49 protein-coding genes, 1 pseudogene and 1 riboswitch (2 of these 51 running past the window's edge) are annotated in these 57,671 nt (G+C 40.6%); of the genes and pseudogenes, 11 read left to right on the forward strand and 39 right to left on the reverse strand.

From position 1 onward, the window contains the following. The 10 genes from HMPREF0851_RS09215 to HMPREF0851_RS09260 form a co-directional block, all read right to left on the reverse strand. Nucleotides 1-90, reverse strand: the start of a protein-coding gene (locus HMPREF0851_RS09215; protein WP_000991025.1) for an MFS transporter. Its footprint begins 1,131 nt before the window's first position; only the first 90 of its 1,221 coding nucleotides appear in the window; it begins with the start codon at nucleotides 88-90; the stop codon falls past the left edge of the window. Nucleotides 91-296: 206 nt separating this feature from the next. After that, a complete protein-coding gene (locus HMPREF0851_RS09220) occupies nucleotides 297-1,157 on the reverse strand; it encodes a helix-turn-helix domain-containing protein (protein ID WP_000525618.1) in 861 nt (286 codons plus the stop codon). A 111-nt stretch (nucleotides 1,158-1,268) separates the two neighbouring features. Continuing rightward, nucleotides 1,269-1,919, reverse strand: a complete 651-nt coding sequence (locus HMPREF0851_RS09225) for a phosphatase PAP2 family protein (RefSeq protein WP_009014272.1) — start codon at nucleotides 1,917-1,919, stop codon at nucleotides 1,269-1,271. Beyond that, nucleotides 1,909-2,472 carry an ECF transporter S component gene (locus tag HMPREF0851_RS09230; protein ID WP_000185839.1) on the reverse strand — a complete coding sequence of 188 codons (564 nt, stop codon included), beginning with the start codon at nucleotides 2,470-2,472 and terminating at the stop codon, nucleotides 1,909-1,911. The genes HMPREF0851_RS09225 and HMPREF0851_RS09230 overlap by 11 nt, the downstream gene beginning before the upstream one ends. Before the next feature lie 159 nt (nucleotides 2,473-2,631). After that, a riboswitch (FMN riboswitch) is annotated at nucleotides 2,632-2,850 on the reverse strand. A gap of 53 nt (nucleotides 2,851-2,903) precedes the next feature. Further along, nucleotides 2,904-3,407, reverse strand: coding sequence for a tRNA (cytidine(34)-2'-O)-methyltransferase (locus HMPREF0851_RS09235; protein WP_000181378.1), 504 nt, complete (start codon nucleotides 3,405-3,407; stop codon nucleotides 2,904-2,906). A gap of 283 nt (nucleotides 3,408-3,690) precedes the next feature. Next, nucleotides 3,691-4,203: a GNAT family N-acetyltransferase gene (locus HMPREF0851_RS09240; RefSeq protein ID WP_009014274.1), complete on the reverse strand. Its 513-nt coding sequence runs from the start codon at nucleotides 4,201-4,203 to the stop codon at nucleotides 3,691-3,693. 315 nt (nucleotides 4,204-4,518) lie between these two features. Then, complete coding sequence (locus tag HMPREF0851_RS09245) at nucleotides 4,519-5,349, reverse strand: energy-coupling factor transporter transmembrane component T family protein (protein ID WP_001148084.1); 831 nt, start codon at nucleotides 5,347-5,349, stop codon at nucleotides 4,519-4,521. After that, on the reverse strand, nucleotides 5,334-7,016 hold the full coding sequence (locus HMPREF0851_RS09250) for an ABC transporter ATP-binding protein (RefSeq protein ID WP_000656515.1): 1,683 nt from the start codon (nucleotides 7,014-7,016) through the stop codon (nucleotides 5,334-5,336). The genes HMPREF0851_RS09245 and HMPREF0851_RS09250 overlap by 16 nt, the downstream gene beginning before the upstream one ends. Before the next feature lie 282 nt (nucleotides 7,017-7,298). Then, nucleotides 7,299-7,844, reverse strand: a complete 546-nt coding sequence (locus HMPREF0851_RS09255) for an ECF-type riboflavin transporter substrate-binding protein (protein WP_000795922.1) — start codon at nucleotides 7,842-7,844, stop codon at nucleotides 7,299-7,301. Between the two features lie 15 nt (nucleotides 7,845-7,859). Next, a complete protein-coding gene (locus HMPREF0851_RS09260) occupies nucleotides 7,860-8,708 on the reverse strand; it encodes an S-adenosyl-l-methionine hydroxide adenosyltransferase family protein (RefSeq protein WP_001063587.1) in 849 nt (282 codons plus the stop codon). 187 nt (nucleotides 8,709-8,895) lie between these two features. Here HMPREF0851_RS09260 and trkA point away from each other — a divergent pair, with 187 nt between their 5' ends. Continuing rightward, nucleotides 8,896-10,245 (forward strand): Trk system potassium transporter TrkA, encoded by a 1,350-nt coding sequence (gene trkA, locus HMPREF0851_RS09265; RefSeq protein ID WP_000691679.1) that lies wholly within the window; start codon nucleotides 8,896-8,898, stop codon nucleotides 10,243-10,245. 3 nt (nucleotides 10,246-10,248) lie between these two features. Further along, nucleotides 10,249-11,688 (forward strand): TrkH family potassium uptake protein, encoded by a 1,440-nt coding sequence (locus tag HMPREF0851_RS09270; RefSeq protein ID WP_009014275.1) that lies wholly within the window; start codon nucleotides 10,249-10,251, stop codon nucleotides 11,686-11,688. A 294-nt stretch (nucleotides 11,689-11,982) separates the two neighbouring features. Here the strand turns inward: HMPREF0851_RS09270 and pflB are convergent, their stop codons facing one another. Next, complete coding sequence (pflB, locus tag HMPREF0851_RS09275; RefSeq protein WP_000260648.1) at nucleotides 11,983-14,307, reverse strand: formate C-acetyltransferase; 2,325 nt, start codon at nucleotides 14,305-14,307, stop codon at nucleotides 11,983-11,985. A gap of 238 nt (nucleotides 14,308-14,545) precedes the next feature. Between pflB and dinB the strand changes: the two genes are divergently transcribed. Beyond that, nucleotides 14,546-15,607 (forward strand): DNA polymerase IV, encoded by a 1,062-nt coding sequence (gene dinB, locus HMPREF0851_RS09280; RefSeq protein WP_000904573.1) that lies wholly within the window; start codon nucleotides 14,546-14,548, stop codon nucleotides 15,605-15,607. A gap of 32 nt (nucleotides 15,608-15,639) precedes the next feature. Here the strand turns inward: dinB and HMPREF0851_RS09285 are convergent, their stop codons facing one another. Together HMPREF0851_RS09285 and HMPREF0851_RS09290 are read right to left on the reverse strand one after the other, a co-directional pair. Next, the gene (locus tag HMPREF0851_RS09285) at nucleotides 15,640-16,485 is read right to left on the reverse strand and encodes an undecaprenyl-diphosphate phosphatase (RefSeq protein ID WP_000280784.1); all 846 of its coding nucleotides are present in this window, start codon (nucleotides 16,483-16,485) and stop codon (nucleotides 15,640-15,642) included. Nucleotides 16,486-16,546: 61 nt separating this feature from the next. Then, nucleotides 16,547-18,436: a DUF2207 domain-containing protein gene (locus tag HMPREF0851_RS09290; RefSeq protein ID WP_000750624.1), complete on the reverse strand. Its 1,890-nt coding sequence runs from the start codon at nucleotides 18,434-18,436 to the stop codon at nucleotides 16,547-16,549. Nucleotides 18,437-18,574: 138 nt separating this feature from the next. On the opposite strand from HMPREF0851_RS09290, the gene HMPREF0851_RS09295 reads away from it, so the two are divergent. Together HMPREF0851_RS09295 and HMPREF0851_RS09300 are read left to right on the forward strand one after the other, a co-directional pair. After that, the gene (locus HMPREF0851_RS09295) at nucleotides 18,575-20,140 is read left to right on the forward strand and encodes an ABC transporter substrate-binding protein/permease (RefSeq protein WP_000725636.1); all 1,566 of its coding nucleotides are present in this window, start codon (nucleotides 18,575-18,577) and stop codon (nucleotides 20,138-20,140) included. Beyond that, nucleotides 20,140-20,880, forward strand: coding sequence for an amino acid ABC transporter ATP-binding protein (locus HMPREF0851_RS09300; RefSeq protein WP_000189480.1), 741 nt, complete (start codon nucleotides 20,140-20,142; stop codon nucleotides 20,878-20,880). Before HMPREF0851_RS09295 ends, HMPREF0851_RS09300 begins: the two co-directional genes overlap by 1 nt. A 241-nt stretch (nucleotides 20,881-21,121) precedes the next feature. Here HMPREF0851_RS09300 and HMPREF0851_RS09310 read toward each other — a convergent pair whose 3' ends face one another. The 23 genes from HMPREF0851_RS09310 to HMPREF0851_RS09420 form a co-directional block, all read right to left on the reverse strand. After that, complete coding sequence (locus HMPREF0851_RS09310; RefSeq protein WP_001130036.1) at nucleotides 21,122-21,337, reverse strand: hypothetical protein; 216 nt, start codon at nucleotides 21,335-21,337, stop codon at nucleotides 21,122-21,124. 844 nt (nucleotides 21,338-22,181) lie between these two features. After that, the gene (ilvA, locus tag HMPREF0851_RS09315; RefSeq protein WP_000952967.1) at nucleotides 22,182-23,432 is read right to left on the reverse strand and encodes a threonine ammonia-lyase IlvA; all 1,251 of its coding nucleotides are present in this window, start codon (nucleotides 23,430-23,432) and stop codon (nucleotides 22,182-22,184) included. Between the two features lie 50 nt (nucleotides 23,433-23,482). Continuing rightward, entirely contained in the window at nucleotides 23,483-23,839 is a 357-nt protein-coding gene (locus HMPREF0851_RS09320) for a hypothetical protein (protein WP_001027897.1), read from the reverse strand. Between the two features lie 83 nt (nucleotides 23,840-23,922). Continuing rightward, nucleotides 23,923-24,945 (reverse strand): ketol-acid reductoisomerase, encoded by a 1,023-nt coding sequence (gene ilvC, locus HMPREF0851_RS09325; RefSeq protein ID WP_000290687.1) that lies wholly within the window; start codon nucleotides 24,943-24,945, stop codon nucleotides 23,923-23,925. A gap of 66 nt (nucleotides 24,946-25,011) precedes the next feature. Then, a complete protein-coding gene (gene ilvN, locus HMPREF0851_RS09330; RefSeq protein WP_001253803.1) occupies nucleotides 25,012-25,488 on the reverse strand; it encodes an acetolactate synthase small subunit in 477 nt (158 codons plus the stop codon). Further along, nucleotides 25,481-27,181 (reverse strand): acetolactate synthase large subunit, encoded by a 1,701-nt coding sequence (locus HMPREF0851_RS09335; protein WP_000411738.1) that lies wholly within the window; start codon nucleotides 27,179-27,181, stop codon nucleotides 25,481-25,483. Before HMPREF0851_RS09335 ends, ilvN begins: the two co-directional genes overlap by 8 nt. 201 nt (nucleotides 27,182-27,382) lie before the next feature. After that, nucleotides 27,383-29,050 carry a DAK2 domain-containing protein gene (locus HMPREF0851_RS09340; protein ID WP_000036655.1) on the reverse strand — a complete coding sequence of 556 codons (1,668 nt, stop codon included), beginning with the start codon at nucleotides 29,048-29,050 and terminating at the stop codon, nucleotides 27,383-27,385. Between the two features lie 2 nt (nucleotides 29,051-29,052). Then, the gene (locus tag HMPREF0851_RS09345) at nucleotides 29,053-29,418 is read right to left on the reverse strand and encodes an Asp23/Gls24 family envelope stress response protein (RefSeq protein WP_000216442.1); all 366 of its coding nucleotides are present in this window, start codon (nucleotides 29,416-29,418) and stop codon (nucleotides 29,053-29,055) included. A 155-nt stretch (nucleotides 29,419-29,573) separates the two neighbouring features. Continuing rightward, on the reverse strand, nucleotides 29,574-29,762 hold the full coding sequence (gene rpmB / locus HMPREF0851_RS09350; protein ID WP_001140948.1) for a 50S ribosomal protein L28: 189 nt from the start codon (nucleotides 29,760-29,762) through the stop codon (nucleotides 29,574-29,576). A 104-nt stretch (nucleotides 29,763-29,866) separates the two neighbouring features. Next, a complete protein-coding gene (locus tag HMPREF0851_RS09355) occupies nucleotides 29,867-30,541 on the reverse strand; it encodes a LiaF transmembrane domain-containing protein (protein WP_000725717.1) in 675 nt (224 codons plus the stop codon). 4 nt (nucleotides 30,542-30,545) lie between these two features. Then, the gene (locus HMPREF0851_RS09360; protein WP_000776603.1) at nucleotides 30,546-30,992 is read right to left on the reverse strand and encodes a LytTR family DNA-binding domain-containing protein; all 447 of its coding nucleotides are present in this window, start codon (nucleotides 30,990-30,992) and stop codon (nucleotides 30,546-30,548) included. Between the two features lie 113 nt (nucleotides 30,993-31,105). Continuing rightward, a complete protein-coding gene (locus HMPREF0851_RS09365) occupies nucleotides 31,106-31,609 on the reverse strand; it encodes a phosphatase PAP2 family protein (protein WP_000800899.1) in 504 nt (167 codons plus the stop codon). Nucleotides 31,610-31,857: 248 nt separating this feature from the next. Beyond that, nucleotides 31,858-33,618 (reverse strand): ABC transporter ATP-binding protein, encoded by a 1,761-nt coding sequence (locus tag HMPREF0851_RS09370; protein WP_000428273.1) that lies wholly within the window; start codon nucleotides 33,616-33,618, stop codon nucleotides 31,858-31,860. Then, nucleotides 33,608-35,377 carry an ABC transporter ATP-binding protein gene (locus HMPREF0851_RS09375; RefSeq protein WP_000731787.1) on the reverse strand — a complete coding sequence of 590 codons (1,770 nt, stop codon included), beginning with the start codon at nucleotides 35,375-35,377 and terminating at the stop codon, nucleotides 33,608-33,610. Before HMPREF0851_RS09375 ends, HMPREF0851_RS09370 begins: the two co-directional genes overlap by 11 nt. Continuing rightward, on the reverse strand, nucleotides 35,352-35,822 hold the full coding sequence (locus tag HMPREF0851_RS09380; RefSeq protein WP_000360531.1) for a MarR family winged helix-turn-helix transcriptional regulator: 471 nt from the start codon (nucleotides 35,820-35,822) through the stop codon (nucleotides 35,352-35,354). The genes HMPREF0851_RS09375 and HMPREF0851_RS09380 overlap by 26 nt, the downstream gene beginning before the upstream one ends. A gap of 176 nt (nucleotides 35,823-35,998) precedes the next feature. Beyond that, on the reverse strand, nucleotides 35,999-36,715 hold the full coding sequence (locus tag HMPREF0851_RS09385; RefSeq protein WP_000532886.1) for a YebC/PmpR family DNA-binding transcriptional regulator: 717 nt from the start codon (nucleotides 36,713-36,715) through the stop codon (nucleotides 35,999-36,001). Between the two features lie 96 nt (nucleotides 36,716-36,811). Beyond that, a complete protein-coding gene (locus HMPREF0851_RS09390; protein ID WP_001036257.1) occupies nucleotides 36,812-38,182 on the reverse strand; it encodes an MATE family efflux transporter in 1,371 nt (456 codons plus the stop codon). A 115-nt stretch (nucleotides 38,183-38,297) separates the two neighbouring features. Further along, a complete protein-coding gene (recA, locus tag HMPREF0851_RS09395) occupies nucleotides 38,298-39,464 on the reverse strand; it encodes a recombinase RecA (protein ID WP_001085457.1) in 1,167 nt (388 codons plus the stop codon). Nucleotides 39,465-39,518: 54 nt separating this feature from the next. Beyond that, nucleotides 39,519-40,775 carry a competence/damage-inducible protein A gene (locus HMPREF0851_RS09400; RefSeq protein ID WP_000642694.1) on the reverse strand — a complete coding sequence of 419 codons (1,257 nt, stop codon included), beginning with the start codon at nucleotides 40,773-40,775 and terminating at the stop codon, nucleotides 39,519-39,521. Nucleotides 40,776-40,860: 85 nt separating this feature from the next. Beyond that, nucleotides 40,861-41,877 carry a biofilm formation/cell division transcriptional regulator BrpA gene (gene brpA / locus HMPREF0851_RS09405; RefSeq protein WP_000239272.1) on the reverse strand — a complete coding sequence of 339 codons (1,017 nt, stop codon included), beginning with the start codon at nucleotides 41,875-41,877 and terminating at the stop codon, nucleotides 40,861-40,863. A gap of 7 nt (nucleotides 41,878-41,884) precedes the next feature. Beyond that, entirely contained in the window at nucleotides 41,885-42,403 is a 519-nt protein-coding gene (locus HMPREF0851_RS09410; RefSeq protein WP_000455550.1) for a GNAT family N-acetyltransferase, read from the reverse strand. Next, complete coding sequence (tsaE, locus tag HMPREF0851_RS09415) at nucleotides 42,393-42,836, reverse strand: tRNA (adenosine(37)-N6)-threonylcarbamoyltransferase complex ATPase subunit type 1 TsaE (protein ID WP_000288241.1); 444 nt, start codon at nucleotides 42,834-42,836, stop codon at nucleotides 42,393-42,395. The genes HMPREF0851_RS09410 and tsaE overlap by 11 nt, the downstream gene beginning before the upstream one ends. Nucleotides 42,837-43,089: 253 nt before the next feature. Next, nucleotides 43,090-43,953 carry a helix-turn-helix domain-containing protein gene (locus HMPREF0851_RS09420; RefSeq protein WP_001093631.1) on the reverse strand — a complete coding sequence of 288 codons (864 nt, stop codon included), beginning with the start codon at nucleotides 43,951-43,953 and terminating at the stop codon, nucleotides 43,090-43,092. Nucleotides 43,954-44,144: 191 nt separating this feature from the next. Here HMPREF0851_RS09420 and HMPREF0851_RS16650 point away from each other — a divergent pair. The 5 genes and pseudogenes from HMPREF0851_RS16650 to HMPREF0851_RS16700 all read left to right on the forward strand — a co-directional run bounded on the left by HMPREF0851_RS16650 (nucleotide 44,145) and on the right by HMPREF0851_RS16700 (nucleotide 48,095). Continuing rightward, nucleotides 44,145-44,314 (forward strand): annotated as a pseudogene (locus HMPREF0851_RS16650) (PhrA family quorum-sensing system peptide). Nucleotides 44,315-44,628: 314 nt separating this feature from the next. Continuing rightward, complete coding sequence (locus HMPREF0851_RS09430; protein ID WP_000911562.1) at nucleotides 44,629-44,931, forward strand: lactococcin 972 family bacteriocin; 303 nt, start codon at nucleotides 44,629-44,631, stop codon at nucleotides 44,929-44,931. Between the two features lie 95 nt (nucleotides 44,932-45,026). Next, nucleotides 45,027-47,042, forward strand: coding sequence for a bacteriocin-associated integral membrane family protein (locus HMPREF0851_RS09435; RefSeq protein ID WP_000732382.1), 2,016 nt, complete (start codon nucleotides 45,027-45,029; stop codon nucleotides 47,040-47,042). A 1-nt stretch (nucleotide 47,043) separates the two neighbouring features. Beyond that, a complete protein-coding gene (locus HMPREF0851_RS09440) occupies nucleotides 47,044-47,676 on the forward strand; it encodes an ABC transporter ATP-binding protein (RefSeq protein ID WP_000571436.1) in 633 nt (210 codons plus the stop codon). A gap of 140 nt (nucleotides 47,677-47,816) precedes the next feature. Further along, a complete protein-coding gene (locus tag HMPREF0851_RS16700) occupies nucleotides 47,817-48,095 on the forward strand; it encodes a hypothetical protein (protein ID WP_000712968.1) in 279 nt (92 codons plus the stop codon). Between the two features lie 497 nt (nucleotides 48,096-48,592). Here HMPREF0851_RS16700 and ndk read toward each other — a convergent pair whose 3' ends face one another. The 3 genes from ndk to rpoB form a co-directional block, all read right to left on the reverse strand. Then, nucleotides 48,593-49,006, reverse strand: a complete 414-nt coding sequence (gene ndk / locus HMPREF0851_RS09450) for a nucleoside-diphosphate kinase (protein ID WP_000438283.1) — start codon at nucleotides 49,004-49,006, stop codon at nucleotides 48,593-48,595. A gap of 107 nt (nucleotides 49,007-49,113) precedes the next feature. Continuing rightward, nucleotides 49,114-52,791 carry a DNA-directed RNA polymerase subunit beta' gene (gene rpoC, locus HMPREF0851_RS09455; protein WP_000228747.1) on the reverse strand — a complete coding sequence of 1,226 codons (3,678 nt, stop codon included), beginning with the start codon at nucleotides 52,789-52,791 and terminating at the stop codon, nucleotides 49,114-49,116. Between the two features lie 32 nt (nucleotides 52,792-52,823). Further along, nucleotides 52,824-56,435 (reverse strand): DNA-directed RNA polymerase subunit beta, encoded by a 3,612-nt coding sequence (rpoB, locus tag HMPREF0851_RS09460; RefSeq protein ID WP_000907132.1) that lies wholly within the window; start codon nucleotides 56,433-56,435, stop codon nucleotides 52,824-52,826. A gap of 483 nt (nucleotides 56,436-56,918) precedes the next feature. Here rpoB and HMPREF0851_RS09465 point away from each other — a divergent pair, with 483 nt between their 5' ends. Beyond that, a protein-coding gene (locus HMPREF0851_RS09465; protein ID WP_001023726.1) for a M protein trans-acting positive regulator PRD domain-containing protein crosses the window boundary here: on the forward strand, nucleotides 56,919-57,671 show its 5' portion. The gene runs 732 nt beyond the window's last position; 753 of the gene's 1,485 nt are visible here — the first part of the coding sequence; it begins with the start codon at nucleotides 56,919-56,921; the stop codon falls past the right edge of the window.

Genomic DNA, 57,671 nt, shown 5'->3' on the forward strand with positions numbered 1-57,671 from the left:
GGAAATATAAAACAGCGTATCACCAAATGACGAAACCCATTGATTAATCAGCAACATCCGATAATTTTTATTGGTCAGAAAAGCATTCATTGGATTGCCTCCTTCTTCAGCTCAAAAGGAAATTGAAATCCTAACAACGCCCAATATATCCCCAAAGTTCCAATACCAAAATCAAAAACTAATGATGATATTCTAACATATCAATTTTACTTTGTCAATAATTTTTATGGTGTTTTCTTATTTTTTTTGAAATATGAATTTAAGTTATCTAAAAATACAAATCTTTTTCTTAATCTTCACTTTCCAATAATTTCCTTCTCAATTTCTAGCATCATTCTCTGGTTCTCTTCGTGCTTGTAAAGCTGATAAGATACTTGATAAAAACCTAGTATCCTATCCCTTTCAGCAAATCCCACGCTTATATTTCCCAATAAACAATACAAATCTGCTAATCGATAACTACTATTATACCTTTTACAAATAGCTATTGTTTCTGTAATTTCTTCTATAGCTTCAGATGTTCGTTCATTCAACCACAAATATCTACAATAGTTATATCGGAATTTAATCATCAATTCTAACTGTTCCAAATGATGAACAGATAGTGACTGGAGGTTCTCTTTTAAAAGTTGATAGAGTTCCTGATATGTGTCTTCCTGCCCCATATCAAAATAAAAATTAGCCAAGGTATTTCCCAGTTGTAGATAGTAAAAATCAGATTTTTTCAGAGATAACAGTATTTTTTCCAGTTTCGCAACTGCCTCTGTTTGATGATTTAGATAACGGAATTGAACTAATGTATCAATCCAGTCCAAATAAATCTGGTCTTTAGCAGATAGACGAGCACGTTTAGATTTTTCCAGTTCATAGATATAATGGAGAGATTCATATTCCCTCTCATCCAAAAATTTCTTAGATAGTTCTTTAAACTTATCAATATTTTCTAAACTAGAAACCTCAGTATCTTCAAAGAAATAATCCATGCTCACCTTCAATCGCTTAGATAGTTGAAAGAGTAATTCTGACCCAGGTGAGTATTTACCTTGCTCCATACGGCTAATCTGCCCTTGCTCACAAATCCCCTCAGCTAATTCTTTTTGAGATAATTTTAATTCCTTTCTTTTATTTTTTAAGCGTGTCGCTAATAACATACCCACACTTTCTTCCTCCTTGCTTTATTTATTAAAATATATCAAATTCCAAAACATGTTTCAAGTATATATTTCATATGGTCCTATTTGTATTTGTACAATTTTTTATCTTTTCCATCACTTCTGCTTGCCTTTAAATCGCCATTGGAAGCGGAGCTTATCATAGAAGGGAAACTCGATAAACAAGACTCCCAAGCCCACACAGAGACTGGCAAGGACGTCTGATGGATAGTGAACTCCCAGATAGACCCTTGATACCAGCACACTGACTAGGTAGAGCCCAAGGACGATTTGCACGATTTTTCTCCAGACTGGATTTTTAATCCGCTGACTGAGAATGACAATCAGAGAGCCGACCATTAAGGTTACAGCCAGAGAATGGCCGCTTGGGAAGGAAAACCCCTTCTCCTCAACCAAGTGTAAAATAGCTGGTCGTGGGCGCTGGTAGATATTTTTAAAGGTCACGATTAAAAGACCTGCCAAAGACAAATTTCCCAGCATGAAGAAACTTTCTATCTTCCATCTCTTACGATAAAAGACAAAGGCTGCGATGGCAACCCAAGTGATAATCACCGGAATATCAATCAGACGTGTGATGACCCTGAAAAGAATAGTCAAGTAATCTGGCAAGTTTCCTCGAACGGCAGTCTGTATCGGTTGGTCAAAACCGACCAGCGTTTCAGGGTAAAATTTGACCATGTAGCCAAGAATAACGAAAAGTAAAAGGGCAAAACTGCCCTTCATTAAAAATGTTTGTTTATCTCTCATAATGTTTTAAGGTTGGTTTCAAGAGAACATACAACAACCAGAATGAAACGGAAAAGATTACTCCCTCAATCAAGTTAAAAGGTAATACCATGGTCATTAGGTAGTTGGAAAGTCCCAAAATTTTTCCAATATCAAAGTTAGCAAACTTAGCGTACAAAGGAACAGCGTAAACATAGTTGAGAACCAACATAGCCACGGTCAAGCCAATAGTTCCAGCTAGAGATCCTAGTAGGAAACGAGGGGTTGTCCGTTCCTTTTTCCAAATCAAAGCAAATACGATGACAAAAACTCCCAAAGCTACGATATTCATCGGCAAACCAATGTAAGTATTCACTCCCTGGCTGTTAAGAAGTAATTTCAAGAGTGAGCGAAGCAAGAGAACTCCTAGAGCAGCAGGCAAATCCATGACCACCAGACCCACAAGGACTGGCAAGATACTAAATTCAATCTTGAGGAAGGATGCCGCTGGCAAAAGCGGAAAGTCAAAGTACATCAGCACAAATGAAATGGCTGATAGAATCGCAATGGTCGAAAGTCGACGTGTGTTTGTCATAACAGGTTCCTCCAATTTTCTATAAAATCAGAAGAAGTTGGAAAGGATTCCTCTATCTATTCTCACTTTTTATATCCCAAAAGTTCCCTCTCACTCTATTAAAACAAAGCAAGCAGTTACAGTTTAGCTATAAATCTATCAGAACAGACAAAGCTATTCTTTCGTCTTCTCCCATCCAGACTATACTGTCGGTTGTGGAATCTCACCACATCAGCTTGCGCTCGCGGACTTATTTGGCTAAGATATTTTAGATTTATCTAGGCGTCGCAGTCGAAGATAATACTTAAAGTATATCAAGACAAGACAACGACGAGAAAGCTAAAATAGCTAGTCAAATTTACCGCCGGTCGGGAATCACACCCTGCCCTGAAGACTCTTTTATCATAACAAAAAACGCTTGCAAGCGCAAGCATTTTGTTCATTTTCATTTTTTATTTCAATTTATCCACTTCATAGGTATGAACAAGCTCAAGACCTGCAAAGTTCTGCTGTCGAAGGGCTTCGTAAACAATCATGCATACTGTATTCGACACATTGAGACTGCGGACATGTTCATCATTCATAGGAATACGGAGAGCCTTCTCAGGATGTTCTCGCATAAAGTCCTCAGGTAAACCCTTGTCTTCACGTCCAAAGAGAAAATAATGGTTCTCGTCAGTCGATAAATCCACCTCAGAATACACTTTCTCAGCAAATTTTGAGATCAGATAGAGTTTTCCCTCCATCTGAGACATGAAATCCTCCAAACTCTCGTAAAAATAAATCTCTAGCTTATCCCAATAATCCAATCCAGCTCGCTTCATCTTGCGGTCATCGATAGGAAAGCCCATAGGCTTGATGATGTGGAGGGGAGAATTGGTCGCAGCGCAAGTACGCGCAATATTGCCTGTATTTTGTGGAATTTGTGGTTCAAATAATACAATGTGATTTGTCATGACTTGCTTCCTTTCACCATTGCAAAAAAATAGCCACACTGCCCGGAGTCAAGCTCAGCAAACAGCGTGGTTAAGGCATCGTTAACTTACCTCACAACAGGTTTGAAGTAAATCAGCGAAACTACTTTCTTAGTATAACACTTTCAGAATCATTGTCAATAGAAACGACTTGATTTTTTCAATTTTTTCAAGCTATTTCCAAGGGTTTCTAGGAGAAAATTCTTAAATATCTGCAAAAATTGCTTACTCTTTTATACCTATCTGTGGACTGGGAATGATGATACTATGACCTCGTTATCTCAAATACTGCTGTATGAACCCACTCATTATGAATTTGTAAGTCATTTTCTATAACCCTACTAAAGGTGAAGCCATTTTTTAAAAGCACCCTCTGAGAGGCTAGATTACCTGTTGCCGTTCCTGCAATGATTCTATTGAAACCATAAGTCGTGAAGGCTTTTTCTAAAACGAGTTTAACCGCTTCGCTGGCATAACCTAAATTGCTAACATTTTCCCCAATCCTATACCCAAGCTCTGCTGTTTTTCGATTATTCTCTAAAACACTTAAATTAATTCTTCCGGCCATAACGCCTTGCGAATCTCTGATAAGATGCATGTAGACATCCCGATTCGTTTGTTCCCTTAACAATTCCCTTGTAATTTCTTTAAAACCTTCTAAATCAAAATAGTTAGCTGGTCTAGGAGATAAATTTCGTTCAAAATACTCTCGATTTTCTTTTTCAAAAGAATAGACGTCTAAACTATTTTCTTCAGACAACAGCTCTAAACTGATCATTACAAATCCTCTCCCATCATTATCTACATTCAAATTTTCTCATGTTTACACAAAGTGAAATTAACACGATTTAAATTAAGTACTTTTACTATTTTATATCATCTCTACATTATGACACTGAACTTAGTTGAAAATGATTATATTTGAATAACTTTGATTTTGTAGTGTAAATTCTACTATAAAGTATACAAACTAATTCATGTTTTGTCAAAAAGTTTCAAGCATACAATTATTAACTTTATTTCTCATACAATCTATCAATAAAAAGTTATAGAATAATTTCTCTTTACTTATCTAATAAAAACATTGACAATACTATTTCCAAGGGTTGTAAAATCGTCCCTGATTCTGCAAGATAAGTAGTAAACTAGCTACTAAAAACAAGGCTGCCAAAAGCAAGGTAAGATAGTCTCCTTTTTTCAAGGCCTGGTAACTATACCAAGTGCGTTTTTTCTCTTTTCCAAAGCGGCGAAGCTCCATGGCGGTCGCGATGGTATCAATGCGTTCTAGAGAGCTAAAAATCAAGGGAGTAATAATGCGCAGATTGCCTTTGATTCGTTGCATAAGAGAAGCTTTCTTGGATAATTCCATCCCCCGCGCTTCCTGAGACATCTTGATAGTAAAGAATTCTTCCTGCAAATCTGGAATATAGCGCAAAGTCAGGCTGACTGAATAGGCAATCTTGTAAGGCACACCGATTTGATTTAAACTGGAAGCAAACTGACTAGGGTGGGTTGTCATCAAAAAGATAATAGCCAGAGGAATGGTGCAAAGGTACTTAATGGCTAGATTTAGCAGATAAAAGAGCTCTTGACTGGTCAGAGTGTAGGCACCGATTCCCTGCCAAATCACGCTTCTCTCTCCGTAAAGGTCCACCCCATACTCGGGAGAAAAGAGATAGACCATCAAGACGTTTAAAACGGCAAATACCGTCGCAAAAACGGCTACAAAGGAAACATCTTTAAAACGGATTTCTGACAAGTAGAGGATAAAGACCGAAAAAATAGCAATCAGAACAAGCAGCCTGGTATCATAGCTAATCATGGCCGCCAATGATACGAGAATGAAAAAGAGGAGTTTACCAGCGCCTGACAAGCGATGAATCACAGTATCTCTATGCTGGTAACCGATTAATTTAGCTTGCAACCTTCTCTCCTTTCTTTGTAAAATGCCGTTAACGCAAGTGGATCCACGTCTAGTTTCTTGGCCAAGTTGAAGATTGAAGTTTCTTTTAGGTTGGCTTTTACTAACAACTCAGGATTGCTCAAAAGACTAGCTGGATCGGTATCGGCAATCAATTCCCCATCCACCATGACAAGGGCTCGGTCTGAATAATCCAGCATCAATTGCATATCATGAGTAATCATAACAATAGTATGACCTTTTTGATGCAGTTCTTCGAGAAATTCCATAATCTCAGTATAGTTCTTCTGGTCTTGACCTGCAGTTGGTTCATCTAAGAGGATAATTTCAGCCCCCAAGACCAAAATTGAAGCAATGGTCACACGTTTTTTCTGTCCAAACGAAAGGGCAGAAATGGGCCAATTACGGAATTCATAAAGACCACAGATTTTCAAGGTTTCATAGACTCTCGTTCCAATTTCCTGCTCGTCCACACCTCGCAAACGTAGTCCCAGAGCCACCTCATCAAAAATCATATTGGTTGAAATCATTTGATTAGGATTTTGCAACACATAGCCCACTCGTTCCGCCCGCTCTGCAACAGAATCTCCTTTGATATCCTGCCCTTCCCAAAGATAGCGACCTTCCGTCTGGATAAAGCTACTTAAGGCCTTGGCTAGGGTTGATTTCCCTGCTCCATTTTTCCCGACAATGGCAATCTTTTCGCCCTTTTTAATATCCAGATAAATGGATTTTAAAATCGGTCTATCATCATAAGAAAAAGACAAATCCTCTAATTTAAAGAGTGACTGCAATTCTACGGTTTCTTTTGCCAGTTCATTCTGTAGCTGAACCTGACCTTTTGAGATAGACAAGTTATCCAGATTTGCTAACTGTTCTTCCTTGGCTAAATCCACACCCAATTGACGGAGAGTGGTTAGATAAAGGGGTTCTCGGATTCCATTTTGAGTCAATAAATCAGTCGCCAGTAGTTGGTCAGGGCTCCCATTAAAGAGAATACGACCATCGTTTATCAAGACAATCCGATCCACAGGGTGATGCAGAACATCCTCCAAACGGTGCTCGATAATAAGAGTCGTCGTCCCCTCCTCCTTATGAATCTGATCAATCAATTCGATAATATCCTGACCTGACTTGGGATCCAGATTGGCGAGTGGCTCATCAAACAAGAGAATAGGACTCTCATCAATCAAGACACCAGCCAGACTGACTCGCTGCTTTTGTCCACCAGACAAATCCTGAGGACGCTGATTCAGTAAAGAAATAAGGTCCAGCTTTTCAGCCCATTTATGAACACGATTTTTCATCTCATCTAGTGCTGTTACATCATTTTCTAGAGCAAAAGCCAAGTCCTCTGCCACGGATAACCCGATAAACTGCCCATCTGTATCCTGCAAAACTGTGCTGACTAGATGAGATTTATCATAGATGCTCATATCAAATGCTGCTTGCCCCTTGATCAAAAATTCTCCAGACATCTGACCCTTGTAAATATTGGGAATAATCCCATTCAAACATTGACCCAAGGTCGACTTACCTGACCCGGATGGCCCAACAATTAAGACTTTCTCTCCCTTATAAATGGTCAAGTCCACCCCTTGCAAGGTTGGTTCTTGTTGCGTTTCATACTGGAAAGAGAAATCCTTCCACTCAATTATAGCTTCTTTCATCTTACTCTCTTCATTCGCTTCTTCTACTCAATGAAAATCAAAGAGCAAACCAAAAAGCTAGCCGTAGGTTGCTCAAAACACTGTTTTGAGGTTGCAGATAGAGCTGACGCGGTTTGAAGAGATTTTCGCAGAGTATTAGACTTCTATTTTATCATAAATCGAACCCTTCTTGCAGTCTCTTCTCTTAAAATCTTAGCGCCAAAAAGAGTCCTATCATAGCTTGCTTGCCTGACTAGGCTATAAACATCGAAAAAGACCGGTTGCCCAGCCTTTTCCTTTATGTTAATCCCTTTTCAAACTTCCTGAACGAGTCTGTGTACGTGAATAAGCTAGCAAGAGAAGGGTTCCTGCGATAGCTATAGTTACAGCGTTAGCAATACCTGCAACAATCCCTTGAGCAAATACTTTTTCTGCCGCTTCTTGATAAATCACAACATCTCCAAGTGGTGCCAAAACACCCCAAACAAGAGCATTTGCAACAATCTGAATGAGGTTAAAGAAGACAATATCCTTCAACTCAAAAACACCCTGTGTTACTCGAATGTATTTTCTAAAGAGACCGACGGCTAGACCAAAGAGACCACTAGCAATAATCCAAGTCCACCACAGACCATAGCCAGCAAGAGAGTCCTTCACTGCATGCCCAATTAAACCAACAAGTAATCCCACTAGAGGGCCAAAAATGATAGACAAGAGGCTCTGTACCGCATACTGAAGCTGGATACTTGTATTTGGAACAGGTGTCGGAATGTTAATCATCCCGATAACAACAAAGAGGGCAGCTCCAACACCGATAGCAACAACTTGTTTAATTGATTGATTTTTCATCTATATTCTCCTATTTTACGATTCTATTTTCTTTATTTCAATGGTCCAAGATGAACCGACACCCACATTATAGGCCTTGGCAAAGGAACCTTGGTTAATAGCCAGACCTAAACGATAGAGAGAGTTGATGTAAAGGATGGGTTGCCCAATTCTCACATCTGCAAATGATTTGCCATAGACAACCTGATTTTGATAGACCAGCATATCAGCGTGATAGATAGTCACCTCAAAACGGTCACCGAATGCTGGTTCCAGCTTGTAAAATTCTTCTCGCGTGATAGAGGTCCAAAGCGAACCAAAACGCACATCCAGAATATCAATAGCTCCCTTCACCAGATGATCTTCTATGATGGTTTCTACGACTGGAAGCTCCACAATCTGATCCACACTGAGCTCTGGCCCCACTTCCTCAAAACTAATGTGACCACTGGCCAGTTTAGCACCAGTATAGGCATAAACATCACGGCCGTGGAAAGTATAAGAATGCTCTGTATTTTGACGTCTATTGGCCACTTCAGAAATCTCACGAATAGCTACAATGCCAACGTGTTTCTTGATAAAGGAAAGGGTCCCATTGTCTGGCGTGACAATGTATTGATTTTTTACAGTCTTGGCAACCACACTCTTACGTTTCGAGCCGACACCTGGATCGACAACCGATACAAAAGTCGTTCCCTCATGCCAGTAATCCACCGTCTGAAAGAGACGGTAGCTCCCCTCAAAAATATTATAAGGCGTGATATCGTGCGTCAAGTGATGAATTTTTAAGGTTGGAGACTCTTCTAAAGCCACTCCAATCATAGCCGATACCGCACCATCTACCAAACCAAAGTCTGATTGTAATACCAGTAAATTATTATTCATTTTGTCTCCCCGTATGTTCTTTATCATACCATATTTCAGAGAAAGGTGCTAATAGCTATTTCAAGTGCTTAGGGTATAGTTTTACCTTATAGCAAAATTTCACTAAAAGCTCTGGTTATTAGCTAGTAGGTGCATTTTTTCTTGAAAAAGGGTATGATAGTTACATCATGAAAAAGTAGGTTTTATTATGAAAATTATCCTTGTCGGAGGGGGAAAAGTTGGTTTTGCCCTCTGTCGCTCCTTGGTTGCAGAAAAGCATGATGTTTTGCTGATTGAGCAAGACGAAGCCGTTCTCAATCATATTGTTAATCGCTTTGACATCATGGGTATCCTTGGTAACGGAGCCGATTTTACCATCCTTGAACAAGCCAGTGTCCAAGATTGTGATATCTTTATTGCTTTGACTGAATACGATGAAGTGAATATGATTGCAGCCGTTCTAGCCAAAAAAATGGGAGCTAAAGAGACCATCGTTCGGGTGCGGAACCCTGAATATTCTAACTCTTATTTCAAGGAAAAGAATATTCTCGGTTTTTCTCTTATCGTTAACCCTGAGCTCTTGGCTGCCCGCGCTATCGCTAATATCATTGACTTTCCCAACGCCCTATCTGTCGAACGTTTCTTTGGTGGAAGAGTCAGCCTCATGGAATTTGTCGTCAAGTCCACTAGTGGTCTTTGCCAAATGCCCATTTCTGATTTTCGTAAAAAATTCGGTAATGTCATTGTCTGTGCGATAGAAAGAGATCATCAAATTATCATCCCAAGTGGTGACATGACCATACAGGATAAAGATAGAATCTTTGTCACTGGTAACCGTGTTGATATGATGCTCTTCCATAATTATTTCAAATCTCGTGCCGTGAAGAGCCTTCTCATCGTCGGGGCTGGGAGAATTGCCTATTATCTACTTGGTATTCTCAAAGACAGTCGTATCGATACAAAAGTCATTGAAATCAATCCTGAAATCGCCAGCTTCTTTAGCGAGAAATTCCCAAATCTCTACATCGTTCAAGGAGATGGTACCGCAAAAGATATCCTGCTAGAAGAAAGTGCTCAAAATTATGATGCCGTTGCGACTCTAACAGGAGTCGATGAGGAAAATCTGATTACCTCTATGTTCCTTGACAGGGTAGGTGTACAGAAAAATATCACCAAGGTCAATCGTACCAGTCTCCTCGAGATTATCAATGCACCTGATTTTTCAAGTATCATTACACCTAAAAGCATTGCTGTAGACACGATTATGCACTTTATTCGTGGTCGAGTGAATGCCCAGTATTCAGACCTTCAGGCCATGCACCATCTAGCAAATGGTCAAATCGAAACCCTGCAATTCCATATCAAGGAAGCCAATAAAATGACTGCCAAACCTCTTTCTCAACTGAAATTGAAAAAAGGGGTTCTTATTGCAGCTATCATTCGAAAAGGCAAGACTATTTTCCCTACTGGAGAGGAGATGCTGGAAGTTGGAGATAAACTCCTGGTAACGACCTTGTTGCCAAACATCACCAAGATTTATGACTTGATCGCGAGGTAAGAAATGAATAAAAGTATGATTCGTTACCTCCTTTCAAAGTTACTTTTGATTGAAGCTGTTCTTCTTTTGGTTCCTGTGGCTGTTGCTATCTATTACCGTGAATCGAGCCAAGTCTTTACAGCCCTCTTTTCGACTATAGGGATTCTCGTATTACTAGGCGGTTCAGGAATTTTACAAAAGCCAAAAAATCAACGGATTTACGCCAAGGAGGGAGTCTTGATTGTTGCCCTCTGTTGGATCCTTTGGTCTTTCTTTGGTGGTCTCCCCTTCGTCTTTGCTGGCCAAATTCCCAGCCTTATCGATGCCTTTTTTGAGATTAGTTCCGGCTTTACAACTACTGGTGCAACTATTCTGAACGACGTTTCTGTCCTCAGCCGTTCCCTCCTCTTCTGGCGAAGTTTTACCCACTTGATTGGAGGGATGGGGGTGCTTGTTTTTGCACTTGCTATTATGGACAATGCCAAGAATAGCCACCTAGAGGTAATGAAGGCTGAGGTTCCTGGTCCTGTTTTTGGTAAAGTAGTGTCCAAACTCAAAAATACTGCCCAGATTCTCTATCTCCTTTATCTAGCTCTCTTCTCCCTCTTTGTCATCATCTATTATCTGGCTGGCATGCCCCTATTTGATAGTTTTGTTATCGCTATGGGGACCGCGGGAACTGGGGGATTTACCGTCTATAACGATGGAATTGCTCACTATGGTAGCTCACTAATTACCTATCTGGTTAGTATCGGAGTTTTGGTTTTTGGGGTAAATTTCAATCTCTACTACTACCTCATGCTTCGTCGGATCAAGGCCTTCTTTGGAGACGAAGAACTTAGGGCGTACTTAGCCATCGTAATAATTTCTACAGGCTTGATTAGCCTTAATACTCTCTATCTCTACCCAGGATTTTCCAAAAGCTTTGAAATGGCCTTCTTCCAGGTTTCCAACATCATTACAACAACTGGTTTTGGATATGGAGATATTACCAACTGGCCTCTCTTCTCCCAGTTCATCCTCCTCTTCCTCATGGCAATCGGTGGTTCTGCTGGTTCAACCGCAGGTGGACTCAAGGTTATTCGAGGCCTCATCCTTTCAAAAATTGCTAAAAACCAGATTTTGTCAATCCTATCGCCCCACCGTGTTTTGACCCTCCATGTTAATAAAACGGTGATTGACAAAGATACCCAGCATAAGATTCTCAAGTACTTTGTCATCTATGCTATGATTTTGCTAGCACTTATCTTTATTGTCAGCCTAGATAGCAATGATTTCCTGGTCGTTACCAGCGCTGTCTTTAGCTGTTTCAATAATATCGGGCCTATCCTAGGAACCACTTCTAGTTTCTCAATCTTTAGTCCTATCTCAAAAATTCTTCTCTCCTTTGCAATGATTGCAGGGCGCTTGGAGATTTATCCAATCCTACTTCTCTTTATGAAGAGAACTTGGTCTAAGAGATAAAATATAACCACACCTTGTATCTAACAAAGTGTGGTGTTTTTATTTTCAGATACTTCCCTAAACTCAACCGACTCTTTTTAAACAAAGTGAGACACTTCAGAAAATGACTTAAAATATTTAATACTCAATGAAAATCAAAGAGCAAACTAGGAAGCTAGCCACAGGTTGCTCAAAGCACCGCTTTGAGGTTGCATATAAAGCTGACGTGATTTGAAGAGATTTTCGAAGAGTATAAGAACTCAAAAACCCTCAGTCGTTTGACCGAGGGTTCCTTTTCATTATTCAAAAACTTAATTAGCTCAATGCATCCAATGCATCATCCATTGAAAGAACTTCGTGGAAGACACGTTGTGTCAATTCAGTTTTTTGTTCTGGAGTGAGGTATTTAGTGTTTACACAGTATCCAGAGATACGTACGATAACATCTTCACCTGACATGATCTTTTCATAAACATCGTTCAAGTCCATAACGTTCAAGTTAACGTGTTGTCCACCGTTTTCGAAGTAACCATCAAGGATTGTTACCAAGTTATCAACTTGTTCGTCACGAGTCTTACCAAGAGCGCGAGGTGACACTTGTGTAGTCAATGAGATACCGTCAGCTGCATAACTAAAGTCAAGGCTAGAAAGTGAGTTCAAGTTTTGCAACCATCCACCTTTAGCTTTGTTAGATGGGTTAGCACCTGGTGAGAAGAATTCAAGTTTAGACAAGTTCACAGAACCATCTTCGTTGAGGTACACACCTTTGTGAACTGGTGAGTTACCAGTTTGTTTAGAGTAAGCAACGTTAGATGTGATTGTCAAAAGTGATACAGTAGCTTCTGCGTCTTTGTAAAGTTTGTGGCTACGTAGACGAGTTGTGTAAGCTTCAATCAACCATTCTGCCAATTCGTTTGAGCGTGGGTCATCTTCACCCCAACGTGGGTATTCACCGATTGTTTCGTAATCGTAGATGTAGCCATTTTCATCACGGATTGGTTTAACTGTAGCATATTTGATAGCTGACAATGTATCAACAGTATTGGCAAATCCACAGATACCGAATCCCATGTTGGCACGTTGTTTAGTTGGCAAGAATGCCATTTGAACAGCTTCATAGTTGTACTTATCAGTCATGTAGTGGATGATATTCAAAGCATCTACATAAGTGTCAGTCAACCAGTCAAGAGATTTTTCAAAGTTTTCTTTAACTGATTCAAATTCAAGAACTTCGTCACGGATTGGTTCGATGTCAAATACTTTGTAGTCTTTGTGAACATCGTCGTAACCACCGTTCAAACCAGTAAGAAGGGCTTTCAATACGTTTACACGAGCACCGAAGTACTGGATGTTGTGGCGTTGTTCTTCATTTTCTGGGTCAAGTGGAGACACACAGCATGAGATACAGCTCATTTCACCATATCCGTCTTTAGCCATTGTTGTTACACCTTCGTATTGGATAGAAGAGTGTTTGTGGCTCATGTGCATACAGTAGCGACGGAAGTTATATGGCAATTTGTCAGTCCAAAGAACTGTCAAGTTTGGTTCTGGAGAGTTACCGATATTGTCAAGAGTGTTCAAGAAACGGTAGTCCATCTTAGTAACACGGTGACGACCGTCGTTACCCATACCAGCCATAGAAGTTGTGATGAAAGTTGGGTCACCTGAGTACAATTGGTCGTAAGCTTTTGTACGAGCAAATTTAACTGTACGAAGTTTCATAACGAAATCATCAACAAATTCTTGGATTTCTGATTCAGTAAATGTACCACGAGCAAGGTCACGTTCTGCAAAGATGTCCAATACGATTGGCACACGTCCTAGAGATGTAGCAGCACCGTTGATAACACGGCAGACAGACATGAAGGCGATGTTAACCCATTGGATCGCTTCTTTAACGTTCATCGCTGGTTTGCGAACATCAACACCGTAAAGGTCACCCAAGCGAACAACTTGTTGCAATGCTTGGTATTGAAGGTTGATTTCTTCACGAAGACGGATTGTTTCTTCATCGATTTCTTCGATTGCATTCCAGTCGTTTACTTTTTCTTGCATCAAGTAGTCTGCACCGTAAAGAGCAAGACGTGCGTAAACACCGATGATACGTCCGCGTGAGTATGCATCTGGAAGACCAGTTACAGTGTGAGCGTGACGAGCGCGACGGATGTTTGAAGTGTAAGCACGGAAGATACCGTCGTTAACTGTTGTTACGTATTTAGTGAAGATTTCGTGAACAGCTGGATCTGGTTCGTATCCATTTTCTTTCAAAGTAGTTTCAGCCATACGGATACCACCTTTTGGCATGAAGTTCAATTTGAAGAGTTCATCATTTTGGATACCATAGATAACTTCGTTTTCTTTATCGATAAATCCTGCTGGAATATCAGCGATAGATGTTGGACGAGTGTCCATTGGGAAACGAGTTTCTTCGTAGTGAGCCTTAGTTTCTTCTACAATTTTTTTGATGTGAAGTGAACGTTCTGTTGGCCCTGCAAGGAAGCTTTCATCTCCATCGTAAGGTGTGTAGTTAGCTTGTACAAAGCGTGATACACTTGCTTTTTCTTTCCAATCTACGCCTTTGAAGCCTTCCCAAGCTTTGTCAAAAATATCTTGTGCTTCAACAACTGTTTTAACAACCATGTTAATGTCCTCTGTTTTCTTTCTAGTAACAGTCATCTGTTACATTTATGAAACCAGTATACCATACAGTAACCGATTTCAACAAGCAAAAATTCCTTATTTTTACACTTTCTTTTCTAACACAGACCGTATTCTATACCAAACTGTATTATATTTTTGAAAAAAAGAAAGTCCTTTTTTCTTTTTTTCAGAAAAAAGGGTATAATAAAAGAAAATAAGCAGTAAAAAGGTGCTAGGCATGTTGATTTTCCCCTTATTAAATGATTTGTCAAGAAAAATCATCCATATTGACATGGATGCCTTTTTTGCTGCGGTGGAAATCAGAGATAATCCTAAACTCAAAGGAAAACCTGTCATTATCGGAAGCGACCCTCGGCAAACAGGTGGGCGGGGAGTCGTTTCTACCTGTAGCTATGAAGCACGAGCTTTTGGTGTTCATTCTGCCATGAGTTCCAAGGAAGCTTATGAACGCTGTCCCCAGGCCGTCTTTATCTCAGGGAATTATGAAAAATATAAATCTGTGGGCCTCCAGATTCGAGCGATTTTCAAGCGTTATACAGATTTGATTGAGCCTATGAGTATTGACGAAGCCTATTTGGATGTAACAGAAAATAAACTCGGGATTAAGTCAGCAGTCAAAATCGCTCGCCTCATTCAAGAGGATATCTGGCAGGAACTTCATTTAACTGCTTCTGCTGGCGTTTCCTACAACAAATTCTTAGCTAAAATGGCTAGCGATTATCAAAAACCACATGGTTTGACAGTGATTCTACCTGATCAAGCTGAGGATTTTCTCAAACAAATGGATATTGCTAAGTTTCATGGAGTAGGAAAAAAGACGGTGGAACGACTTCATCAAATGGGTGTTTTTACTGGCGCTGACCTACTTGAAGTTCCTGAATTGACTCTAATAGACCGTTTTGGCAGACTGGGCTATGACCTTTATCGAAAGGCTCGTGGCATTCACAACTCCCCCGTCAAATCTAATCGCATCCGTAAATCAGTCGGCAAAGAAAAAACCTATGGAAAGATTCTCCGTGCCGAGGAAGACATCAAAAAAGAGCTGACTCTCCTATCAGAAAGAGTCGCTCTCAATCTCAGTCAACAAGAAAAATCTGGAAAAATTGTCATTCTAAAAATCCGCTACGAGGACTTTTCAACTCTTACTAAACGAAAAAGTCTGGCCCAAAAAACACAGGATGCTAGTCAGATAGGCCAAATAGCCCTACAACTCTATGAAGAGTTAGACGAGAAAGAAAGAGGTGTCCGCCTGTTGGGGATTACCATGACTGGATTTTAAAACCTTGAAGAGCTGACTCTTCAAGGCTTTTCTTATACAAACAAACGGACAAAGCTATAAAGCAATAAGACACTACCAAGTACGATACGGTATTTACCGAAAAGGGTAAAGTCGTGTTTTTTCACATAGCTGGTCAAGAAGCGAATAGCGACCATGCTGACTGCGAAAGCGACTCCCATGGCAACCAAGAGCAAGAACAACTGTCCAAAGCTCAAGAGCTGTCCTGCTTTCACAAATTTGAAAATCTTTAAGGCGCTAGCCCCAAACATAACAGGAATTCCAAGATAGAAGGTAAATTCTGTCACAACAGAACGACTGGTTCCATTTAACAAACCACCGACGATCGTTGCCCCAGAACGGCTTGTCCCTGGTAAAAGGGCAAGAACTTGGAAGAGACCGATATAGAAGGCTGTCGTATAAGGAAGCTTGTCCAACTCTGTCACACTTGGCTCGATAGCACGCGCTTTATTGCGCTTTTCCAAATAGATAAAGGCAATCCCATAAATAATCAACATGAGAGCAACAGAAACCATGTTATGGAAGTGGGTATCAAACCAATCATCAAACTTAAAGACGGCAAGTAAAGGCAAAGTTGCAATCAAGACCTTCAACCATAGTCTCCAAGTCTTACGAACTTCCTGCTTATCCTTAGTCTGTTTGAAAGGATTGAGCTTGTTAAAGTAAATAACCATAACCGCCAAAATCGCTCCAAGCTGAATTACAACATTAAACATGGACATAAAGGTTTCGTTTTGATTTTGGTATTGGATAAATTCCTCTGCTAAAATCAAGTGACCTGTACTAGAAATTGGCAACCATTCCGTAATTCCTTCAACAATCCCGAAGAAGATAGATTTTAAAATTTCAATAAGATACATAGATTACTCCTTTTTTCTATCTTCCATTATAGCATATTTTTTCAGCCTGTGATAGCTCTCTTTAAAAGGCACCGATACTGCCACCACCGCCGCCGCCAGAGAAGCCACCCCCAGAACTTCCACTTCCAGAAGATACGGAGTAGGTACTTGCTGTATTTGCGACACTGGCATAATGGCTCATTTGCGCGCTTGAATGATAAAACATGCCATGCCAACCATAATATACATAAAGATTGATATCTGGATTTTCTACTTGGATATGATGCACCTTCATCAAATGACTGACCTTATCCGCATAGCCAAATAAGGTCGCATAGACCAAGAGGCGATTCCAGACCACAATACTTTCCAGCTCAGCCTGATCCAATCGTGCAATCTCCCGCAACATATTTTCAAAACTGGTCCAGAGATAGTAGACTTCTGCTCCTGCTTCATTTAGGACACCATCACGATTATCTAATCGAAGCTTCCAATAATAGAAAACAGCCAAAGCCAAACCTAGAAAACCAAGTATTGGCAAGAGGAGGTAAAAATAAGCATGAACATCCAAACTATACAAGAACAAACCAAATCCAATAAATAGAGGTAGAATCGTAGAGAGTCCCATCCCCACTTGCAAGACATTTTCCAAGCCAGTTAAAGGACGATAGTAATCTGGGAGACCCCAGAAGGAAACTCGATTTCTCACTCCTTCTTGCATCTGTTTCAATACTTCTTCGAAAGACGATTTGAGCTGACGCCCCTTTGCTTGAATCCGTTTTTCATCAGCAGCTTTAGCTCCGCGATAAAGGCTGTCAGATACCTTGTAATCCGCAAACAAATTGGAAAGAGGGGCTTCTTTTTTGCCTGAAAAGGCAAGATTTAGACAGTCTCTCTCAAAACTTGACAAACCATCTTCTTTTACCAGTCTTAACCCAACTGCATCTCCTTCTGAAATAATAGAAACATTTCCACGGTCAATCACATCTAACAAGGTAGCTTGAATAAGTTGGTCAAAGGTGAATTTTCCTGCTCCTTTTGTTAGAGGACTCACTTCCTCCAAAGAGGTCGAGTAGACAGCCTCTGATAAAACCATAGGTTCTAATTCCATTGGTGGTTCGTAGAGACGATGATTTTTGGCATATTTGACTGAAGGAGTGGTCTTTCTTCTATAAATGAAATAGAAGCAAATACTCAATAACAAGGAGATAGAAAGTATCGAAGGAAACACCCTCGTAACGAGTTGTTTACTCTGCTCTTTTTCTCTAACAATCGAGTCTTCTATCTTATTAAACTCTTCTAAACGATTCCCTTTCAAGCCCTGATCCCTAGCGCTAGCAAAATCGGTCCGAGGCCAGTAGGCATGCAATTCAACTCCACGCTTAGCCGGAAGATTGTCTAAACGAATAGTATAATCAAGGCTACTCTTTTCAATCGTTCCCTCTCTAAAAAGTTTCCCTGTATGGAAAAAGAGTTTTTCAGCTCCCTTGTCGCCCCTTACATGAAATTCAAACTTTCCAATAGCCCCTGAACTATCTGTTAAAGGTTGCCAATTTAATTCAGCGATGTCATCATATAGAAAAAGCAAATTTTTTAAATTCCATGTGAGGTCAACTTCAACTATGTCGCCCCCCTGACCTGAATTGTAGACTTTCACAGTATAACCATTTGCTTCTTCTGCCACTTCGCTAGTAACATCTGTCAGTTCAGCACCATTTTTCGCGGCCTGAACCTTTGGATGAGGATCAATGTCAAATCCGCTAGGCATCTTGCCAGCACGTCCAAGTCCCACGATTTGGCCCTTAAAGTCCTCCTCAAACTGGTAAACTATCTTCTGTCTAAATTCTGCTGTATTGTCTGCATGAATATACAAATCCCCTTGATAAGAGTTTATCTTGAAATCAATGGCAAAAACAGAGAATGGCAGAAGGCAAAACAAGCCTAACACTAGTAAGAAAAAAGTTTTTTTCATCAACTAAGCCCCCTTTTTATCTTTGTTATCATTATATCATTTTTTCATAAGTAAGGGCTTACCTATATTGAAAAATAGAGTTTTTTTCGATAAAATAGGAGACAGTTATTTTTTAATAGATTAGAAATAGGAGAAATCATGAAAAAAATATACTTATCTATTTTCACAAGTCTCTTACTGATTCTGGGACTTGTCAATGTTGCTCAAGCCGATGAATATTTACGCATCGGTATGGAAGCAGCATATGCCCCCTTTAACTGGACTCAGGACGATGATAGCAATGGAGCTGTCAAAATCGATGGAACCAACCAGTATGCCAATGGATACGATGTTCAAATCGCCAAGAAAATCGCTAAGGACTTAGGTAAAGAGCCTTTGGTTGTTAAAACCAAGTGGGAAGGTCTAGTCCCTGCCCTTACTTCTGGTAAGATTGACATGATTATCGCAGGTATGAGTCCTACTGCCGAACGCAAACAAGAGATTGCCTTTTCAAGCAGTTACTATACTAGCGAACCAGTTCTACTAGTCAAAAAAGATTCTGCCTACGCAAATGCTAAATCTTTGGATGACTTTAATGGTGCGAAAATCACTTCTCAACAAGGTGTTTACCTTTACGATTTGATTGCACAAATCCCAGGAGCTAAAAAAGAAACAGCTATGGGAGACTTCGCTCAAATGCGCCAAGCACTTGAGGCCGGTGTCATCGATGCCTATGTTTCTGAACGCCCTGAAGCACTGACTGCCGAAGCTGCCAACTCTAAGTTTAAGATGGTCCAAGTAGAACCAGGTTTTAAAACTGGAGAAGAAGATACAGCTATCGCCATTGGACTTCGTAAAGATGACAATCGTATTAGCCAAATCAATGCCAGCATTGAAACCATTTCAAAAGACGACCAAGTTGCCTTGATGGATCGTATGATCAAGGAACAGCCTGCCGAAGCTACAACAACTGAAGAGACTAGCAGTAGTTTCTTTAGCCAAGTCGCTAAAATTCTTTCTGAGAACTGGCAACAACTCTTGCGTGGTGCTGGTATCACTCTTTTGATTTCTATCATCGGAACCATCACAGGTCTCATTATTGGTCTTGCCATTGGTGTCTTCCGTACTGCTCCTCTCTCTGAAAATAAAGCTATTTATGGCTTACAAAAACTAGTCGGCTGGATTCTCAATGTCTACATTGAAATTTTCCGTGGTACACCAATGATCGTTCAATCGATGGTTATCTACTATGGAACTGCCCAAGCTTTCGGTATCAACCTTGACCGTACACTGGCTGCTATCTTCATCGTTTCGATTAACACCGGTGCCTACATGACTGAAATCGTCCGTGGTGGTATCCTAGCAGTTGACAAGGGACAATTTGAAGCCGCTACTGCTCTTGGTATGACTCATAACCAAACCATGCGTAAGATTGTGCTACCTCAGGTAGTCCGTAACATCCTACCCGCAACTGGTAATGAATTTGTCATCAATATCAAAGATACATCTGTATTGAACGTTATCTCTGTTGTCGAACTTTATTTCTCAGGAAATACCGTGGCAACACAAACCTATCAATACTTCCAGACATTTACAATCATCGCCGTGATTTACTTTGTCCTCACCTTCACCGTAACACGTATCCTACGCTTCATCGAACGCCGCATGGACATGGATACCTATACTACAGGTGCTAACCAAATGCAAACGGAGGATTTGAAATAATGACACAAGCAATCCTTGAAATTAAACACCTCAAAAAATCCTATGGACAAAACGAAGTGCTAAAAGACATTTCTCTGACTGTCCACAAGGGAGAGGTTATCTCAATCATCGGAAGCTCTGGAAGTGGAAAATCAACCTTCCTACGCTCCATTAACCTACTTGAAACGCCAACTGATGGACAAATCCTTTATCATGGACAAAACGTCCTCGAAAAAGGCTATGACCTCACGCAATACCGTGAAAAGTTGGGAATGGTGTTCCAATCCTTTAACCTCTTTGAAAATCTCAACGTGCTTGAAAACACAATCGTCGCTCAGACAACTGTCCTTAAACGTGAACGTACAGAAGCTGAAAAGATTGCCAAAGAAAACCTGGAAAAGGTCGGCATGGGAGAACGCTACTGGCAAGCCAAACCAAAGCAACTCTCAGGTGGTCAAAAACAACGTGTCGCCATTGCACGCGCCCTCTCCATGAATCCTGACGCTATTCTCTTTGATGAACCAACATCAGCTCTCGATCCAGAAATGGTTGGAGAAGTTCTTAAAATCATGCAGGAACTGGCTCAAGAAGGCTTGACTATGATTGTAGTGACTCACGAGATGGAATTCGCTCGTGATGTCTCTCACCGTGTTATCTTTATGGATAAGGGTGTGATTGCTGAAGAAGGTAAACCAGAAGACCTCTTCACCAATCCTAAAGAAGACCGAACAAAAGAGTTTCTTCAACGTTATCTCAACTAAAAAGAAAAGGCTGCAGTAATTATGCAGTCTTTTTGCTGTCCTCATACTCTTCGAAAATCTCTTCAAACCACGTCAGCTTCGCCTTGTCGTATATATGTGACTGACTTCGTCAGTCTTATCTACAACCTCAAAACAGTGTTTTGAGCAACCTGCGGCTAGCTTCCTAGTTTGCTCTTTGATTTTCATTGAGTATCAAAATGAAAAGGCAGACCCAATTCAAGAATCCGCCGTTATCCAAAGATTAATCTTCAAATTTTTCATGATTTTTTTCATAGAAATCAATTAAACCTAGAGCTGTTTCAAATGAAATATTTTTTACTTTTGCACGACCCTGCGCTAGAGCAATGATAGACATTTCACGCGCATTCGTTTCCTTAGAGATACGGTAGCCTGTGATTTTCTTATCACGAACCCAGCCAACAACTGATTCTACTTTTTCAAAGTTTGACTTAGCCATGTCCTTCTCCTATTTTCTTCTTTACGATATATTATTCTATACGTTTTTATGTCTTTTGTCAATAAAAAAACATATATTCAATAAAATAAAAGATTTTTATTTTTCTTACTTCTTTTTTAAAGCTTATAATATATAGGTTTTTACTTACTATAAACCATTAGTAACCACCTAAAAAATAATTGCATTATTAAACTTCAAACGTGTAAAAATATTCATATAAACTACATACCAGCTACTCAATAGGATAGACAGGAGTCATATTCAAGTAATTCTATACATTCCTTTAAAATTATTAAAGCTATCAAAGATCATATTTTCCTCTGATTACCTCTTAACTATCTCTTTCCTTTCTCTTTGTCTGAGGTCCCTTCCTGTCATTATTTAAATCTTATTTTCTTTTTCAACTGGTACAATGGACTTGTTTCATCAGATTTTACATATTCTTTTCAAACACCACTTCATAGTCAGCATCTAGAATATGACTTCCTAATGTCACAAACTTTTTCTACTATTATCATTTTACAAGTATCAGATTAATTTTATCAATTAAATCATCAAAGTTGTCTCATAAATACTGATTATTTTCTCTATTTGCCATTATATTTAGACAATTTTTAAATTAGTTATATATAAAACATCGTATTCTAAATAGTAGCCTTATATATAGCAAGTAATTCTTTTTTATTATTATAAACGGAAACAAAAATAATAGGTACTATAATAAGTTGTAGTAGAAATAGTAGGATAGTTTTCCTAAGTTCATAGGAATCGCCCCCTTTCTTTACCCTCATTATAGCACCTATACATCAGTTGTGCAAATAATATGATATTTTTTTATTAGTCCTCAGACAAGCATATTATAGAGCGTTTCATTACCATTCAAGTTAATATAAGATGGATCAAACCCTTCCATGCGACGAATTAGACCTGCATAATCATGCTTATCTGCCAAGGCAATCCCAATCAATACTGGTCCTGTCCCCTTGCTAGCTCGTTTGATATACTCAAAACGTGTGATATCATCATTTGGCCCCAGGATATCATTTACAAATTCACGCAAAGCTCCTGGACGCTGTGGAAAATTGACCACAAAGTAATGCTTGATCCCATCATAAATCAAGGCACGCTCTTCCATTTCTGGCATACGGTTGATATCATTATTTCCTCCAGAAATGATACAACAAATGGTCTTCCCCTTGATATATTCAGCTAAAACCTCTAAAGAGGCGATACTAGCCGCTCCAGCAGGTTCTGCGACAATCCCTTGCTTAGAGTAGAGGTCAATCAAGGTTTCAGAAATCAATCCCTCATCGACACCTACTAAGGTTTGAACATGTTGGCGAGTTGCTTCATAGGTCAACTGACCTACCTTTTGCACAGCAATCCCATCCGCAAATTTGTCAATTTCTTTGAGTTTGACAGGCCCACCAGCGTCAAAGGCAGCCTTCATAGAACGTGCTCCATTAGCCTCTACCCCAATGACTTCAATCTCTGGACTTGTTTCCTTGATATAAGTCGAAACTCCAGCAATCAGACCTCCGCCTCCAACAGGGACCAAGACAGCATCAAAATCAATCGATTCTTTTCGAGCTTCTTCTAAAATCTCATAAGCAACTGTCCCTTGACCTGCTTGGACATGGGCATCATCAAAGGGATCAATAAAGGTACGGTTTTCAGAGAGTGTAAATTCTTGAGCTGCTTTAGCTGAGGCATCAAAGGTATCTCCAACTAGTTTAATAGTTACGAAGTCCCCACCAAAAAAGCGAACTTGACCAATCTTTTGTTGCGGAGTAGTAATTGGCATAAAGATAGTTGCTGGGATTTTCATTTCATTACAAGTATAGGCAACTCCCTGCGCATGATTCCCCGCAGAAGCGCAGACTACCCCACGCTCACGTTCTTCCTTGCTGAGCTGGGAAATGGCATAATAAGCACCACGAATTTTAAAAGAACGAACACGTTGGGCATTTTCCTTTTTCAAATAAATCTTAGCACCATACTTCTCCGATAAATAATGGTCATAATCCAGTGGGGTATTCACAACCACACCATTCAAGACCTTGTGAGCCTTGATGATATCTTTTGAACTTAACATATAAAACCTCTTTTTCTATAAAAAACAGTCACTAATGACTGTTTTTTTAGTTATTCATCTCCAAAAACTTCAGCAACACTTTCATGGTATTTATGAGCCATACGAATTGAAAACTCTTTAGGAAGTTCATAACGATTTGTAGAAATCCAATCATATAACCATTCTGCCAAACTTTCTTCACTATCATTACGATGGAAGATAAAATAGTTTAAAATTTCTTTATATTCTACATCATTCAAATCCAACGTGTCTACAAATTGACTACGAGGAACAAAATTAGAATCTAATTTTCTTAGTTGATCTGTCAATTCTCCCAATTGTAAATCCAACTGAAAAAATAATTTTTGCAGTTGCCTATCCGTTTCATCACATCCTGTCTTGATAGAAAACAAATTGGTAATATTCATATGATTTCAACCCCTAAATAAGTATATCTAATATCCCACGAATAGCTGAAGCTACTATTTTAGCAAAATTCTTTGCTTTCTAATTAGTTATAGATTTTAAATGCATCGTCGTCGTTTTTACCAACGAATGGCATTGCTTTACGCAATTCTGCACCAACTTTTTCAATTTCAAGGTTAGCTGCTTGTTCACGGTAAGCAGTCAATTTTGGACGTCCAGCTTTATAGTCATTTACAAAGTCATTTGCAAATTTACCATTTTGGATGTCTGCCAAGACAGCCTTCATATTTTCTTTAACTTGTTCAGTGATTACACGTGGACCTGATACATAGTCACCGTATTCAGCAGTGTTTGAAATAGATTGACGCATTTTCTTGAATCCACCTTCGTAGATCAAGTCAACGATCAATTTCATTTCGTGAAGAACTTCAAAGTAAGCCAATTCTGGAGCGTAACCTGCTTCTGTCAAGACTTCGAAACCTGCTTCGATAAGGGCAGTCAAACCACCACAAAGTACAGCTTGTTCACCAAACAAATCTTCTTCAGTTTCTTCTTTGTAAGTTGTTTCAAGAAGACCTACACGGGCTGCTCCAACACCTTTACACCAGTCCATAGCAATGTTTTTCGCATTTCCTGTTGCATCTTGGTATACTGCGTAAAGAGCTGGAACACCAAATCCTTCTTCGTAAGTACGACGTACCAAGTGTCCTGGTCCTTTAGGAGCACACATGAAGACATCTACATCCGCAGGTACTTTGATAAATTCAAAGTGGATGTTGAAACCGTGAGCAAATCCAACTGCGTTTCCAGCTTCCAAGTTTGGAGCGATTTCTTCTTCGTACAATTCTTGTTGGATTTCGTCTGGTGCCAAAATCATGATAACGTCAGCTAATTTAGTTGCTTCTGCTACTGTGTAAGTATCAAATCCATCTTCTTTTGCTTTGTCAAAAGATTTACCTGGACGTACACCGATGATAACATCACGGCCTGAATCACGCAAGTTTTGTGCATGCGCATGTCCTTGCGAACCATAACCGATAACAGCGATTTTTTTACCGTCAAGTGCTGCTACTTTAACATCTTTTTCGTATTCCATTTGAACTGCCATAGTTTTTTTCTCTCTTTTCTATTATTTTTTGCCTTTTAGGCTGGTTTAACAAATTTAAGTCGATTTTTAATCGCGGGTAAATCCAGTTGCTCCCGTTCGAGCAATATTACGAATACCGTATGGTCGAATGACTCGCAATAAAGCTTCGCTCTTTTCTGCATTTCCCGTCATCTGAATGGTAATCGAGCTTGGTGCTACGTCTACCACTGTTGCACGGAAAGGTTGAATAATCGCTAGAATCTCAGCTCGCTTCTCAGCTGGCGCTGACATCTTAACCAAAATCACCTCGCGCTCCAAATGAGGCTTGTCTGTAATATCACGAATGCGAATCACATCAATCTGACGATTGAGCTGTTTGATAATTTGCTCCACCTCATCATGTGAAGCAACATCAATAATAATGGTGATACGCGATACATTCGGATCTTCTGTTGCTCCAACAGAGATGCTTTCGATATTAACCTGACGACGAGATAGGACACCTGTAAAGCGATTGAGGACTCCTGAACGATTTTGTAGTTTTGCTGTTAACATTCTACGCATGGAACTTCACCCCCAACATCTCATGATTACTCTTACCAGCTGGTACCATTGGTAACACCTGTTCCTTACGAGAAATATCTACCTCGATTAGCATAGGAACATTCTCAGTGATGACTTCAAGGTCTTGAGCCAAGGTCTCAGGATTGTCAAACTTATAGTTTTTAATACCATAAGCTTGCGCCATCAATTGGAAATCAGGAAGAGTGTCGAAGACCGACTCTGATGTTCTACCTTCATAGAAGGATTCCTGCCACTGGCGAACCATTCCAAGTGAGTGGTTGTTCAACATAACCACCTTGATTGGCACCTTGTAAATGTTCAAAATAGCCAATTCCTGGTTAGTCATTTGGAAACCACCATCCCCAACAAACAAGACTACTTCCTTATCTGGATTAGCAATTTTAGCTCCAATTGCTGCTGGAATTCCAAATCCCATGGTTCCTAAACCACCTGAAGTCACTAACTGACGTTCATTTTGGTAGGGATAATACTGGGCTGTCCACATTTGGTGTTGACCAACGTCTGTTACTACAATGGCATCTCCGTTCGTCAATTCACCAATTCGTTCAATAACAGCCTGAGGTTGAACCACACGTTCTTTCTTATCATAAGAACGAACACGGTTCTTGTCTTTAGTAACTTTCTCAATCCATTTCTCAGTATTGTTATGAACTGTTGGTTCCGCCAACAACATTTGCAAGGCCTTCTTAGCATCTCCAACTACAGGAATATCTGCACTGATAATCTTACCAATCTCAGCTGGATCAATATCAATGTGGGCAACCTTAGCATTCTTAGCAAAAGTCTTTGGATTTCCTGTCAAACGGTCATCAAAGCGACAACCAATACTAATCATAAAGTCAGCTTCTGTCATAGCAATATTAGCTGCGAATGACCCGTGCATGCCTCCCATTCCAAGGAAGAGTGGATGACTCGTTGCAATCGTTCCTTGTCCCAAAAGACTGGTTACCACTGGAATTTGATAGCGTTCTGCAAATTCATTTAATTCTGTAGCTGCTTCAGCATAGCTAATTCCACCACCGGCTAGCAAGACTGGTTTTTTAGCCTTGGATAATTGCTTCAAGATTTTCTTGATTTGCATATCATTTGGCTCAAGAGTCGGCTGATAACTTGGTAGGTTCACTTCTGGTGAATAGATGAAGTCTGTTTCCAAAGCAGATACGTCTTTAGGTAGGTCAATGACGACTGGCCCTGGGCGACCTGTAGTTGCGATATGGACAGCTTCCGTAATGATACGAGGAATATCAGCTGTCTCACGAACTTGGTAATTGTACTTAGTGATTGGCATGGTAATTCCCACGATGTCTGCCTCCTGAAAGGCATCCTTCCCAATCCCTGCTCGCGCCACCTGACCTGTAAAGACCAAAAGGGGAACGCTATCGCTCATGGCATCTGCAATCCCTGTAATGGCATTTGTTGCTCCTGGTCCGCTAGTGACGACGGCAACACCCAACTTTCCAGTTGATTTGGCATAACCTTCAGCTTCATGCAGACAACCTTGCTCATGGCGTCCTAGAATATGACGAATGCCTTTAAAATTATATATCGCATCATAAAAAGGCAAGACAGCACCACCAGGATAACCAAAGATGGTATCAATTCCTAAATCACGAAGTGTTTCCAAAACTAGGTCCGACCCCGTCTTAGGAGATTCTAAACTGATTTTCTCCATTGTTCCCCTTTCTCTTCTCTTAAAAATAACTTGTTACTATCATACCATTTTTTCAAGATTTTTCAAGAGAAAAGAAGAAATTTTCTGAATTTTCTATTTTAACGTTTTTTTATGAATATTATTTTTGTTTTTATTTAAAAGATACCGATTTCATTTACTAAACAAAGAAAAAAGAACTGATTTCTCAGTTCTTCATTAATCTTATTCCACACTAAATAGGTATGGGTAAACTGGTTGTTGACCTTGGTGAATCTCGACTTCAACGTCTTCGAATTCTTCTGCGATTTCTTGGGCAATTTCATTGGCAAGTTCTTCGCTTCCGTCTTCACCGACATAGAAGGTTACGATTTCACTGTCTTCATCCAACATATGTTTCAATGTTTCAGTCAAGGTTTGGTGCATATCAGGGTTTGACACGAGGATTTTCCCATCCACCATACCAAGATTATCGTTTTCATGGATTTCTAAGCCATCAATGGTTGTATCACGAACGGCTGTTGTGACGCTACCACTAACGACATCGCTGAGGGCTGCAGTCATACGTTCTTGGTTTTCTTCGATGGACTTGCTTGGATCAAAGGCAAGAAGACTTGTCAATCCTTGAGGAAGAGTGCGAGCCTCCACCACTACTGCTGGTTGCTCCAAAACTTCTGCTGCAGATTGAGCTGCCATGAAGATATTCTTGTTGTTTGGCAGGAAGATGATGTTACGAGCATTGACCTGTTCAACAGCCTTGATAAAGTCTTCTGTTGAAGGGTTCATAGTTTGACCGCCTTCGATAACATAGTCCACGCCTTGAGAACGGAAGATATCTGCTAGACCTTTACCAGCAACGACAGCAATCAAGGCATACTCTTTCTCTTCAGCTGGTTTGCTAACTTGAGCAGCTTCTTTCTCAACTTGAGCTTCGTGTTGGTTCCGCATATTGTCAACTTTTACCTTGACCAAGCTACCATATTTAAGACCTTCTTGCATAACAAGTCCTGGATCTTCTGTATGGACATGAACTTTGACAATTTCATCATCATTGACAACAAGGAGAGAATCCCCAAGTTCATTCAAGTAGTTACGGAATTCGTCGTAGTCAAAATCTTTGGCATAGGTTGGACCTTGCTTAAGAGCTACCATGATTTCAGTACAGTAACCAAATGTAATGTCCTCAGTCGCCACATGACCAGCCACAGACTTGTGGTGCTCCGCATTGATCATTTCACTCATATTAGCAGGAGTGGCTACAAAGTCCTCAGATGCAATATATTCGCCAGTAAGGGCTGAAAGGAAACCTTCGTAGATGAAGACCAGTCCTTGACCACCTGAGTCCACAACGCCAACTTCTTTCAATACTGGAAGCATGTCTGGCGTTTTAGCTAGAGCTGTTTTAGCACCTTCCAAGGCTGCGCGCATGACTTCAACAGCGTCATCTGTTTGCTCAGCCTTTTTCTTAGCACCAATAGCTGCCCCACGAGAAACTGTCAAAATCGTTCCTTCAACTGGTTTCATCACTGCCTTATAGGCAACTTCCACACCTGATTGGAAGGCGAGGGCCAAGTCTTGACCTGTTAACTCATCTTTATCCTTGATGGCTTGTGAAAATCCACGGAAAAGCTGAGACGTAATAACTCCTGAGTTTCCACGCGCACCCATCAAAAGACCTTTGGCAAGAATGCTCGCTACCTCTCCAACTGTAGAAGCTGGCTTATCTGCAACTTCTTTAGCACCATTTTCAATGGTCATTCCCATGTTTGTTCCAGTATCTCCATCTGGAACTGGAAAGACGTTTAATGAATTGACATATTCAGCTTGCTTATTCAAGCGAGTTGACGCAGCCTGCACCATTTCTTGAAATAAGCTAGTAGTAATTTTTGACACGGTTATTCTCCTACAACTTTGATATTTTGAATGTAGACATTTACAGTCTGAGCAGTAATTCCAAGCTGGTTTTCCAAGCTAAAACGAACACGCTCTTGAATGTTTTTTGACACTTCGCTAATCTTTGTTCCGTAGCTCAACACGGTATATACATCAACTGCAATACTGCCATCTTCGGCTGCCTTTACGACAACACCTTTAGAATAATTTTCCTTACCTAGCAGGGCTTGGAAATTATCTTTGAGGGCATTTTTACTAGCCATACCGACCACACCAAAAATCTCAGTTGTTGCACCACCTACGACGGTTGCAATCACTTCATCTGTTAGTTCGATTTGACCATCTTTTGTATTAATTTTTACAGTCATCCTTTTTACCTCAACTAGTTGATACTCTATTTTATCATATTTCAGCCCAAGTGTAAAAGCAGAATACTGTATCAGCGGATATTTACTCCGTTTTTCAAATGATTTTATACCCACAACAAAAGAAAAAAGACCCTAAGGTCTCCTTACTTTTATTATTAAACGCGTTCAACTTTACCTGATTTCAAAGCACGAGCTGAAGCCCAAACTTTTTTAGGTTTACCATCGATAAGAACAGTAACTTTTTGAAGGTTTGGTTTTACGGCACGTTTTGTTTGGTTCATCGCGTGTGAACGGTTGTTTCCTGATACAGTCTTACGACCTGTAAAGTAACATACTTTAGCCATTGTGTTTTCCTCCTATTAAATCTAATATAGCGGATGTGCTAGCACCACATACCGTACTATGTTATCACACTTTCTTCATTTTTGCAAGGGAATTGGAAGATTTTTTATTTAACGTAGACAATCCCCAACTTTCCAAAAGCCACATCTCCACGGATAATCAAGGTTTTACTGGTTGGAGCTAGAGAAGTATCTGCCTTAGCTACACCACAGAAAGTTTCCACCTTCAAATCCACTCGCCAATGTTGAGGAACATAGATAACTGCATTACCAAAACCAACTTCTACTTTCAGGGTTGCAGTATCTCCTAAAATCTCTGCATTGTCATAATATATCTTGGCATTTCCAAAACCAACTTCTACTTGGTCGTCTACCAATTCTTGATTTTGCTTGTAGAAAGTCCCAGTCCCAAAAGCGACCTCCTTATCTGTCAGAATGGTCTTTTTACCATCATACCACCATTTTTTCCCATTCCAAGTTCTGTTAGAATGAGTAAGTGCGTTGACACCCAGTACGATTAAAATACTAGCCCAGAATAGTGACTGATTTGGAATCGGTAAAATATCATAAAAGTAGTTAGCAATCATTAAGGCTACTAAAGCTGTAAAAGAGGCTGAAGTTAAGTGGCGACGCAACAAAGCTCCGACTGATTGATATGTAAAAAATGCAATACCAATCAAGGGCCAAATTTGCCCTCCCAGAGAAGGGATTCCAAAATTTCCTTGTAATAATATCAAAGCTGCTAAAACCAGCAACACAATACCAAATGCTTTCTTTTTCATGTTCTTACCTCATGTTTCTTAGATTTTCTTTTAGGAGGGATTGGTAATGCCGTGAGACATGAACCTCCTTGTGGGTTTGATAAAAGGAAATGGTGCCCGTTCCTGAAAAGGATTTGTCCACCGAATAAACTTGCCGAATATTAGCAATCGTTGACTTGGATACCCGACTAAAATAACGAGGAAGGATAGACTCTAACTCATAGAGTTTGAGCCGAACTTCGTAGGCATCTTTCTGGGTATGGGCATAAATCTTGTTCCCCTCTGTTTCAAAGAAGAGGATTTCCAACAAGTCCAGATAATACTCACCCGTCCCCTTGTAAAAAATCAGCCTAGGAGACTTGGACTCTTGCAAGAGCCGCTGTAAATCCGCAATCTCATCTGTCAAAGCCGCTGCCTTGATGACAATTTCAGTTTCCTCTAAATTGCTGTCAATTTCGATTCGTAACTTCATTCCATCTCCTTTCTGACTCTACTATATCAAAGCCAAAATAAGAAAACAAGAGCAAAAAAGCAAGTGGTTACTTTAACCCCGTAAGTGGTTGTAGGACCACCTTAACTTGCAGGTCAAAATAGAAAGAAAATCACACCCCACACAAGACCACAAATATAACCAACCACTACATCCTTGGGAAAATGCACTCCACCTAAGACTCTCACTAGACCGAGGAGGGCTGATAAGATCAAACAAATCATCCCCATAGTTAGACTAGCATGCAAGCAAGCCATGGAGATAATGGTTGCTGAAAAGACATGACGACTGGGCATAGACTGACCAGGACTATCTCTGTCAAGCAAGGGTTTAATATCCCATTCCTCATAAGGCCTAGGGGCATTGATTTTCTTACGAAGAAGGGATAAAATCACAAAACCTGACGCAGGGATAAACACATAGATTCCGACCTGTTTCCCAAGTCCTTCTTGGAGATAGGTAGTTGCTAACAAGGTTAGATAAATCATAGGCATAACTACTGTCATGAACCGATTGAAAGTTCTTAACAATCTCAGAAGAAAGGGCTTATTTTTAGCAATAGCAGCAATGTGGTCATACCATTCTTGATAATTTTTCATATATTTTCTCATCACTTATTCAAATTTTATACTCAATGAAAATCAAAGAGCAAACTAGGAAGCTAGCCACAGACTGCTCAAAGCACTGCTTTGAGGTTGTAAATAAGACTGACGGAGTCAGTAACATATACCTACGGCAAGGCGAAGCCGACGCGGTTTGAAGAGATTTTCGAAGAGTATTGCTTAAAGGCAAGCACTTGTCTTCTAGTATAGTGCAGAAAAAGAAGACCGTCAAGCCTTCTTTGGGTTTATTCTTCTGCCTCATCTTCTGTGAACTGACTGTTGTAGAGGTCAGCGTAGAAACCAGCTTGCGCCATTAGCTCCTCATGATTGCCTTGCTCGATGATATTGCCATCTTTCATGACGAGAATCAAGTCAGCATTTCGGATAGTAGACAAGCGGTGGGCGATGACAAAGGAAGTTCTGCCTTCCATCAAACGGTCCATGGCTTTCTGAATCAATTCCTCCGTCCGAGTATCAACGGATGAGGTCGCTTCATCTAGGATTAGGAGTGGCGCATCTTTCAGCAAAGCACGAGCGATAGTCAAGAGTTGTTTTTGTCCGACAGACAAGGTTACTGTATCATCCAAGACAGTATCGTAACCATCTGGTAGAGTCATGATAAAGTGGTGAATCCCTACAGCCTTGCTGGCTTCAATCACGCGCTCATCACTAATATCCTTTTGGTTATAGATAAGATTGTCTCGGATAGTGCCTTCAAAGAGCCAGGTGTCCTGCAAGACCATTGAAAAGGAATCGTGCACTTCCGAACGCTTCATCTCCTTGGTATCGACACCATCAATACGGATACTTCCCTTATCAATCTCATAAAACTTCATCAAAAGATTGACAATGGTTGTCTTCCCAGCTCCAGTAGGTCCGACAATGGCAACCTTTTGACCTGAATGAGCGGTCGCAGAAAAGTCATGAATAATAGTTCGCTCTGGTGTGTAACCAAAGGAAACTCGATCAAAGACTACTTGACCTTTCATATCGCTCAATTGTCTTTCTTTATGGGATTCATCTTCCATTTCCTCTTCACCTAGAAATTCGAAGACACGTCCCATGGCTGCACTAGCTTGCTGAAGACTGGTAATTCCTTGGGCGATTTGGGAAAGGGGCTGAGAAAAGATACGAACGTAGGCCATAAAGGCAACGATAATCCCGATACTAATCTGCCCATTCAGAGCCAAGGCTGCACCGACGATAATCACTAGGGCATAGCTAAAGTTCCCAATGAACATCATAATTGGCATCATAATCCCTGAAATAAACTGAGATTTCCAGATACTATCATATAGACGATGGTTTAATGTCGCAAATTCTTCTTTGGTACTCTCAATAGCATTATAACTGGTCACCACATTATGGCCAGAGTACATTTCCTCCACATAGCCATTGACAGCCGCCAAATCCTGTTGCTGACTCTTAAAAAAGCCCTGTGATTTGCCCATAAAGACGGACACGAAAGCAAAGCCAACAAGAGTTGAAACAACCGTCACCAAGGCTAAAATCCAGTTCATCCCAAACATGGTTACCAAGACTGCTAAGACCAATAAACTAGATGAAAGAACTGTTCCCAGACTTTGATTGAGGGACTGGGCTGCAGTGTCAACGTCATTGGTTACACGAGACAAGGTATCTCCTTGAGAACGTCCATCAAAATATCCCAATGGTAGGCTATTGATTTTCTCTGCAATGGCTCTTCTCAAACGCTCTGAAAAACGTTGAATGGCTGTTGTAAACAGAAAGGCCTGTAAATAATTTGATAGAAGTCCGATTACATAAATCACGGCCAAAAAACCACCAATAGCTGCAACCGCCGCGACATCCACACTTGTTTCCAGACCACTGGCAATAATATTGGTCATTTCCTTGATGCGAGTTGGACCATATACAGTAATGATATTGGATACGATTGTTGCTAGAAAGGCAATTAGAAGGGCAAACTGGAGGCCTGCAAGATAGGGTTTACTCTGTTTCCAAAGAGACATTTTCTTATTTTCCATGTTCCAATTCCTCCTTCGATAGTTGTGAATAGGCAATTTCTTGGTAAACTTCGTTATTAGCTAGAAGTTCCTTGTGAGTGCCTTGTCCCACGACTTTTCCTTGATCCAAGACCAAAATCAAATCTGCATCCATAATCGTTGAAATACGTTGTGCAACAATAAGTTTGGTCATAGATTTTGTTTTCTCTGCTAGCTCTTGGCGTAGGACACGGTCTGTCTTGTAATCCAAGGCTGAGAAGGAGTCATCAAAGATGAGGATTTCTGGTTTCCGCGCTAAGGCACGCGCAATGGCCAGACGCTGTCTTTGACCACCTGAGAAGTTGGTTCCTCCTTGGGCTACTTCTGACTCTAAGCCCGCTTCCTTGTCTTCGATAAAGCTCTTAGACTGGGCTAATTCCAGAGCTTGCCACATAGCCTGCTCACTAAGCGGTGTTTCTTGACTCTGTCCAAAGTCTAAATTGCCCTTAACATCACCTGAAAAGAGAACCGCTTTCTGAGGAATATAACCAACCTTGTTGCGCAAATCATTCAAGGCATAGTTTTGAACATTGACACCGTCCACCAGAATTTCTCCGTCTGACACGTCGTAGAAACGTGGAATCAGATTAACCAGAGTAGATTTACCAGAACCTGTTGAACCAATAAAGGCCACTGTTTGACCAGCTTCTGCTCTAAAGCTAACATGTTCAATAACCGCCTCCGAATTTGCCGCATAGCGGAAGGTCACATCCTTAAATTCGACCTGGCCTTTGAGGTTTTCATCAGCCTGCTGCACTTGAGCAGGATTTTGGATAGACGAATGCAAATCTAGAACTTGATTAATCCGCTTAGCAGAGACCATGGTTCGGGGAAGAACGATGAAGAGTGCCCCCATGAGAAGGAAGCCCATGACAACCTGCATGGCATAAGACATGAAAACAACCATGTCACTAAAGAGAGGCAGACGGGCTGTCGGAGCAGCATCGTTGATTACATAGGCCCCAATCCAGTAAATCGCCACACTCAAACCACTTGAAATTCCCATCATGATAGGATTCAAAATAGCCATAAGACGGTTGACAAACAAATTCAAGCGTGTCAATTCATCATTTGCTGCTACAAATTTGTCATTTTGGTAATCCTCTGCATTGTAGGCACGAACGACACGAATACCTGTTAAACTCTCACGAGTGATACTGTTCAGTTTGTCTGTCAGCCCCTGAATCAAGGACTGTTTTGGAAAGGCTAGCGTCATCAAAACTGTTGTCATCAAAACGTTGACAATCACTGCCACAAGTACGGCCCAGAGCCAGTATTCTGAATGGCCTAAAATCTTCCCGATAGCCCAGATAGCCATAATCGGACCACGCGTCACCACTTGCAAGCCCATGGTAATCAACATTTGAACCTGAGTAATATCATTGGTAGTACGCGTCAAGAGGCTAGGAATAGAGAATTTCTTAATCTCTGTCTGCGAGTAATCCAAAACTCGGTTAAAAATATCACTTCTCAGCCTACTAGTATAAGAAGCCGCCACTCGAGATGCAAAAAATCCAACTGCAACTGCAGACAAGAAGGCCAGAAAGGACATTCCCACCATCATACCTGCTGGCTGCCACAACTCATCCAAGCCGGTTCCCTGAGTTCCAAGCAAATCCGTGATTTTAGAGATATAGGTCGGCACTTCCAACTCTAGATAAACCGAAAAGCAGGTAAAGAGAATGGCTAGTAAAATCATCCCCCATTCTTTTCTACTAATTCTTTTGGCTAATTTCTTCATTCTCTCCTCCTACTCTCTTGATATTTTCCTGTAGTTGACTGAGAACTTTCTCAAAAATCAGTAATTCATCTTCATCAATGTCTTCCATCAACTGCTTGTCAATTCGTTCAAAAAAGGCCTTAACCTGTTGCATCTGAGAACGTGCTTTGTCCGTCAAACGAACAAATTTTGCCCGCTTATCGCTAGGACTCGCCTCCAATTCCACCAAACCATTTTGCACCATACGCTTGACCAAATTACTAGCAACAGACTTGGTAATATTGAGTTCCTGCTCGATATCTTTAATCAAGACCAAGTCTTGGTTTTTCTCACGATTATCTAAAAAACGCATAACCTGACCTTGAGGTCCACCCATAAATTCAATACCACAACGTTTGGCTTCCTTTTGCACCATCAGGTGAATTTGATGACCAAAACGCTTAAAGACTAACATCGGTTTATCCATACTAACTCCTTTTTAACTATCACATTTAGTTCTCCTAGGAACTAAATAAGTTTTCATGAGAACTATTTTACCACTTTGAAAAGAGATGTCAAGAAAAAAGTTTCCATGAGAACTAATTTGTAGATAAAAAAACTCCCAAGTGAGTTTCTCACTTAGGATTAGTTTTCTAGGTTAAATTAGAATCCATCTACATTCGTATAAATCTTTTGTACGTCTTCGTCGTCTTCAAGAACGCTGTAAAGTTTTTCAAAGGTTTCAAGGTCATCGCCTGACAATTCCACTTCTGACTGAGGAATCATTTCCAATTCAGTCACTTGGAATTCTTGGATACCTGACTCACGAAGGGCAACGATAGCCTTGTGGAGGTCTGTTGGCGCTGTGTAAACAGTGATTGTACCTTCTTCTGCTTCTACATCATCCACATCCACATCCGCTTCGAGCAATTGCTCAAAGACTACGTCCGCATCTTCACCAGCAAATACAATAACACCCTTGTTATCGAAGAGGTATGAAACTGAACCAGAAGCACCCATGTTTCCGCCGTTTTTACCAAAGGCAGCACGGACATTGGCCGCTGTACGGTTGACATTTGAAGTCAAAGTATCGACAATCAGCATAGAACCATTTGGTCCAAAACCTTCGTAACGTCCTTCTGTAAAGGTTTCGTCTGTGTTTCCTTTAGCCTTGTCCAAAGCTTTATCGATAACGTGTTTTGGCACTTGGGCTTGTTTAGCACGGTCGATAACGAATTTCAAAGCTGAGTTTGATTCTGGATCTGGATCACCTTTTTTAGCTGCTACATAGATTTCTACACCAAATTTTGCATATACTTTAGAGTTAGCTCCATCTTTAGCCGTTTTCTTGGCTACGATATTGGCCCATTTACGTCCCATTAGGAATCTCCTTTTTTCACATTTTAATCTTTCTTATTATAACACAAGTTTTTTCGATTTTCACTAGAGGAAATGGATTTTATTCAGCAAATCGAGCTATGATGACACTTTTATTGCCAAGATGGCCTTGCCTTCTTTTATCAAGGGGTGACGGAATAGTGAGAAATAAAGTTGGATGGTCATGGCAACCCAGATAAGGGGTTCACAAAGAATAACACCCCTGTAGCCAGCCCAAGGAATAATCAAAACCACAAAAGCGATTTTGCCGATTAGTTCGATAAAGCTAGAAACCAGAGGAAGTACTTTCTGTCCCAAACCCTGCAAGCAATTGCGATAAATCAGCAAAAGACTCAAAATAGGATAAAAAGCTGAGCTGATTTGCAGGTAGAGACTTCCATTTTCTACCAAGTAGCTATCCGTCGAACTAGCCAAGAAGGAAACCAAGGCTGGACTGGCAAAAAAGAGGAAGACACAAACAAAAACTGCCCAGGATATACTTAAACGACTGCCGATTCGAAGACCTTGGACAATGCGGTCTGGGCGCTTAGCTCCTAGATTCTGAGAAGCAAAGGTCGTCATCGAGGCAGAAATAGCGGTCATAGGAAGGAGTGCAAAGGCCATAATACGGCGAGCCGCCGTCTGGGCACTAATAATCAGTGCTCCAAAAGTATTAACTGAAGACTGTAAAATCACACTGCCGATGGACACAATGGAACTCATCAAACCCATAGCCAAACCTTGCTCCAAGAGATCCGCGAACAAGGCCTTATCCCATTTGAAATGCTTGAGTTGAGGCAAAAGTTCTGGAACACTCTTACGGATATAATAAAAGCAGAGAACCGCTGATAAGCCTTGCGAAATAATGGTAGCTAGTCCCGCGGATTGAACTCCCAGATGCAATTGCGTAATGAAATAGAGATCCAGAACCACATTAACCAAGGCAGAGAAAATCAGAAAACCAAGCGCAGCCAGACTGTCCCCAATGGATCTCAACAAACCTGCAAAAAGATTATAAGCAAAGCTGACACCTACGCAGGTCACAATCATAGAAATATATTGATAGGACTGGGGGAGGATTTCAGCAGGGGTATCTAGGTACTGTAAAAGAGGATACAAACCAAGAAAGCCCAGCAACATAACCACAATACTCAAAAGTGCACCTAAAATCCAGGTGGCTGCTACTGCTTCCTTTATTTTAGTGAAATTTCGAGCCCCGTAATAACGGGCAATGACAATCCCCATCCCATTGCCAACACCAAGAGTAAAACCTACAATCAGGTCAAAAATCGCTGTCGTGGCTCCTACTGCAGCCAAGGATTCTTGACCAAGAAATCTTCCAACAATCAAGACATCAGCAGTATTATAGAGCTGTTGAAAAATATTTGATAGCAAGATTGGGAAGGCAAAACTCAAAAGAGAAGGAAGAATCGGGCCATGAATCAGGTCCACTGTTCGTTTTTTATTCATAAGGCTATTATATCAGCTTTCTAGAGGAGCGACAAGAAACAGCAAACTATGCGTGAGCGGAAAACCAGAATAAGGCATCGAAAAAGCAGCGGATGTTCTCCACTACTTTCACAGCTTATTCTTCAATTTCGATTTCAAGCTCATCGCCTAGGTCAAGAGTCACTTCTTCATTCACAGAATCTGCTTGAACTGCCTCATCTTTTTTGGTTTCAACACCTTCTACAGAAGCTTCTTCTCCATCAATCAAACCAAATTGAACACGGACTTGATGGTCAATTTCATCAAAAACTTCTGGGTGATCTGTCAAGTATTTCTTAGCATTTTCAGAACCTTGTCCAATTTTCTCATCCTTGTAAGAGTACCAAGCTCCTGCTTTCTTGATGATATCCAAATCACTTGCAATCTTCAAGAGTTCACCAGTCTTAGAAATCCCTTCTCCGTACATGATTTCAACGAAGGCTTCCTTAAATGGTGGAGCCACCTTGTTTTTCACGACCTTAATCTTGGTTTCTTTACCGACATTGGTATCTTTTTGGTCACCAGTTCCCTTGATTTGTGTGCTTCCACGAACATCCAGACGCACTGATGCGTAGAATTTCAGAGCACGTCCACCAGGAGTTGTTTCTGGATTTCCAAACATGACCCCAACTTTTTCACGCAATTGGTTGATAAAGATGGCAATTGTTTTGGTTTTATTGATAGAAGCACCAAGTTTACGCATAGCCTGGCTCATCATACGAGCCTGCAAACCAACGTGGCTATCGCCGATATCTCCATCAATTTCCGCACGAGGGACAAGGGCAGCAACTGAGTCGACTACGACAAGATCTACAGCACCTGAGTCAATCAATTTTCCTGCAATCTCAAGACCTTGCTCTCCTGAGTCTGGTTGTGACAAGAGCAATTCGTCAATATTGACACCAAGGGCCGCAGCATAAGCTGGATCGAGGGCATGTTCCGCATCGATAAAGGCTGCAATACCACCTTCTTTTTGCGCTTGTGCAACTGCATGAAGGGCAACCGTTGTCTTACCAGATGACTCTGGCCCATAGATTTCAATGATACGTCCCTTAGGATAACCACCTGAACCAAGGGCAATGTCAAGAGCCAAGGAACCTGAGCTCATCACTTGCACCTTTTGCTCTGCACGTTCACCCAAACGCATGATTGAGCCTTTACCGAAATCTTTCTCAATCAATTTAAGAGCATCATTCAAGGCTTTCTCACGTTCAGCCCCGAATTTTTTTGAAATTTCATCTAATTTTTTTGGTTTTTTCGCCATTCTATTCTCCTGCATTCTAATGGTCCTTAGACCTATCTACTATTATATCAAAAGTTAGTCACTTAATAAAGCCTTGCGAACTAGGTTAAAGGCATGCATAACCGCAATGTGACGTACATCTGCTCGACTTCTGCCTCCAATATTAACCTTGACGACCTCAGTTCCATGCTCTTGGGCCAAGCCTATGAAGACTGTCCCAGCTGGGTGCCCTTCTAGGCTATCTGGACCTGCCACTCCAGTCAAACTAAGACCAAAATCAGACTGGGTCTTGATTCGTACCTGCTCAGCCATCTTCTGGGCTGTAAATTCAGACACCACACTATGTTCTTCCAAATCCTTGGCAGGAATAGCCAACATCTTTGATTTTTCCTCCAAGCTATAGGTCACAAAACCACCCTTAAATATACTTGAAGCTCCTGAAAAATCCGCCACGGTAGCTTGGAAAAGACCTGCCGTCAAACTCTCGGCTGCAGTGATGGTTTTCCCTTGCTTTTTCAGTTCTTCTACCACAATGCTGGCTAAACTAGTCTCTTCCCCATAACCATAACAAAGTTCTCGTAAAGAAAGACCTTCAAAGGTATCGCGACCTAAGATTTGATTTTCCAAATCAGCTAATGCTTGATTCGCTTCTTCTTGACTGCTAGCCTTTGTTGACAAGCGCAAGGTTACCTCTCCTGTCTTTGCATAAGGTGCCAAGGTCGGATCGGTCTGATTATCAATTAAATCAGCCAAAATCGTAACCAGCTGACTTTCTCCAATTCCAAAGAAACGAAGAACTCGGGAATATAGCTTACTCCCTGTCATCAACTTAGGTAGAAGTTGGTTTAAAACCATGGGTTTTAATTCACTTGGTGGACCTGGAAGGACGACATAGGTCACTCCATCGACTTCCAATATCCCCCCCACAGCCAGTCCTGTTTCGTTTGGTAGCGGAGTCGCTCCTTCTACAAGTTGAGCTTGTCTTTCGTTATTCGGTGTTCGGGCATAGTCTGGTCGCTGGGCAAAAAAGATATCTAACTTTTCTTGTGCCTGAGGATCGAAGACTAATTTTTTCCCTAAGAATTTAGCCAGGGTTTGTTTGGTCAAATCGTCCTCAGTTGGCCCCAAACCACCTGTTAAAATCACCAGACTGCTACGTTGACTGGCAATCTCAAGCAGGGATAAGAGACGAGCTTCATTGTCTCCTACAGCCGTCTGAAAATATACGTCTACCCCAATCTCTGCTAGTTTTTCCGATAAAAATTGAGCATTAGTATTGACAATCTGTCCTGTCAAAATCTCTGTTCCAACAGCAATGATTTCTGCTTTCATGTTTCCTCCTACCTATCTATTCGTATTTTTTTGAAAAAATCGCAGGAAATTTCCCACGATTAATTTTTTATTTGTATCAAGAAAGTTAATTATCTTCGTCACCAACAGGCACCCGTCCAAACAAATCTTCAAATAAGACAACATTTGTTTCAAGCTGAGTGACTTCTTCTTGTCCCAAAGAACGTCGCAATATATTCTGCACCTCCAACATATGCTCTCTCGAAACAATCTGGTAAGAAATGCCTTGCAACATCTCTCCCTCACCCTTTAGCTGTTGTGATTCAATGGTTTTAAATGAATCTTTATAGCCCAACAAGTCCGGAATACTTTTTGCAGATAAATCAATATTAGTCTGCATATTAGTACTTAGGGCTTTCAAGATAGACTGATAGTGACTAACACTATTCAAGCTGAGAACTTTTTCAACAACTTTTTGAATGACTTCACGCTGACGCTTCTGACGTCCGTAGTCTCCTTCTGGGTCTTGATAACGCATGCGTGAATAAACAAGCGCTTCTTCTCCATTTATTGTCTGTTCTCCAACGCCGATAGAAATGGTGTTAAATTCTTCTTGATCACTGATAGAAATCGGGAAACCTAGCGTGTTATTGACGGTAATTCCACCTACTGCATCGACTAATTGCTGCAAGCCTTGCATGTTAACCATAATGTAGCGATCGATGTGGATATTCATCATCTTTTGAATTGTTTCTATCGCAAGTTCTGCTCCACCACCAGCATAAGCTGCATTAAGTTTCGCTTCTTCAATACTACCATCTTTATGTTGAATTTTAGTCAGGATATCACGCTCCAAACTCAACATCATGGTCTTCTTAGTATGTGGATTGACAGTCAAGAGAATCATGGAATCACTATTTCCAGCCCACTGATCCGTACGTTCCACATTCCCAGTATCAACTCCCATCAACAGAATAGTCATGGGTTCAGTTGCTTCAATAACCTTGGTTTCTTCCCCAATCTTTTTATATGTTTTTGATAAAGTTTGTGTGCCTTGCTGATAAATGGTATAAGCAAAGACACCCACACCCAAAACTGTCACAGCTAGAAAAGCTAGCACCATTCCAATAATTTTTTTAACCATATTTCTACTAATCTATCAGTCTACCCATCAGGTAAACATCGATAAAGTCTCCTTCTTCTATGTACGCACCGCGCTCTTGTCTACCCTCAATTACAAAACCATGCTTTTGATATAGATGAACTGCAGCTTGATTACGAGTTTGAACAGTTAATTGAAGTCTACGAAGAATGCCACTAGCCTGCGCCCATTCTACGACTTCTTCAAGCAAGAAACTTCCCAGCCCATTATTCCAATATTTCTTACCAATCACAATAAAGAGATCTCCAATATGACGAACTCTCTTACGTTGATCAGCTGTGATATTTACAAGGCCAGCAATTTCATCATTCAGTAAGGCAAGTAAAGTGATTTGATTTTCTGAGTGAGCCTGTTTATCCAAAAACAACTCCATCTCAGTATCTGTCAAGAGAATACCATCTCCGTCTAAGCTGGTAAAATCTGTCTCCAAACTTACACGATTTAAAAAGGCCACTAATTCAGCCGCATCATTAGGCCCTGCTTCCCTAATGAGCAATTCATACTCCATGTTGAAGCTCCTCTAAGAGTTTTTCTGCACGCAAACCCTTGGCTTGGAAGTTTAATCTGCGACCATCTTCCTCTTTTAGAATTTCCAATTCTAAATAAGTATCTGGCAAGGCATCACCTAAAAGATTCCCCCACTCGATGACAGTCACTCCACCACCAAAGAGAAATTCATCCAAGTCGATAGAATCAGCATCCCCCTCGATACGGTAAACATCTAGGTGATAAAGTGGAAGACGACCTTCATACTCTCTCACGATAGTATAAGTTGGACTCTTAATCATCTGAGAAATCTGTAATCCCTTAGCAAGGCCTTTTGTAAAGGTCGTTTTACCTGCACCCAGCTCTCCAGTTAAGATTAAAACATCATTCTTTTCTAATAGATGACCCAAGCGTTCCCCTAAGGCTTGTAGCTCTTCTTCATTTTTTGTGTACATGCTCTTATTATACCAAAAACTTTTCTTTTGTGTCTATTTTCCTGCTAAACTTATACTCAATGAAAATCAAAGAGCAAACTAGGAAGCTAGCCGCAGGTTGCTCAAAACACTGTTTTGAGGTTGCAGATAGAGCTGACGTGGTTTGAAGAGATTTTGGAAGAATATAAATTTGAAATAAGGCTGATAGTATTAATTTCACTATCAGCCTTACAGGTTATTTAACGTTTCAGAAAAACTATAATGTCAAGATTAACTAAACAGTATCTAATTCTTTCAAATAATTTTCTATCTTCATCAACATTAAAGGATTGTTATAAATCTTACATAACTCTCTTGCTTCTATATAATAATTTTTTACTTGTTCTTTGTCTAGAAATTTGGCTCCAGCATTTCCTGCAAGAATAAGTAGAGGAGCCAGTTGGTAGCTTGTCTGTCTTTGTTTACAGAGTTCAATCGTCTCAAGAGCTTCTTGGATGGCTTCGTTATATTTTTCCTTTGACGCTAGGTAGTGAGCGTAGTTGTAACGAACTCTGATGTAGCCAAATAAAAACTCTTGATGCTCAAAATTTTTTGTCTGATATAACTCCATTAAATGAGAGTAGTTTGCCTCATATTCTTGTTCACGACCCACTAAGGAATAGAAATTAGATAGAGTATTCAATACCTTTAAATAAATCAGAGTATTTGAGGAGACTTTTAATAATATATTTTCCAATGAAGAAATAGCCTCATACTTACTGTCATATTGATAGAAGTCAATAATAGCTTTAATCCATTCAAGGTAAGTTCGGTCTTCTAGTGTTAGAAAAGTACTTCGTTCAATCTCTATTCTATAAATATATTCCAAATTGTCATAATTTCTGTCATCTAATAGTCGAGCAGACAATTGCTTGAAATTAGAGAGGTTAGATTTAATTTCAATTTGTTCATTAAAAAAATAATCTAATGGTACTTCAAGTCGTTGTGAGAGTTTGAACAAAAGGTCTGCGGAGGGAATGAAATGCCCTCTCTCAATTTTACTAATCTGGCTTTGTTCACAAATTCCTTCTGCAAGAGTTTGTTGGGAGAGTCTCAACTCTTTTCTTTTCAATCTGAATTTCTCTGCGAGTGTATTCATTAAAGATAATAATCCTTCCTATTTGCTTAATCTCATTATAAAATTTTTAGTTCAAAATAGCAAGTTAAAGAAATAAATAATTCACTATGGTAATAAAAAACAAAAAAAGTCAAAAATTACATAAAAATGCTTGGCTAAATAAAATATATCTGTTAAAATAAAAACAAGGAAACAGAAAAGGGTTTCATTGCATGAGAAAAAAACGTGGAATTCAAAAACTAGCTATATTAGCATTACTAGGTGTTTTTACGTTTAGTAACACAATTTCTTACCAACAGTTATTCAGAAGAATAAACGATTGGAGATTCGAGTCCAATCACAAAAGAAGTCCAATGGTCTTGATGTTGGGAAGGCTGATTGATTTCGTATTACTTTAAAATTCAACTATTTAGAGAAAGGTATTCTTATGAGAGCTTGTAACAATACCAGATAGATATAAGAATGGAGATGTTTAATAAAATGCTTTCATAGCTAACCAACTGTTGAAAATTATGAGTTACAAAATCTAAAGTATTTAAGATTAGTTTATAAAATTAGGTCTCTGCCTGTAGAAAGGAACGTGCAGTTAGAAAGGAGGAAAAAATAGGATACTATAATTCAGACTGAGATTTCTAATTAAAATATGTAGTTGCATTTCGCTCATTTTCATAATATTTCATTTAGAGGAGTAATAATATGTTAAAATTTAGAAAAGTAGTTGCATCATCCCTTGCCGTTTTGGCAGTTAGTTTGGCTCTTCCTGTTTTGGCAGCTTCTCACCGTGGTGGCGAGTGGACTTATGGAGGCTATCATGATCCAAATAATTGGGGAGCATTTTCGAATTATTATCATGGTTCAGAGGAGCACTGGGCCTATGTTGGAAGTAATGGACGTGACAATCAAAAGACAGCTTATGCAGGAGCACATAGTGCGGCCTATGCGTTTATTAATACAAATTTTGGGGAGCAAGTTACATTTGATGCGGGATGGCAAGAATAATTGAAGAAGATTCTTTTATCAATAGTTTAGTAAGCTTGTTAGTTTATAGAGGGCAGGGGTATTTCTGCCCTCTATTTTAGAATAAGGAATGCACTATGAAAAAATTATTTATACTCATATCCAACCTGCTTGCTAGTTTGTTCTTTGTTTGGGTATTTACCATTTGGACTGATACATATGTCTCCCATTATTACCCCAACGTTGTTGTACGTGATTCTTCCCCTGAAACAACTTTTCAGCATGTTGCTACACGCTTGGAAAAACTAGCAGAAGAAACGGATAGCTTTATTGCGATTCAACACCAAGATCCTAACTCAGAAGGTACTACAGTTTTTTCTTATACGACCTTTGGGGACGGAAAGTTGCCTGATGGGCTTCAGGAAAAAAATCTAGAAGATGCTCAAAGTAGTAGTGTTGAAACAAACTATTTTGTATTCGATGGAAACCTAGATATTCACTTGCTAAGGGAGGAGCTAAGTCAACTTGGCTTGACTAACATGCACCTGACAATTCCATCTAAACTATCTACGTTAATGGCTATCTTTAGTAACGGATTTCAGTTAATCAGTCTATTGATTTTCATCTTAACCTTTGTAGCACTGACTTTAATTAGTCAAATTAGCCAATTACGGTCGTCGGGCATTCGCCTCATTTCAGGAGAGAAACGGTGGTCCATTTTCCTTAGACCAGTTGGTGAGGATTTGAAAGGGATAGTTGTTGGTTTCAGTTTAGCTGGCGTTCTCGCCATTCTTATGCAAAAAATTCTGTCGCTTCCAACGCAATCCCTAATGACAATAGGAGAAGGCTTGCTCAGTTATAATCTCATCTTGTTGTCGATCTCCCTGTTTTTCGCTCAACTCTTCGCAGTTGGGATAAAAAAGATACACCTGATGCAGATTATAAAAGGGCAAGTGCCTGTCAGAGGAATCATTAGTTTAATTTTAATCGGTCAACTATTAGCGATTATTATTGTAACGCTGGGAATAGGGAGTAGTTTAAAGTATTCCCAAGCCTGGCAACAGCATCGGATTGGACAAGAGGTTTGGAGTCAGGAAAGGCAACTGACTATCCTATCAATCAGCCGTGAAGGAACGAGTCCTGGTTTTGATGAACAAGCTCAAAGAAAACTCAGAACTTGGTATCAATTGATGGATCTGGCTGTTTCAGAACAAAAGGCTTTCTTATCTAGACACCAGTTAATTGACCGTACTTTGCAAAATGGCATGGCTTCCTCCAAAAACTTGACAACCTCTACAGAATGGCACGATTACAGCCCGAATGGCAATGTCCTTATCGTCACACCGCAATACTTGGAGCGTCAAAACATTCCTGTAGATACAACTATTGAGCAAAAGATGAATCACCTTGATGTAGGGGAGTTTGTCTTATTACTGCCTGAACACCTCCGTTCAGAGGAAGAACATTATAAATCTGTTTTTGAAGACGACTTAACCAGTCGCATATCTAGTAAAGATGAACGACAGCAAATGACTGCTACGGTAGGTTATTTGGAATCAGGTCATGATCGTTTTGTGTATAATACGACCCCTATTTCTTACCAGCAGTTTTTGAAAGATCCAATCATCATTGTTATAACACCCCAATCAACTGGTCCACAGTCCATTGTGTTTTGGGTAGACGCAGTACAGAACTACGTTCTCTTTAATCAATTGTCTGATGCCCAGGAGCTTATCCAGAGACAAGGCATTGAAAATTGGGTCTCAGAAATGCAAACAGGTTACCACAACTACATCACATTATCGGATAATATCCAGAGGGAACGTTGGGTAATGCTAGCAGGAGCTGTGCTTGGGATTGCAACTTCAATCTTGTTGTTTAACACTATGAATAGGCTCTACTTTGAAGAATTTAGACGTGCTATTTTTATCAAACGCATTGCAGGTCTCAGGTTCTTAGAAATCCATCGCACTTATCTCTTTGCTCAACTGGGTGTGTTTTTACTGGGATTTGTTGCGAGTGTATTTCTTCAGGTAGAGATAGTAGTTGCTTTCTTAGTCTCGTTACTCTTTACTGGTCTATCTCTTTTACAGTTACATGTCCAAATGCAGAAAGAAAACAAGATGTCCATGCTTGTTTTGAAGGGAGGTTAATATGATTGAACTTAAACAGGTGAGTAAATCTTTTGGAGAACGAGAGTTATTTTCGAATCTTTCAGTGACATTTGAGGCTGGAAAAGTCTATGCCTTAATTGGTTCAAGTGGTAGCGGAAAAACAACCTTGATGAACATGATTGGGAAATTAGAATCTTATGATGGGACGATTTTTTACCGAGGTAAAGACTTGGCCAATTATAAATCGAGTGATTTTTTCCGTCACGAATTGGGCTACCTCTTCCAGAACTTTGGCTTAATTGAAAACCAAAGTATTGAAGAAAACCTTAAGCTAGGTCTCATTGGTAAAAAGTTGAGTCGGTCGGAACAGCGGTTGAGGCAGAAGCAGGCTTTAGAACAGGTCGGCCTGGCTTATCTTAACCTAGATAAGCGCATCTTTGAGTTATCGGGCGGAGAATCGCAACGGGTTGCCTTGGCAAAAGTTATCTTAAAGAATCCACCCCTTATTCTGGCAGATGAGCCAACAGCTTCAATAGACCCAGCAACCTCTCAGTTGATTATGGAGATTTTGCTATCTCTTCGAGATGATAATAGGCTAATCATTATCGCAACACATAATCCGGCAATTTGGGAGATGGCTGATGAAGTGTTCACGATGGATCGTCTGAAATAAAAATCCTTGTTTTTAATTGCACGATGAGTTACTGAAATATTATCATGAATCAATAATTGGAGTTAATTTAGAATTGTACTTTATTAATATTGAGGTAACTTTTTCTTGATAAAGGAAGAAATAGTGGAGAGGAAGTTAGAATGAAAAAATTTGACAATTATATTATTGAGAAGCCTTGCGATTCTAATTCAGATAAACTGCAAAAAATCTTAATAATTGAAAGTTTGGTAGATGATATTTTGCAATTTTCTCTCAGAATCAATAATAGTGTAGGAGAGATTTTCCTCCTACAACCGTTTCAAAAGAAAACTATCTTTATTCCATGTTATTTTGAGGAAGATATTGTGAAAGTCAAAGATGATGATAAAGTTGAGTGGAATTTGTTAGAATTTCAAAAATTTAGAGCATTTTTGGCTTAGTAATCTGTGTTGAAGGCTCAAAATCTATGGTAAAAAAGTAGCTTTGAAAACGTATTGCCTACAAAGATTTAGTTAAATAATGATTTAACACAAAAAGAAATTATTGAAGTTCTGGAAAGATGTTGTTTCAGTATTGAGAAAAAGTGCGATTTTCACAGAGAAAGGAAGAAAAAGTATAGAAATATAGTCAATTGAAACAAGAACAGAACAAAAGAACCTTTTGTGCCATATTTTTCTCCTTTCGCTTTACAATTGGCTTGAACACCTTTATTGTATTGCGTTTGGAGTTTTTTTTGGTATAACCTTCGACGCGCACCCGCATAGCGGGTGTTTTTTTGTCTCGCACCTAACGGAGCAAGACGAACTAATAGTCACTTAATCAAAAACGCACCATATCAAAAACTAAAAAGTTTGATATCATGCGTCATGTCTTAAACTAATTGACTATACTTTCTATTCAAATGAGCTTTTAACCAATTGATTGAGCCGATCCACTCTTAAAACCAAAGAGCAATTTCTCTCTTAGCTGACTCTTCTGAATCTGAACCATGTACAACATTTTGGATAACCTCATTTTCTCCAGTCGCTTTTGCAAAATCACCTCGAATAGTTCCTGGCAAAGCTTCTTCTGGGCGAGTCGCACCCATCATAGTCCGCCAAGTTTCGATTACTTTGGGACCTGAAATGACACCCACAAGAATCGGTCCTGAAGTCATAAATTCACGAATCGGTGGGTAAAAACTTTGACCAACCAAGTCCTGATAGTGCTGATCAATCAACTCTTCTGAAACCTTTGAACGCAACTCCAATTTTTCGATTGTAAAGTCACGTTGTTCGATGCGTTTCAACACTTCACCAACTAGCCCTCTTTTTACACCGTCTGGTTTAATGATAAAAAATGTTTGTTCCATACCCGTCTCCTTTGTCAGCTTCTTTCTTTTATTTTACCACATTTCATGGAAAAATGGAGAAAGTTTTCAGAAAAGAGAAAGAGAACCCGAAGGCTCTCTCATCTCTTTTATTCTACTGTTTCTTCCACAGTTTCAACGGCAGTATCCACAACTACTTCTGTTGTTTCTTCGTTTCCTTCTTCCTCTACTGGAGGATTAAGGTATTCTTCTTCGTTGATAGCATGTGGTTCAAGGTTACGGTAGCGAGCCATACCAGTACCTGCTGGGATGATCTTACCGATGATAACATTTTCTTTAAGTCCAAGGAGATGGTCTTTCTTACCACGGATAGCCGCGTCAGTAAGGACACGAGTTGTTTCCTGGAAGGAAGCCGCTGACAAGAAACTATTCGTTTCAAGTGAGGCTTTGGTAATTCCCATAAGGACTGGACGACCTGTCGCTGGAACTCCACCTGCGATAAGGACATCTTTGTTAGCATCTGTAAAGTCATTGATATCCATGAGGGTACCCATGAGAAGATCTGTGTCACCTGGATCCATGACACGTACTTTACGGATCATTTGACGAACCATTACCTCGATGTGTTTGTCACCGATTTCTACCCCTTGGCTACGGTAAACTTTTTGTACTTCACCGAGAAGGTAAGTTTCAACTGACAAGACATCACGGACTGCAAGGAGACGTTTTGGTTGGATAGAACCTTCTGTAAGAGCAGCACCACGCGCTACTTGGTCCCCAACTTCGACACGCATACGAGCAGTAAATGGAACGACATATTCACCTTCGCCAGTTTCACCCTTAACAAAGACTTTCTTAGTACGAGTTGATGCATCTTCTTCGATAGCGGTAACTTGTCCTTTAACCTCTGTGATAACCGCTTCCCCTTTAGGATTGCGGGCTTCAAAGATTTCTTGGACACGAGGAAGACCTTGAGTGATGTCGGTATTTGAGGCAACCCCACCCGTGTGGAAGGTACGCATTGTAAGCTGTGTACCAGGTTCCCCGATAGATTGGGCAGCGATTGTACCAACTGCTTCACCAACTTCAACTGCATCACCAGTCGCCAAGTTGATACCGTAACAGTGACGGCAAACACCATGACGAGTGTTACATGTAAATACAGAACGGATAGTCACTTCTTCCACACCAGCATTCACAATTTCACGCGCCTTGTCTTCTGTAATCAACTCATTTGGACCAATGATCACTGCACCAGTTTCTGGATGTTTAACAGTTTTCTTAGTGTAACGACCATTGAGACGTTCTTCTAGAGACTCGATCATCTCTTTTCCTTCTGCGATAGAGCGGATCAAGAGACCACGGTCTGTTCCACAGTCGTCCTCACGGATGATAACGTCTTGGGCAACGTCAACCAAACGACGAGTCAAGTAACCTGAGTCGGCTGTCTTAAGGGCCGTATCGGTCATACCTTTACGGGCACCGTGAGTTGAGAAGAACATTTCGAGTACTGACAAACCTTCGCGGAAGTTTGAAAGGATTGGCAATTCCATGATACGTCCGTTCGGAGCCGCCATCAGACCACGCATACCGGCAAGCTGTGAGAAGTTTGAGATGTTACCACGGGCTCCAGAGTCCATCATCATAACGATTGGGTTCTTAGGATCTTGGTTGGCAATCAAACGTTTCTCTAGTTTTTCACGGGCAGCACGCCATTCAGCTGTGACGGCATTGTAACGCTCGTCGTCTGTGATCATACCACGACGGAATTGTTTGGTGATCTGTTCTACACGTTTATGTGATTCCTCAATGATTTCAGCCTTGTCATCAACGACTGGGATATCGGCAATACCCACTGTCAATCCTGCAAGAGTTGAGTGGTGGTAACCGAGGTTCTTCATACGGTCAAGTAGAGCAGAAGTTTCTGTCGTACGGAAACGTTTGAAGATTTCAGCGATGATATTTCCAAGGTTTTTCTTCTTGAATGGAGGATTGAGTTCAAGTTTGCTGATTGCTTCCTTGATATTTCCACCAAGTGGCAAGAAGTATTTAGCTGGAACGCCTTCTGTCAAGTTGGCATTGTTTGGTTCTTGCAAGTATGGTAGACCCTCTGGCATGATGTCGTTGAAGAGGATTTTACCAACTGTTGTAAGCAAAACTTTGTGTTTTTGCTCTTCTGTCCATGGTTTGTTGAGGCTGTCTGTTGCAATACCAACACGTGAGTGGAGGTGAACATAACCATTACGATAAGCCATAACCGCTTCGTCACGGTCTTTGAAGACCATTCCTTCACCTTCGCGACCAGCTTCTTCCATAGTCAAGTAGTAGTTACCCAAAACCATGTCCTGAGATGGAGTAACAACTGGTTTACCATCTTTCGGGTTCAAGATATGCTCAGCAGCGAGCATCAAGATACGAGCTTCTGCTTGGGCTTCTTCTGAAAGCGGTACGTGGATGGCCATTTGGTCCCCGTCAAAGTCGGCATTGTAGGCTTCACAGACAAGTGGGTGCAAGCGAAGGGCCTTACCATCAATCAAGACTGGCTCGAAGGCTTGGATACCCAAACGGTGAAGGGTCGGTGCGCGGTTCAAAAGCACTGGGTGTTCTTTAATCACTTCTTCAAGAATATCCCAGATACGCTCATCTCCGCGTTCTACCAAGCGTTTAGCCGCTTTGACGTTTTGTACGATATCACGCGCTACGATTTCACGCATCACAAATGGTTTAAAGAGCTCGATCGCCATTTCACGTGGTACACCACATTGATACATCTTAAGAGTTGGACCAACGGCGATAACGGAACGTCCTGAGAAGTCAACACGTTTACCGAGCAAGTTTTGACGGAAGCGTCCTTGTTTACCTTTAAGCATGTGGCTCAATGATTTAAGAGGACGGCTACCTGGTCCTGTGATTGGACGACCACGACGACCATTGTCAATCAAAGCGTCAACCGCTTCTTGAAGCATACGCTTCTCATTTTGAACGATGATACCAGGCGCATTCAACTCAAGCAAACGAGCCAAACGGTTGTTACGGTTGATAACACGGCGGTACAGATCATTCAAGTCAGATGAGGCAAAACGACCACCATCCAACTGCAACATTGGACGAAGATCTGGTGGGATAACTGGAAGGATGTTGAGAATCATCCATTCAGGTTTGTTTCCAGACTTGTAAAAGGCATCCAACACATCCAAACGACGGATGGCTTTTACACGTTTTTGTCCAGTCGCTGTTTTCAACTCTTCTTTGAGTTCAGCAATTTCTTTTTCAAGGTCTACTTGTTTCAAAAGGTCTTGGATGGCTTCGGCACCCATCTTGGCAACGAACGATCCATAACCATACTCACGCAAGCGCTCACGGTATTCGCGCTCTGTCATGATAGACTTGTGCTCAAGTGGTGTATCCTTAGGATCAATCACCACATAAGCCGCAAAGTAGATAACTTCCTCGAGAGCACGAGGGCTCATATCAAGGGTCAAGCCCATACGGCTTGGAATCCCCTTGAAGTACCAGATGTGAGATACAGGAGCTTTCAATTCGATATGTCCCATACGCTCACGACGAACTTTTGTACGCGTTACTTCAACCCCACAACGGTCACAAACAATTCCTCTGTAACGAATGCGTTTGTATTTACCACAAGCACATTCCCAGTCTTTTGTAGGACCAAAGATAACTTCATCAAAGAGTCCTTCACGTTCTGGTTTCAAGGTACGGTAATTGATTGTTTCAGGTTTTTTGACTTCTCCATAAGACCACGAACGGACTTTGCTTGGAGAAGCTAGGGTGATTTGCATACTTTTAAAACGATTTACATCAACCACTATTTCTTCCCTTTCTATTCTAAGTGAACTGCTTATTCTTGTTCAGCAGCTTCTTCAGTTGCTTCCGCTTTTGTTGCTTTTTCAGCTTCTTCAGCTTCAAAGGCTGCTTTAGCCTCTTGTGCTGCTTTTTCGCGGGCTTTTTCAAGGTCATCTACGTGGATGACATCTTCGTCCATTCCTTCATCCAAGTCACGAAGTTCCACTTCTTGGTCATCTTCGTCAAGGACACGCATATCAAGACCAAGAGATTGCAATTCTTTGACAAGAACTCGGAAGGATTCTGGAACACCTGGTTTTGGAATTGGTTTTCCTTTTGTAATAGCTTCATAAGCTTTCAAACGTCCGTTGATATCGTCAGACTTGTAAGTCAAGATTTCTTGAAGGACATTTGACGCACCGTAGGCTTCAAGAGCCCAAACCTCCATCTCACCGAAACGTTGTCCACCAAACTGAGCTTTACCTCCGAGTGGTTGTTGGGTAACAGTTGAGTAAGGTCCAACTGAACGCGCGTGCAATTTATCGTCAACCATGTGGTGGAGTTTGATCATGTACATGACTCCGACAGAAACACGGTTATCAAATGGTTCACCAGTACGTCCATCGTAAAGGATTGTTTTGGCATCGCTATCCATACCAGCTTCTTTAACAGTTGACCAAAGGTCTTCAGAACTTGCTCCGTCAAAGACTGGTGTTGCGATGTGAATATCAAGAGTACGAGCAGCCATACCAAGGTGAAGCTCCATAACCTGACCGATATTCATACGTGATGGCACCCCAAGTGGGTTCAACATGATGTCGACTGGAGTTCCATCTGGAAGGTAAGGCATGTCTTCTACAGGAACGATACGAGAGACAACCCCTTTATTTCCGTGACGTCCGGCCATCTTATCTCCGACCTTGATCTTACGTTTTTGAGCGATGTAGACGCGAACCAGCATATTGACACCTGATTGCAACTCATCTCCATTTGCACGTGTAAAGATCTTAACATCACGAACGACACCATCGGCACCGTGTGGTACACGAAGAGAAGTATCACGCACTTCACGAGATTTATCTCCGAAGATAGCGTGCAAGAGACGTTCTTCAGCTGAAAGGTCTTTCTCACCCTTAGGTGTTACTTTACCTACAAGGATGTCACCTTCTTTAACCTCAGCACCGATACGGATAATACCCATTTCGTCAAGGTCTTTAAGGGCATCTTCCCCAACGTTTGGAATTTCACGAGTGATTTCTTCAGGCCCAAGCTTTGTATCGCGCGTTTCTGATTCGTATTCTTCAAGGTGGACAGATGTATAAACATCGTCTTTTACCAAGCGTTCGCTCATGATAACAGCATCCTCGAAGTTGTAACCTTCCCAAGTCATGTAGGCAACGATTGGGTTTTGTCCAAGTGCCATTTCCCCATTTTCCATAGAAGGGCCGTCAGCGATGAAATCTCCTTTTTCAACGACATCGCCAACTTTTACGAGAGTGCGTTGGTTGTAAGCAGTACCTGAGTTTGAACGACGGAATTTTTGGATGTGGTAAACGTCCAATGAGCCATCTTCACGACGAACTTCTACCTTGTCCGCATCTGCATAAGTAACTTTACCGTCATACTGAGCAATCACAGCAGCTCCTGAATCGTGGGCCGCCTGATATTCCATACCAGTACCAACGTAAGGTGCTTTTGGATTAATCAACGGCACAGCCTGACGTTGCATGTTGGCTCCCATGAGGGCACGGTTGGAGTCATCGTTTTCCAAGAAAGGAATACATGCTGTCGCAACGGCAACTACCTGTTTTGGTGATACGTCCATGTAGTCAACAACATTAGCTGGATACTCTTGGTTGACCCCTTGGTGACGTCCCATGACAACTTTTTCAGCAAATGTTCCATCTTCATTCAGACGAGAATTAGCCTGTGCTACAGTAAATTCATCTTCTTCATCGGCTGTCAACCAAACGATTTCGTTCGTGACAACACCTGTTTCGCGGTCAACCTTACGGTATGGTGTTTGAACAAAACCATATTTGTTCAAGTGTCCGTAAGATGACAAGTTATTAATCAAACCGATGTTAGGTCCTTCAGGTGTCTCGATTGGACACATACGGCCGTAGTGAGTGTAGTGCACGTCACGTACTTCATATCCAGCACGGTCACGTGTCAAACCACCAGGTCCTAAGGCTGACAAACGGCGTTTGTGAGACAACTCAGAAAGTGGGTTGTGTTGGTCCATAAACTGTGACAACTGTGATGAACCAAAGAATTCTTTAACCGCAGCTGTTACAGGACGGATATTGATAATTTGTTGTGGTGTCAAGACTTCGTTGTCTTGAACAGACATACGTTCACGGACATTACGTTCCATACGAGAAAGTCCAAGACGTACTTGGTTGGCAAGCAATTCACCAACCGCACGAATACGACGGTTTCCAAGGTGATCGATGTCATCTACACGGCCAAGTCCTTCAGCCAAGTTGAGGAAGTAGCTCATCTCAGCAAGGATATCTGCAGGAGTGACGATACGAACCTTGTCATCTGGATTGGCATTACCAATGATGGTTACAACACGGTCTGGATCCGTTGGTGCAACAACCTTGAACTTTTGAAGAACAACTGGATCAGTCACAACCGCAGCATCATTTGGAATGTAGACAATCTTGTTCAAATCTCCATCCAAATAGCTTTCAATACTTTCAATCACGCTACGAGTCATGATTGTACCAGCTTCTACCAAGATTTCTCCTGTTTCAGGGTCTACCAATGGCTCTGCAATGGTTTGGTTGAGCAAGCGTGTTTTAACATTGAGTTTTTTATTGATCTTGTAACGACCAACTGCTGCCAAATCATAGCGACGTGGGTCAAAGAAACGAGCTACAAGCAAGCTACGTGAGCTTTCAGCAGTCTTAGGCTCACCTGGACGAAGACGTTCGTAAATTTCTTTCAAAGCTTCGTCTGTACGAGAGTCCATTGGGTTCTTGTGGATATCTTTTTCAACAGTGTTGCGAACCAATTCGCTGTCACCAAAGATATCAAAGATTTCATCATCACCTGAGAAACCAAGCGCACGAACCAAGGTTGTAAATGGAATCTTACGAGTACGGTCGATACGAGTATAGGCAATATCTTTTGAGTCGCTTTCAAGCTCCAACCAAGCTCCACGGTTAGGGATAACAGTTGAACCGTAACCCACTTTACCGTTCTTATCTACTTTGTCGTTAAAGTAAACACCTGGTGAGCGGACCAGCTGAGATACGATAATACGTTCACCACCATTGATGATGAAAGTACCCATTTCTGTCATGATTGGGAAATCACCAAAGAAAACTTCTTGGGTCTTGATTTCGCCTGTTTCTTTATTGATCAAGCGGAAGGTTACAAAAATTGGTGCTGAGTAGCTAGCATCGTGGATACGAGCTTCTTCTAGCGTGTATTTTGGTTCCTTGATTTCATATCCAACGAATTCCAACTCCATGGTGTCTGTGAAGTTTGAAATTGGCAATACATCTTCAAATACTTCCTTAAGACCATGGTCTAGGAAAGCTTTGAATGAGTCAGTTTGAATTTCAATCAAATTTGGTAAGTCAAGAACTTCTTTGATTCTTGAAAAACTACGACGGGTACGATGTTTCCCGTATTGAACGTCATGTCCTGCCAAGATGATTCTCCTTTGTAAATAAGTTCCAAGCCTTATCAATCAGGCTTTCTAATCGTCATATGGTTTTAAAAACCCCTATCACCGTGTCCCTTTGATAAATTTTCAGAATCTTTAAGTCTTTGTTACAAGTACTCAAAATCCTGAAAAAAAGCACAAAAAGAGCAGCTAAATCTGACTTTTTCAGAAGATTTAACTGCTGTGAGCCCTGTCTGGACAATATTTCAGACAAGACCTACGACAAATGATTACTCATATTATACCCTATTTAGCTAGATTTTTCAAGGGGATTAACGAATTTTTGACAAAATCTTTTCCTATGAAAAATTAAATTCAATGATCACTTTGCAAATTTCATTTTCAGTTTAATAGTCCAAGAAAAATATGGTAAATTACGGTTGTACTATATTTATCCTAGTCTATTTTTCTTGACTTTACTTGGTTTTTCTTTTAATATATATGTATAAATATATATGGAGGATTGTGATGAATATCTTGCTTTCTAAAACTGAACAAGATTTATTATTCTTACTGGAAGAATTAACCAAACACCATGATTGGATAGAACTTCCAGTCTTGGCTGAGAGGCTGAATTTTTCAATAGAAGAATTGCAAGAACACGTTTTTAAGCTTGAGCAATTATTCCCAAACCTCCTGATACAATCAACAAAAGAAGTCATTCAATTGCAGTTTGACTTTCAAAATACCTTGGATCCCAGGATTGCGATTTTTAAACAGTCTGAAACTTACTCTTTTTTGAACCGTCTGTTTTTCAAGGAGGAAGACTCACTTGACCAAATGTGTCAAGAACTTGTGATGAGTTACGAACGAGGTCAAGAAATCATCCAGCATCTAAATACGAAGCTTCCACCACACTATGGCATCAGCATCCAACCTTCCCCTTTAGTCATGGATGGAACAGAAGAGGACATTCGTGCCTTTTATCTAGACTACTTTAGCCAAAGTTACGACTTTCTTGATTGGCCCTTCCCTTCGATTTCTGAAGAATCACTCACACACTTGATTCAGCTATTTTTGGACGCCCAACAAGTTTCCCCCAACCTCAGTAGCTTACGGCAAATCAAATATATTCTTGCTATCAATCTAGAGCGGTTTAGTAAGAGTCATTTGATTGAAAATCCTACTCCTCTTTTAACCAGTCACTACAGCTCCCTCATGCAAATTCCGCAGTTTGAACAAGACATCAAAAAGCTGGCTAAAAAACTCCATTTTGAACCT

The sequence above is a fragment of the Streptococcus sp. M334 genome, assembly GCF_000187745.1.
Classification (GTDB): domain Bacteria; phylum Bacillota; class Bacilli; order Lactobacillales; family Streptococcaceae; genus Streptococcus.

Bases quoted from the DNA above. Each gene is read 5' to 3' on its own strand.
- HMPREF0851_RS09400 (WP_000642694.1), bottom strand. From the start codon at position 40,775: ATGAAAGCAGAAATCATTGCTGTTGGAACAGAGATTTTGACAGGACAG.
- ilvN (WP_001253803.1), bottom strand. From the start codon at position 25,488: ATGCGTAGAATGTTAACAGCAAAACTACAAAATCGTTCAGGAGTCCTC.
- HMPREF0851_RS09320 (WP_001027897.1), bottom strand. From the start codon at position 23,839: ATGAATATTACCAATTTGTTTTCTATCAAGACAGGATGTGATGAAACG.
- HMPREF0851_RS09365 (WP_000800899.1), bottom strand. From the start codon at position 31,609: ATGAAAAATTATCAAGAATGGTATGACCACATTGCTGCTATTGCTAAA.
- HMPREF0851_RS09295 (WP_000725636.1), top strand. From the start codon at position 18,575: ATGAAAAAAATATACTTATCTATTTTCACAAGTCTCTTACTGATTCTG.
- ndk (WP_000438283.1), bottom strand. From the start codon at position 49,006: ATGGAACAAACATTTTTTATCATTAAACCAGACGGTGTAAAAAGAGGG.
- HMPREF0851_RS09380 (WP_000360531.1), bottom strand. From the start codon at position 35,822: ATGGATAAACCGATGTTAGTCTTTAAGCGTTTTGGTCATCAAATTCAC.
- HMPREF0851_RS09360 (WP_000776603.1), bottom strand. From the start codon at position 30,992: ATGAAGTTACGAATCGAAATTGACAGCAATTTAGAGGAAACTGAAATT.
- HMPREF0851_RS09345 (WP_000216442.1), bottom strand. From the start codon at position 29,418: ATGACTGTAAAAATTAATACAAAAGATGGTCAAATCGAACTAACAGAT.
- HMPREF0851_RS09435 (WP_000732382.1), top strand. From the start codon at position 45,027: ATGAAAAAATTATTTATACTCATATCCAACCTGCTTGCTAGTTTGTTC.
- dinB (WP_000904573.1), top strand. From the start codon at position 14,546: ATGTTGATTTTCCCCTTATTAAATGATTTGTCAAGAAAAATCATCCAT.
- recA (WP_001085457.1), bottom strand. From the start codon at position 39,464: ATGGCGAAAAAACCAAAAAAATTAGATGAAATTTCAAAAAAATTCGGG.
- HMPREF0851_RS09440 (WP_000571436.1), top strand. From the start codon at position 47,044: ATGATTGAACTTAAACAGGTGAGTAAATCTTTTGGAGAACGAGAGTTA.
- HMPREF0851_RS09390 (WP_001036257.1), bottom strand. From the start codon at position 38,182: ATGAATAAAAAACGAACAGTGGACCTGATTCATGGCCCGATTCTTCCT.
- HMPREF0851_RS09310 (WP_001130036.1), bottom strand. From the start codon at position 21,337: ATGGCTAAGTCAAACTTTGAAAAAGTAGAATCAGTTGTTGGCTGGGTT.
- HMPREF0851_RS09430 (WP_000911562.1), top strand. From the start codon at position 44,629: ATGTTAAAATTTAGAAAAGTAGTTGCATCATCCCTTGCCGTTTTGGCA.
- ilvC (WP_000290687.1), bottom strand. From the start codon at position 24,945: ATGGCAGTTCAAATGGAATACGAAAAAGATGTTAAAGTAGCAGCACTT.
- HMPREF0851_RS09375 (WP_000731787.1), bottom strand. From the start codon at position 35,377: ATGAAGAAATTAGCCAAAAGAATTAGTAGAAAAGAATGGGGGATGATT.
- HMPREF0851_RS09355 (WP_000725717.1), bottom strand. From the start codon at position 30,541: ATGAAAAAGAAAGCATTTGGTATTGTGTTGCTGGTTTTAGCAGCTTTG.
- HMPREF0851_RS09410 (WP_000455550.1), bottom strand. From the start codon at position 42,403: ATGGAGTATGAATTGCTCATTAGGGAAGCAGGGCCTAATGATGCGGCT.
- HMPREF0851_RS09235 (WP_000181378.1), bottom strand. From the start codon at position 3,407: ATGACAAATCACATTGTATTATTTGAACCACAAATTCCACAAAATACA.
- HMPREF0851_RS09250 (WP_000656515.1), bottom strand. From the start codon at position 7,016: ATGAAAGAAGCTATAATTGAGTGGAAGGATTTCTCTTTCCAGTATGAA.
- trkA (WP_000691679.1), top strand. From the start codon at position 8,896: ATGAAAATTATCCTTGTCGGAGGGGGAAAAGTTGGTTTTGCCCTCTGT.
- HMPREF0851_RS09270 (WP_009014275.1), top strand. From the start codon at position 10,249: ATGAATAAAAGTATGATTCGTTACCTCCTTTCAAAGTTACTTTTGATT.
- HMPREF0851_RS09225 (WP_009014272.1), bottom strand. From the start codon at position 1,919: ATGAGAGATAAACAAACATTTTTAATGAAGGGCAGTTTTGCCCTTTTA.
- HMPREF0851_RS09385 (WP_000532886.1), bottom strand. From the start codon at position 36,715: ATGGGACGTAAATGGGCCAATATCGTAGCCAAGAAAACGGCTAAAGAT.
- HMPREF0851_RS09240 (WP_009014274.1), bottom strand. From the start codon at position 4,203: ATGATCAGTTTAGAGCTGTTGTCTGAAGAAAATAGTTTAGACGTCTAT.
- brpA (WP_000239272.1), bottom strand. From the start codon at position 41,877: ATGGTTAAAAAAATTATTGGAATGGTGCTAGCTTTTCTAGCTGTGACA.
- HMPREF0851_RS09420 (WP_001093631.1), bottom strand. From the start codon at position 43,953: ATGAATACACTCGCAGAGAAATTCAGATTGAAAAGAAAAGAGTTGAGA.
- HMPREF0851_RS09230 (WP_000185839.1), bottom strand. From the start codon at position 2,472: ATGACAAACACACGTCGACTTTCGACCATTGCGATTCTATCAGCCATT.
- HMPREF0851_RS09290 (WP_000750624.1), bottom strand. From the start codon at position 18,436: ATGAAAAAAACTTTTTTCTTACTAGTGTTAGGCTTGTTTTGCCTTCTG.
- tsaE (WP_000288241.1), bottom strand. From the start codon at position 42,836: ATGTACACAAAAAATGAAGAAGAGCTACAAGCCTTAGGGGAACGCTTG.
- ilvA (WP_000952967.1), bottom strand. From the start codon at position 23,432: ATGTTAAGTTCAAAAGATATCATCAAGGCTCACAAGGTCTTGAATGGT.
- pflB (WP_000260648.1), bottom strand. From the start codon at position 14,307: ATGGTTGTTAAAACAGTTGTTGAAGCACAAGATATTTTTGACAAAGCT.
- HMPREF0851_RS09285 (WP_000280784.1), bottom strand. From the start codon at position 16,485: ATGTATCTTATTGAAATTTTAAAATCTATCTTCTTCGGGATTGTTGAA.
- HMPREF0851_RS09370 (WP_000428273.1), bottom strand. From the start codon at position 33,618: ATGGAAAATAAGAAAATGTCTCTTTGGAAACAGAGTAAACCCTATCTT.
- HMPREF0851_RS09255 (WP_000795922.1), bottom strand. From the start codon at position 7,844: ATGAAAAATCAATCAATTAAACAAGTTGTTGCTATCGGTGTTGGAGCT.
- HMPREF0851_RS09335 (WP_000411738.1), bottom strand. From the start codon at position 27,181: ATGGAGAAAATCAGTTTAGAATCTCCTAAGACGGGGTCGGACCTAGTT.
- HMPREF0851_RS09300 (WP_000189480.1), top strand. From the start codon at position 20,140: ATGACACAAGCAATCCTTGAAATTAAACACCTCAAAAAATCCTATGGA.
- rpmB (WP_001140948.1), bottom strand. From the start codon at position 29,762: ATGGCTAAAGTATGTTACTTTACAGGTCGTAAGACTGTATCAGGAAAC.
- HMPREF0851_RS09260 (WP_001063587.1), bottom strand. From the start codon at position 8,708: ATGAATAATAATTTACTGGTATTACAATCAGACTTTGGTTTGGTAGAT.
- HMPREF0851_RS16700 (WP_000712968.1), top strand. From the start codon at position 47,817: ATGAAAAAATTTGACAATTATATTATTGAGAAGCCTTGCGATTCTAAT.